Source organism: Gemmata obscuriglobus (assembly GCF_008065095.1).
In the GTDB taxonomy this organism is placed as follows: Bacteria; Planctomycetota; Planctomycetia; order Gemmatales; family Gemmataceae; genus Gemmata; species Gemmata obscuriglobus.
Genome location: NZ_CP042911.1, coordinates 3790447 through 3848117, shown reverse-complemented (window position 1 = coordinate 3848117; position 57671 = coordinate 3790447). Strand labels below are relative to the sequence as shown.

At 67.2% G+C, this 57671-nt stretch carries 36 protein-coding genes (2 of these 36 only partly in view); 14 read left to right on the top strand and 22 right to left on the bottom strand.

The genetic code is table 11. From position 1 onward, the window contains the following. On the top strand, positions 1-539 hold the end of the coding sequence (locus tag GobsT_RS15960) for an McrC family protein (RefSeq protein ID WP_010036518.1). The gene continues 619 nt to the left of window position 1, outside the view; only the last 539 of its 1158 coding nucleotides appear in the window; the start codon falls outside the window, past its left edge; its stop codon occupies positions 537-539. Positions 540-773: 234 nt separating this feature from the next. Then, a complete protein-coding gene (locus GobsT_RS15955; RefSeq protein ID WP_010036516.1) occupies positions 774-1409 on the top strand; it encodes an HNH endonuclease in 636 nt (211 codons plus the stop codon). Between the two features lie 114 nt (positions 1410-1523). On the opposite strand, the gene GobsT_RS15950 is transcribed toward GobsT_RS15955, so the two are convergent. The 13 genes from GobsT_RS15950 to GobsT_RS15890 all read right to left on the bottom strand — a co-directional run bounded on the left by GobsT_RS15950 (position 1524) and on the right by GobsT_RS15890 (position 32295). Next, positions 1524-3749, bottom strand: coding sequence for a PDZ domain-containing protein (locus tag GobsT_RS15950; protein ID WP_109571067.1), 2226 nt, complete (start codon positions 3747-3749; stop codon positions 1524-1526). 47 nt (positions 3750-3796) lie between these two features. Then, a complete protein-coding gene (locus GobsT_RS15945) occupies positions 3797-4984 on the bottom strand; it encodes a S1C family serine protease (RefSeq protein ID WP_010045444.1) in 1188 nt (395 codons plus the stop codon). Positions 4985-5102: 118 nt separating this feature from the next. Then, on the bottom strand, positions 5103-6923 hold the full coding sequence (locus tag GobsT_RS38785; RefSeq protein WP_010045442.1) for a S1C family serine protease: 1821 nt from the start codon (positions 6921-6923) through the stop codon (positions 5103-5105). Between the two features lie 119 nt (positions 6924-7042). Further along, positions 7043-8302, bottom strand: coding sequence for an NPCBM/NEW2 domain-containing protein (locus GobsT_RS15935; RefSeq protein ID WP_010045439.1), 1260 nt, complete (start codon positions 8300-8302; stop codon positions 7043-7045). A 167-nt stretch (positions 8303-8469) separates the two neighbouring features. Continuing rightward, complete coding sequence (locus GobsT_RS15930; protein ID WP_010045436.1) at positions 8470-9579, bottom strand: hypothetical protein; 1110 nt, start codon at positions 9577-9579, stop codon at positions 8470-8472. 190 nt (positions 9580-9769) lie between these two features. Then, positions 9770-11731 (bottom strand): hypothetical protein, encoded by a 1962-nt coding sequence (locus tag GobsT_RS15925; protein ID WP_010045434.1) that lies wholly within the window; start codon positions 11729-11731, stop codon positions 9770-9772. A gap of 852 nt (positions 11732-12583) precedes the next feature. Continuing rightward, positions 12584-16234: a hypothetical protein gene (locus GobsT_RS15920; protein ID WP_010045432.1), complete on the bottom strand. Its 3651-nt coding sequence runs from the start codon at positions 16232-16234 to the stop codon at positions 12584-12586. Between the two features lie 103 nt (positions 16235-16337). Then, on the bottom strand, positions 16338-20276 hold the full coding sequence (locus tag GobsT_RS15915) for a VWA domain-containing protein (RefSeq protein ID WP_109571068.1): 3939 nt from the start codon (positions 20274-20276) through the stop codon (positions 16338-16340). Positions 20277-20407: 131 nt separating this feature from the next. Next, positions 20408-23296, bottom strand: coding sequence for a BatA domain-containing protein (locus GobsT_RS15910; RefSeq protein WP_010042327.1), 2889 nt, complete (start codon positions 23294-23296; stop codon positions 20408-20410). Between the two features lie 93 nt (positions 23297-23389). Then, positions 23390-24340: a DUF58 domain-containing protein gene (locus GobsT_RS15905; RefSeq protein ID WP_010042329.1), complete on the bottom strand. Its 951-nt coding sequence runs from the start codon at positions 24338-24340 to the stop codon at positions 23390-23392. Positions 24341-24440: 100 nt separating this feature from the next. Continuing rightward, positions 24441-25499 (bottom strand): AAA family ATPase, encoded by a 1059-nt coding sequence (locus GobsT_RS15900; protein ID WP_010042331.1) that lies wholly within the window; start codon positions 25497-25499, stop codon positions 24441-24443. Between the two features lie 159 nt (positions 25500-25658). Next, the gene (locus tag GobsT_RS15895; protein ID WP_109571508.1) at positions 25659-26885 is read right to left on the bottom strand and encodes a prenyltransferase/squalene oxidase repeat-containing protein; all 1227 of its coding nucleotides are present in this window, start codon (positions 26883-26885) and stop codon (positions 25659-25661) included. Positions 26886-27300: 415 nt separating this feature from the next. After that, positions 27301-32295 (bottom strand): outer membrane protein assembly factor BamB family protein, encoded by a 4995-nt coding sequence (locus GobsT_RS15890; RefSeq protein ID WP_010042335.1) that lies wholly within the window; start codon positions 32293-32295, stop codon positions 27301-27303. A gap of 241 nt (positions 32296-32536) precedes the next feature. Between GobsT_RS15890 and GobsT_RS15885 the strand changes: the two genes are divergently transcribed. From GobsT_RS15885 to GobsT_RS15875, 3 genes are all read left to right on the top strand, one after another. Further along, the gene (locus GobsT_RS15885) at positions 32537-33634 is read left to right on the top strand and encodes a radical SAM protein (protein ID WP_010042337.1); all 1098 of its coding nucleotides are present in this window, start codon (positions 32537-32539) and stop codon (positions 33632-33634) included. 60 nt (positions 33635-33694) lie between these two features. Next, positions 33695-34576, top strand: coding sequence for a PP2C family protein-serine/threonine phosphatase (locus tag GobsT_RS15880; protein ID WP_010042339.1), 882 nt, complete (start codon positions 33695-33697; stop codon positions 34574-34576). A gap of 134 nt (positions 34577-34710) precedes the next feature. Further along, positions 34711-35187: a hypothetical protein gene (locus GobsT_RS15875; protein ID WP_010042344.1), complete on the top strand. Its 477-nt coding sequence runs from the start codon at positions 34711-34713 to the stop codon at positions 35185-35187. 15 nt (positions 35188-35202) lie between these two features. Here the strand turns inward: GobsT_RS15875 and GobsT_RS15870 are convergent, their stop codons facing one another. Then, on the bottom strand, positions 35203-36705 hold the full coding sequence (locus tag GobsT_RS15870; protein ID WP_010042346.1) for a sigma-54-dependent transcriptional regulator: 1503 nt from the start codon (positions 36703-36705) through the stop codon (positions 35203-35205). A 174-nt stretch (positions 36706-36879) separates the two neighbouring features. Beyond that, positions 36880-38502: a sensor histidine kinase gene (locus GobsT_RS15865; RefSeq protein ID WP_162097373.1), complete on the bottom strand. Its 1623-nt coding sequence runs from the start codon at positions 38500-38502 to the stop codon at positions 36880-36882. Between the two features lie 223 nt (positions 38503-38725). On the opposite strand from GobsT_RS15865, the gene kdsA reads away from it, so the two are divergent. Continuing rightward, on the top strand, positions 38726-39574 hold the full coding sequence (gene kdsA / locus GobsT_RS15860; protein WP_010042350.1) for a 3-deoxy-8-phosphooctulonate synthase: 849 nt from the start codon (positions 38726-38728) through the stop codon (positions 39572-39574). Positions 39575-39584: 10 nt separating this feature from the next. After that, a complete protein-coding gene (locus tag GobsT_RS15855; protein WP_109571069.1) occupies positions 39585-41450 on the top strand; it encodes a hypothetical protein in 1866 nt (621 codons plus the stop codon). 417 nt (positions 41451-41867) lie between these two features. Here GobsT_RS15855 and GobsT_RS15850 read toward each other — a convergent pair whose 3' ends face one another. After that, positions 41868-42854 carry an ATP-grasp domain-containing protein gene (locus tag GobsT_RS15850; RefSeq protein WP_109571070.1) on the bottom strand — a complete coding sequence of 329 codons (987 nt, stop codon included), beginning with the start codon at positions 42852-42854 and terminating at the stop codon, positions 41868-41870. Positions 42855-42948: 94 nt separating this feature from the next. Between GobsT_RS15850 and pnuC the strand changes: the two genes are divergently transcribed. Then, positions 42949-43647, top strand: coding sequence for a nicotinamide riboside transporter PnuC (gene pnuC, locus GobsT_RS15845; RefSeq protein ID WP_010044530.1), 699 nt, complete (start codon positions 42949-42951; stop codon positions 43645-43647). Next, positions 43644-44633 carry an AAA family ATPase gene (locus GobsT_RS15840; protein WP_010044528.1) on the top strand — a complete coding sequence of 330 codons (990 nt, stop codon included), beginning with the start codon at positions 43644-43646 and terminating at the stop codon, positions 44631-44633. Before pnuC ends, GobsT_RS15840 begins: the two co-directional genes overlap by 4 nt. A 232-nt stretch (positions 44634-44865) precedes the next feature. Here GobsT_RS15840 and GobsT_RS15835 read toward each other — a convergent pair whose 3' ends face one another. Both GobsT_RS15835 and GobsT_RS15830 read right to left on the bottom strand, forming a co-directional pair. Further along, positions 44866-45678 carry an LOG family protein gene (locus GobsT_RS15835; RefSeq protein ID WP_010044526.1) on the bottom strand — a complete coding sequence of 271 codons (813 nt, stop codon included), beginning with the start codon at positions 45676-45678 and terminating at the stop codon, positions 44866-44868. Between the two features lie 47 nt (positions 45679-45725). Then, positions 45726-46550, bottom strand: a complete 825-nt coding sequence (locus GobsT_RS15830) for a sugar phosphate isomerase/epimerase family protein (RefSeq protein ID WP_010044522.1) — start codon at positions 46548-46550, stop codon at positions 45726-45728. A 171-nt stretch (positions 46551-46721) separates the two neighbouring features. On the opposite strand from GobsT_RS15830, the gene GobsT_RS15825 reads away from it, so the two are divergent. Beyond that, positions 46722-47549 (top strand): DedA family protein, encoded by an 828-nt coding sequence (locus GobsT_RS15825; protein WP_010044520.1) that lies wholly within the window; start codon positions 46722-46724, stop codon positions 47547-47549. A 57-nt stretch (positions 47550-47606) separates the two neighbouring features. Continuing rightward, positions 47607-48173: an SMI1/KNR4 family protein gene (locus GobsT_RS15820; RefSeq protein WP_010044517.1), complete on the top strand. Its 567-nt coding sequence runs from the start codon at positions 47607-47609 to the stop codon at positions 48171-48173. Positions 48174-48481: 308 nt separating this feature from the next. Here the strand turns inward: GobsT_RS15820 and GobsT_RS15815 are convergent, their stop codons facing one another. Continuing rightward, a complete protein-coding gene (locus tag GobsT_RS15815; protein WP_010044515.1) occupies positions 48482-49876 on the bottom strand; it encodes a DUF1570 domain-containing protein in 1395 nt (464 codons plus the stop codon). 85 nt (positions 49877-49961) lie between these two features. Here GobsT_RS15815 and GobsT_RS15810 point away from each other — a divergent pair, with 85 nt between their 5' ends. From GobsT_RS15810 to selB, 3 genes are all read left to right on the top strand, one after another. Further along, the gene (locus GobsT_RS15810; RefSeq protein ID WP_010044513.1) at positions 49962-50588 is read left to right on the top strand and encodes a UbiX family flavin prenyltransferase; all 627 of its coding nucleotides are present in this window, start codon (positions 49962-49964) and stop codon (positions 50586-50588) included. Between the two features lie 122 nt (positions 50589-50710). Next, complete coding sequence (locus GobsT_RS15805; RefSeq protein WP_010044511.1) at positions 50711-53266, top strand: serine/threonine protein kinase; 2556 nt, start codon at positions 50711-50713, stop codon at positions 53264-53266. A 145-nt stretch (positions 53267-53411) separates the two neighbouring features. Further along, positions 53412-55331 carry a selenocysteine-specific translation elongation factor gene (gene selB, locus GobsT_RS15800; protein WP_010044509.1) on the top strand — a complete coding sequence of 640 codons (1920 nt, stop codon included), beginning with the start codon at positions 53412-53414 and terminating at the stop codon, positions 55329-55331. Between the two features lie 6 nt (positions 55332-55337). On the opposite strand, the gene GobsT_RS15795 is transcribed toward selB, so the two are convergent. From GobsT_RS15795 to GobsT_RS15785, 3 genes are all read right to left on the bottom strand, one after another. Continuing rightward, complete coding sequence (locus GobsT_RS15795; protein WP_010044507.1) at positions 55338-55925, bottom strand: RNA polymerase sigma factor; 588 nt, start codon at positions 55923-55925, stop codon at positions 55338-55340. 184 nt (positions 55926-56109) lie between these two features. Then, positions 56110-56544 carry an RNA recognition motif domain-containing protein gene (locus GobsT_RS15790; protein ID WP_010044502.1) on the bottom strand — a complete coding sequence of 145 codons (435 nt, stop codon included), beginning with the start codon at positions 56542-56544 and terminating at the stop codon, positions 56110-56112. A 453-nt stretch (positions 56545-56997) separates the two neighbouring features. Next, positions 56998-57671: the 3' portion of an SDR family oxidoreductase gene (locus GobsT_RS15785; RefSeq protein WP_010044500.1), read on the bottom strand. Its footprint extends 61 nt past the window's final position; 674 of the gene's 735 nt are visible here — the last part of the coding sequence; its start codon lies off the right edge, out of view — the gene reads right to left on this strand; the stop codon is at positions 56998-57000.

The following is a 57671-nucleotide window of genomic DNA, read 5'->3' as shown; positions in this document are numbered from 1 at the left end:
CCGACTTCAGCGCGGCCCGGACAGAGCCCCGCGCGGTCGGCTACCACGCGCTGCTTGACCTCTGCGCTATCATTCAACAGGGCTTCTCAGTTGCCGACCCGCTCCGAACCGGTTCGGACGCGTTCCTGCTCGATCTGGGCCAAGCGTTCGAGCGGTACCTTTTTCGCTCGCTGCGGCGCGAGCTGGCGGATCGCCCTGGGTGGTCTGTTGACGCACACCCCGCGTTCGCACTCGGACCGGTGACCCTGCGCCCCGACGTGCTGGTCCGTAAGCGTGCCGTCGCGCGCGGCGTACTCGACGCCAAATGGAAGACGACGGCTCTCGACCCGGCCGACCTTCACCAAGTGCTGGCTTACGCCGGGCTGACCGGTGCGCCGCGGGTGGGTCTGGTGTACCCGGGGCGCACCGACGGCCGCGCGACGTTCGCCACGCCGAACGGGCTCGTCCGGGTGACCCGCTACCGCCTCCGGGTCGTCGGCACCGACAGTGAACTTACCGAATCGACCGCCCGACTCGCCAGGCACGTGTGTCGGCCCTAAAGAGCGTCCGATTTTTGCGCTCGTACCGGCTGGTCCGTCACCCGGTGAAGTCTGTGTGAAACCGGCGACGAACCGGGCTTGTCGGCACTTGCACGGCGTCAAAACGTGCGGTTATGATGTCCCTGGGGACGAACCTGTTCGCCCGCTCGCGCCTCTCCTCTTGACGAGTGGCCCCCGCGGTCGTTGCCCTTCGCCGACGCCGGGCCGCACCTAACTGAGAAAGGCCGGACCGCTATGAATGTCGGCTCGTACTCGGCCCTTGACTCGAGCGTGTTGGTGCTGAACAAGACGTTCATGGCCGTACACGTCATCTCCGTCCGTCGAGCGTTCTGCCTGTTGTGCAAGAACTTGGCCGAAGTGGTCAGCATGGAGGAGGGGCAGTTCGCGACATACAGTTTCGAGTCGTGGTCGGAGCTTAGCGCGTTCCGGGCCGCCAACTTCCGCCAGGAGGACGACGACTGGGTCCGCACCGCGAGTTCGGAGCTGCTGTCGCCGCGGGTCGTCCGGTTGCTCGGCTACGACAAGATGCCCAAGCAGACGGTGAAGTTCAACAGGCGGAATATCTTCGCCCGCGACCACAACCAGTGCCAGTACTGCGGGAAGAAGTTCCCGACCACGGAACTGTCGCTGGACCACGTGACCCCGCGCTCGCAAGGTGGAGGGACCACCTGGGACAATATCGTCTGCGCCTGCGTGGACTGCAACGTTCGCAAGGGCGGACGGACCCCGCGTCAGGCCAACATGACGCTGATCCGCAAGCCGGAGAAGCCGAAGCGCAGCCCGCTGTTGAACCTCAAGCTGACTCAGAAGAAGTACCAGTCGTGGCAGTCGTTCATCGACAACGCCTACTGGAACGTTGAACTGAAGTGACACTGGTGGATGTCCTCCAGCGGTCCGGCCCCAGGTCGTAACGTCGAAGACCTTCTCAGGATGGTCTTCGACGTTACGACCTGGGGCCGGACCGCTGGAGGACATCCGACCGCGTTAGATCCGGTCGAGCGAGTCGAGCCAGTTCAGGAAATCGGTGAACGTGCGCTGGTCGTAGTACTCCTTGCCCGACTCCTTCATCTCGCGAAAGATCACTGGGAACCGCTTCTGCTCGGCCAGCAATTTTTGGCTGGCCTGGATGTCCTTCAGCAGCGGGTCCTTGTCACCAGCGGTTATAAAGAACGACAGCGGCTGGTTGGGGATGTTGTCTTTGGGCGGGTTGCCGAGCGCGGCGCCGACCGGGGCGACACCGCGGAACAGGTCGCGCGCGTTGAACCCGACGTAGAACGCCATCTCACCGCCGTTCCCCAACCCGTGGGCCACCACGCGGGTTTTGTCAATCGTGTACTCCCCCATCACGGCCTTCACATCGTTCACGACGAGTTCCGTCTCGCCCGGGCGCCAGCCGGCCTCGGCGCCGGCCTTCGGCCCCATCACGATGAAGTGATTGTCCTCGGCAAAGTTGCGGAACGTCGTGGACATCTTCTCACCATCCTTCCCTCCCTGCCCGGCGGGGTGGAACCACACGACCAACCCGTGCGACACGTTTGCGTCGTAATTGTCCGGCACGTATAGCCAGTATTCGCGCCCGAGAGCCTGGTCGTTGCGGGTCAGGAAGCCGGTTTCGACCTTCGGCTTGTCCTTCTTCGGGTCGTCCTTCTTCTCGTCTTGTGTCTCCGCGCGCACGTCCGAGAACGGTGCCTTGCCGAACGGGTCCTTTTTGGGGAACGGATCCTTCGGGTTCTCCTTCGGTTTCGGCTGCCCTTCGAGGGCTTTCCCCGCGCTGGAGGGCAGCGGCAATTTCTCAGGCACCTCGTTCGGAGCCGGGGTGAGCGTGGTGGTGAGCGTTTCGACCTTCCCGCCTTCCTTACGCTTCACCTCGACCTTCACCTCGGTGCCGGGCGTGAGGCGCTGCGCCACCTGCATGAGAGCTTGGCGGTTCTGGACCGGTACCGGTGTGCCGGGGCCGAACTTCATGATCCGGTCGCCGGCCTTAATGCCCGCGGTGTCGGCGGGGCTCTTGGGGTACACGAAGCGGACCTCAACCCCCGGTCCCGGATCGTCGCGCATCGGCAGCACGCCGAAGTACGCGCTCACGAACGCGGCACTCGTACCGAGCAACTTAACGCCTTTAAATTCAACGTCCTTACCGCCACGTGAGACCTTCAGCGAGATCACGTCGTCTTCGTAGAGCGGCCCCATCACGTGCTGGAGGGTGGAATACGTCGGCACCTTCGTCCCGTTGATTTCGGTGATGGTGTCGCCCACCTTGATCCCGGCGCGGGCGGCGGCCGAATCGGGCTGAACGGACCCGACGACCGGCGGGATGTACATCCCGGTGCCCTGTTGCGTGATTCCGAGCAGCCCGCGGCGCAGAACGACCGGTTTCTCACCGGTACCTTGTTGCAGTTTGGGCAGGACCTTGAGAACGTCTTCCAGCGGCACGGCGAAACCAATGCCGCCGTCGTACACGTCCACGCCGGCGGTCTCGCCTTCGGCCCGGCTCGACGCGGGAACGACGACGCCGTAAACCCGCCCGTCCACGCTCACGAGCGGCCCGCCGTAGTTGACCGGTGAGGCTTTGGCGTCGGTCTGAATCGCCTTGCCCCAAATTCGGTTCGTCGCGCTGACGATGCCGACGCTCATCGCGGGCAAGCTCTCCACGTTCGTGTCGAGCGCACGACCGAGCGCCAGCGCCCACTGGCCGATCTCCACGTCCGCCTTCGGCAGCGGTTGAGCCGGCGTCAGTCCCGTGGGGGCTTTGGTTTTGTCCGCGGGCGCCAGGAGTGTGAGCATTCGGGTCTCGTCCCGCCCGATCACGTGGTACACGAACCGACGGTCCTTGCCCGGGATCGCGACCTCACAGGCGGTGATCTGCTTCGCGTCCGCAAGGTTGTTGCCCACGAAGTTGAAGCTGCTGGTGATGACGTGCCCCTGCGGGGACACGATCAGCCCAGTGGTCGGGCCGGTGCCCTTGCGCATGCCCGGCGCCGGGCGGGCGCCGGGCGGCCCGTTCTTCGGTTGCTCCTTGAAGAAGTCGGTGCCCCCGGACATGGTGACCTGCACGACGGCCGGCGCAACCTTCGCCACGGCCGCCTTCATGGCCTTCTCGGTCGCCTCGTTTACATCAGCGGCGGGTTGCGCGACGGCCGCCGTTGCGGCCACGGCGAGTACCGCCAGCGCCACCCACAGGCGCGCGCGGTCAAGGGCCAGGTGCGTCATCGGTATCTTTCCCGTGTGGCTTCCAGTTGCGGTTCGCGCCGGCCGGTTCACTTCTTGTTAGCAGGCGGGGGCGCCGGGGTGGTCGGGGCCTTCGGCTTGGCCGGGTGCTGCCCGAGCGTCATTTCGATCGTCTGGAGCGCCTCTCCGCGGCGCACCTCGAGCCGCACGACGGTACCGGCGCGGGTGTTCTTGCGCATGAAGTCGCCGAACGCCTTGATGCTGACCACTGGTTCGCCGTCAATGAAGCTGACGAGGTCGTCGGGCCGCAACCCGGCCTTGTCCGCCGGCGACCCGGGCACCACGTCCTCGACGAACGCCGGCGTGCGCTCGAGCACGTTGGGCACGAACACGATGCCGTGATACCCGCCCTGCCCCGCGGCGATGTCCGGCCGCTTGCGCGTCTTGTACTCGCCTTTCATCGCGGCCCGGACGAAGTCCGGGATCGTGACCGCGACCGTCTTCTCTTCCTCAACGTCCTTGCCGTCCTTGTCCTTGACCGTGACCCGGTCCCGGAACTCGACCTTCCCGGTGATCGGGATGGCGTAGTTCATCCAGGTCTCGGTGAGCGTGTTCTTGATCTCCCGGCCGATGATGCCGATCAGTTCGCCCTTGCGGGTGAGCAGCGCGCCGCCGGCGGCGCCGGGGTTGTTGGTGATCGCGTCCACAACGTACACCTCGCCGGTGTACGGGAACTCGAAGATGCCGCGGCGGCCGGCCATTTTCGTGTACGCCGAGATCACGCCGCGCTGCGCGCTGAGCGACTCCTCGCGGAGCGCGATCTCGAACGTGTTGCTCAGCGCCAGCACCCAGTCACCCGGGGCCGCCGGGCCGCGCTTCACCGCCTCCTCGAAGTTGAAGTACTCCTTCTCGCCGAGGTTCAGCCCGTTGGGCTCGTCGATCTTCTTGCCCTCGACCTTGATCTTGATGAGCGCGGCGTCGAGCAGCGGTTCGGTCGCGACCACCTGCGCTCGGAGCCGCTGCCCGTCGTGCATGTGGACCACCAGGTCCGACGTGTCGAGCAGTTGGCTCGCGACGGTGAGGATGTGGCCCTCGCTGCTGATGACGATCCCGGTGCCGTAGTTGTTGAGCCGCTGGAACCCGCCGGCCCCGAAGATCTTCACGAGCTTCCGGTTGGCCTTGTCCACGGTCTCGGCGAACGGATCGGCCGCCCGACCGGCCGCCGGCGCCGCGAAAACCGTCACAACGGCAAGCAGTGCTGAGTATCGCGTGAGCATGGGTGATCGTCGTGCTTGTGGCGAGCAGGGCCGGAGTGCGTTCGTACCAACCAATCACGGCATGAAGGCGACACCCGCACGAGGCGCGGCCCCGTGCGAGCCCGTCGCCCGCTACCGCCTACTTGAGTGTCCACTTCGCGGTCTCGAGTACCGCATACCGCTTGTCGCTGGAGCGGACCTCAATGCGGGTCGGGAGCTTCCGCCCGTCGAAGTCTTTGTAACTCGAGAAGTACAGTTCGCACGGGTCGGCTTCGAGCCCGTCCTTCGAGTCCTTCGCAACGTAGCACTCCAAGCCCAAGAGCGTGTGGTCCTTGAGGGAGAAGTACCACTTGCCGTCAACCGATCCGTGCTTGGTCAGGAGCACCGCGCAGTCGACCCGCAGCGCCGCGAGCGACTTCGGAACGCTCCCGTCCACCGGGTACGGGTAGAACGGCTCGTTACCCCCGTGCGCGAACAGCCCCTCGAACCCCTTCTCGCCGAGCGCCAGGAACCGGTGGTAGTGGTACAGCGCCATCATCAGCCCGCCGCTCCCGAGCGGCATCTTCTGCTGCGTGAGGTCGCTTTGCTTCAGCGGCTCCAGGGTGGTCTCGATGTTCAGCTTGAGAGCGATTTTCGCCCCGTCCTTCGCCTCGACCACCTCGGCCCGCATCGGCCCTTCTCGGTCGGGCATTTTGAACGCGCCCTCGATCAGCAGCGAGTTCGGCACCGCCGAGAAATCGCCCGCCTGCTTTTTGAAGGCCGCCAGCACCTTATCGCGTTCGAGGGCGTTGAAGTACCAGTTGGAGTAGCCCGGCTTCGCCACGTACATGCCGGCGGTGGTCGCGTCTCCGCCCTTGGGCGCGGGGGCCGCGGGCCGCGGGGCCGGTTGCGGCGGCATCGGCGGCCCGCCCGCCCCCGGCGGCTGCTCCCGCTCCTTCTCCTGGTTGCCCATCAGCCGCACCAGGTACTCCTGGGTCGTGTTGTTGCGTCGGACCGTGAGCGGGACGCGCCACTCCTTGGGGTAGATGCCCAGGGCGTTTTTGTACGCGTTCACGCTGGTCATCGGGCGGCCGAACCCGAAGTCCAGCAACTGATCGCCGTTCTCGATCCCGCGCCGCGCCGCGTCGCTCTCCTCCAGGATCTGCTTGACCACCATCGCCGGGAGCTGCCCTTCGTCGCTCCCGGAGCCGACCGAGGCGCCGAGGGTGGCGTGGTCGGAGTCGATCCCCGCCCGCAGGTGCCCCATAAAGTTCTTGATCTGGTTGATCGAGATCGCGTAGCCGACCCCGGAGTTCACGCGGCCGCGCTTCTCGAACGACCCGCGGCCGTTGATACCGATCAGTTCGCCGTTCATGTTGAACAGCGGGCCGCCCGAGTTGCCCGGGTTGATCGATGTCTCGATTTGGATGCAGTCCGTGTACTCCAGAAGCCCCTTCCCTTCGGGCGGCTGGTAGCGGTTCACACCACTCACGATGCCGTAGGTCACCGTGGGGGTGAAATCCATCGCCAGCGAGAACGGGTTGCCCATCGCCAGCGACCAGTCGCCGGCCTTCACCTTGTCGCTGTCGGCGAGTTGGACGAAGGGGAACGGCTTGCCCTTCTCTTTCGGCACGAGCTTGATGAGCGCCACGTCCCCGACTTTGTCGATGCCGCACACGACGGCCTGATAGAGCACACCGTCTGCGAGCCCAGCGGTGGGGAACGGCCCGGTCGGCTGGACGACGTGGAAGTTGGTAAGCGCGTACCCCTCGGGGTCGATCAGCACCCCGGACCCGCACCCGCCGCCGTCGGGCATGCACACCGCCACGACCGCCGGGTGAACCTTCTTGATGGCCGCGATGCGCTGCTTCTGCGCGTCGAGGACGGACCGGTCCACCTCGACCGGCGCGGCGGGCGCGACCGACACGGACACAACCGCCCCCGCGAGGGCGGTCAGGAGCGCGGAGAGCAATCGGGTCATGTGGTGCGGCCCCGGAAAAACCATCAGGGGCGCGAGCCCCTGCCTGCCAGACGGTTGCCCCGCGTGGGGCTCAAAGCGTAACCGGCCGGCGCGGCGCCCGCCGCCCGACCGCGTCGCGGTTACTTCTGAACACGGGCGTCCGCGAGCGTGACGTAGTTCCCGTTCAGCGGCGTGTCGGTCTCGACAATGACCCGCAACTGTTTGACGCCCTTCACGGCCAAAACCAACCCCTTCGGCTTATCTTTTCGCTTCAGCAGTTCGGAAAAGAGCACCTGCCCGTCGCCCTCGATCGTGACCCGCGCGGCGGCGGAGGCGTCCGCCCCGTTCTCGTCGATGCCGGCCGTCGCCTTGAACTGCGAGTAGTCGCCGTTGAGGTTGAACGTGGCAACCGTGTCCGGCGCCAGCACGACACCCTTCGGGAAGGTCTGGTTGTCGAGCTTGATCGCCTCGTTGGCGAAGGAGCGATCTTTAAGGTACGCCGCGGGCTGGTTGAGGCGCTTGCCCTTTTCTTCCGGCGCGAGTTCGGGCACCTCGAGCTGCGGGTCGAGGTCCGACAAATACGCAACGTTCCCGAGCGCGTAGTCGAACCGCACCAGCGCGGCCGTCGAGGGGTACGTCACCTTCACGCCTGCCACGGTGGTCACCGTGACGCCGTCCGGCGTGAGGGCGATGTTGGCCGCGGTGAGCGAGTGACCGAACACGTCGGTCACTTTGCACAGTGTCGCGGGTATCGAGGCGGGCTGCGGCTGGTGGAACACGAGCCCCGCCGACCGGGTGAGCAAAAGGTCTTCCTTACCCCCGGCCTCCTTCTCGAAGTTCACGACCGGGCGCCCCTTCTCGTCCGCACCGCCGCCGAGCACTGTGCCCTGGATGAACGTGAACCCGGTCTCCTGGGCGATCACGTAAAGGTCCCGTTTGCCCCGGGTGCCCAGCATCTTCTTCCAGTTGTCCCGCACCTTCTGGTCGTCGGCCCGCTTCATCGCCGAGAACACGGCCGAAACCGGGATATCCAATTTCGGCAACCCGACACCCGCCGGGGCCGGGAACTGATCGACCGCGAACGCCTTGTCTTTGAGCGCGAACTTGGCGACGCGGAACGTCGAACCGTCGGTCAGTTCGATTTCCGAGAAGGTGCTGGCGTCTTTCGGGAGCAGCCCCACTTTGTTCCCGAGGTCGATGACGACGACATCGCGAACGGGGATCACCGCCTTACTGTCGCCGACCGCGAAGGTGATGTTGTCGGCCTCGACCGCGACGAGCTTACCGCTAAGCTTCTTTCCGCCCGCGGTGGTGAGGTCGTCCGCACCGGCTGGCGTGCCCGCTGTTGCAAGACCCACGAGGCCCAGCAGCAGCGCGGGGATACGGGTCGGGGTGCGCATCAAAGGTGCTCCTCGCGGGTGCGGACTTGAACGGAAAGGGGCGGTGGGCGCCAGAAGCACCCACCGCCCTCGTATCGGGTATCAAACTGGCGCGGGGATCATACCGGATCGCATGGATTTGAGCCCTCCTGGCGCCGGCCCGGTGGGGCCGGCGCGGGAAGTCGGTCTTACTTCTTGTAGCCGTGGACCTTGTCCAGCGACTCGAAGTAGTTCTTGATCATCGGTTCGAACTTGGCGGGGAGGTCGCGGGTGATCTCCTGCACCACTTTCGCGCGCTTCTCGGCCGGCAGGCTGCCCCACTGCTCGGCGATCTTGCGCAGCTCCTGCTCGTTCACCTTGCCCTGGCCGCTGCCGCCCATGATCGTGCTGTCCGGGGCCGGCTGGTTGGGGTTCAGGTTGTTGCCGTTGCCGGGCTTGCTGCCCGGCTTGTCGCCGCCGCCCGGGCAGTTGCCGCCCTTGCACTGGCCGTCGCCCTTGGCCTTGGCTTCGAGTTCCTTGATGACCTCGTCCAGGCGGAACACGATCTTCTTTTGGATGTCCTGGGTCTTCTCGCCGCCGCGGGCCAGGTCGAGCCGGCGGCCGCTGTTGTCCATCAGCCGCTCGATGTTCGACAGGTCCTTCGGGTCGCTGGCCCAGTTCTGCATGTCGAAGAACATGAGCGTGGCGAGGATCTTGTAGCGGTCCGGGGCGTCGGCCACTTCGTCGAGCAACTTGACGATGGCGGAGGTCGCCTGCTCCTTGTCACCGGTCTTCATCGCGGTCGCGTGGTGCGCGACGGCCTTGAAGAAGTAGAAGCTGGCCGGATCGACCGCGACCTCCGGGTTCACGGTCTTCAGCGCGTCGATGGCCTCTTCGTACACCTTCTTGCCCGCGGCCGCTTTCGCGAACGCCAGCGAGACGTTGGCGCGGAAGAAGGGGTCCTGCTTTTCGTCCTTCAGAATCGCGGGGACCGCGGCCGGGGCCGGGGCGTCGCTCTTGCGGGCGTCGGCGAGGAGCTGTTGCACCTCGGCGTTGCCCAGCGCGAGGGAGTCGGCGGTGCGGTCGAGAACGGTACGCTTGTCGTTCTCCCAAACGGCGTTGAACGCCTTCTCGTCGAACTTGCCGGCCGCCTTGAGCCACGCCTCGGCCCGCGCCTTCGCGGCCTCGGCAGGGGTGGCCTTCAACGTGCTGAACCCGAACGTCGGCTTCGCGCTCGGCTCGGCGGCGAACGCAGGGGTCACGGTTCCGGCCAAACCCGCGGAGACCGCGGCGGCGGCGAACAGCTTGCGGATCTTCACTTCCAGGCTCCTTGAAGGCGGTAATTGGACCGGAGAACCTGCGTTCGGTGGCGGTCGCGTGCGGCTTCCTCAAAGATCGAAGCAATCCGGGTGCCGGCGCGACCGATGCACCTGCAACATACCTTTTAACTCGGCCGGACACAACAACTTTCGCGCCCGGCCCGACCGTCCTCATCGCGGGCTCACGACTTTACTGGTTGGCCTCGGTCGCGATCTTGTGGAGCATGTCCTGGAGCACCTTTTGCCGGGCGGCGAGCTGTTGCAGCTCCGTCTGGATCAACGGGTCCTTGGCTTGCTCGCCGGGGTCCGCCTTGCTGTGCATGACGGTCCGCTTGTTCACCTGCTCCTGAAGCGACTTGATCAGCTTCAGTTCCGCGAGGAGTTCGAGCAGCTTGTTGTTCGGCTTGTTCGCGTTCGGGTCGTTGGGTTTCGGCTCGCTCGGCTTGTTCTCCAGATCCTGCTTGGCCTTCTTCAGCGCCTCCTGCATGAGCTTGAGCTGGTCGATCACGTCCTGTTCGATCTGCTGCGTGTCCTCGCCGACGCGGGTCTCGTTGAGGCGCCGCTGGATCGCCTCCATGTCACCCCGAACTTCTTTCAGCACGCCGGCGAACACGACCGCGCTCCCCTCCCCTTCCATCAGTTTCAGGGTGGAATCGGCGATGACGATGATCTTGTTCTCGTTCTCGGCTTCCGTCTGGCTCTTCTGAATCTCGGCCACGGCCGCCTTGCCGCCGAGCGCCTTTACGGTGCCGTGAATGTTCTTGGTGGCCTCGCGCACCTCGGTCTGGAGCTTGATCATCGCGGAGACGCGCTGTTCCAGGTTCGACAGCAGCTTGGCCAGCTCCTTTTCGCGGAGCTGTTTGAGGCGGGCCTCCAGTTCTTTGATGGCGGCTTCCAGCTTCTTGATGGCGTCGTCCTGGTTCTTGGTCGCGTCCTTGTTCTCGTTCTTCTTGATGTTGTTTTCGGCTTCCTGCTGGCTCGGAACGGCCTGCTCCACGCTCTCCGCGGCCGGGTCCTTCTTGCCGCCCTGCGGCGGGGACGGGCTGCCGCCCGGTTGGGGCTGACCGCCGCCCTTTGAACCGCCCGGGCTGGGCTGCCCCATGCCGCCCATCGGCGGGCTCATCCCCTCGCCGCCCATCGGCTTGCTATCGCCGCCCTGCTGCCCCGCCGACGGCTTGCTCTCGCCCTTGCCGGCGCCCTGCGGCTTGCCCTCGCCGCCCATCGGCTTGGGTTCGCCACCGGCCATCGGGTTCATCGGATTGGCGGCGCCCATCGGCTTGGGCTCGCCCCCCTTCGGCTCGCCGCCCATCCCGTCCTTCGGGGCCGACTTCTCACCGCCCGACATGCCGTCCATCGGCATCCCGCCCATCGGTTTGCCTTCGGCAGCGCCCTTCGGCTCCGTCGGCATCCCGCCCATCGGCTCGCCCTTGTTCTCCGACTTGTTTTCCTGGGTGTCGGGCTTGTTCTCGGCCGTGTTTTCGCCGGGCTTGGGCTCGGACTTGCTCTCCGACTTCGGGTCTTCCTTCGCGCCGGCGTTCGGTGCGCCGGGCTTGGCGTTGGGGTCCAGCGCCTTGGCCACGGCGGCGGTGTCCTTCTTCAGGTCGCTCTGGTCCTTGGCCAGCCGGTCCGCGTCGCTCTTCGGGTTGAACGTCCGGCCCAGGATGTTCTGCTGCCGGCGCTTCAACTCGTTGATGGCCTTGATGGCGGCTTCCAGCTTCTTGATTTTCTCGCGAGTCTGGGCCGCGTCGTCCTCGGTTTCGAGGAGTTGGAGGATCTCGGTGAGGACATCAATGAGTTTCTTGTCTTTCCCGAGCAGCGTTTCGAAATCGCTCCCGCCGAGGTTCTTGTTGTTCAGCCCTTCGATCAGTTCCTTGAACAGCTTCTCGACGCCCTTCTCCTCCGCGATCTTCAGCGCCGCGCGAAGCGTCTTGGCGCGGTCCCGGTCCTCGACGCTGTCGCTCTTCTCCCACTTCTGGGCGAGACGCAACATCTGTTCAGAAAAGTTCTTGTAGAACTTCAGGTTCTCTTCCTGGGTCCGCTTGGTGCCGGCCCCGGTGGGACTCGTGGGCTGGGCGGTGAGCGCGGACGTGAGAGCGAACAGGCCGACCATCGCCGCCAGCGACAGCGACAGGTACGGCAACCGGCGGATCATGGGTCGGCCTCCCTCGTGGGGTGCGGTGCTCGCAAGCGCCGCGGGCGTCAATTCGTCTGCCATTCTGACGACCCGCCAGAGGGCCGCCAACACGCAACAGGGAAAAATCCGAGAGCGATCAGTCCAATGTTACACTTTGTTACGCGCCCAACAAATTCCTGCTCGCAACTTCAACACCGACAGCCTCCAACACTCGCAACCTCGCTCGCAAAGCGGGCAGAAACCGGGACGCCCCGAAGTTCCGGTTAATCGCCCGGCGCCTCCCACCGGCAGAACTTGGCGACCATAGATTTGGGCGCCATTCGGCAGTGGCAATTTGCCGCCATGCGGCCGCGGTTTCGCGCGATTGTCCCACGGTTCCCATGTCTCTTGAGCCATCTCTGCCCGCGAGGTCGGTCCGGATCTATGGGTCATGCGGGCGATTCGCTGGCAGCGGATGGGGAGCGAACCGTCAGCGGATGGGTAGCGAACGGTCAGTCGTACCCCCCACTTCTGTGCCGTCAGCGTACCCACCAGCAGTGCCTTACCCCATCACACCCGGTATCTCAGAAGGCCGCATAGCCCCCGACACGACTCAGTTTTGAAGCACACCGCCGAACCGAGCGCCCGAAAGTGACGCCCGGAGCGGCGGTAACTCGCGGCCGAACTCGTTCGGAGAATCACGTGCCGGCGGCGTTGAAGCGGTGGCGGCGTTTTCACCCCATTACACCCCTTCGTGCGACCGCCCCCTCGCACGGCACTCCCGATGCGAGCCCACAGCTAACCTCTCGGCCCCTATGGTACTGATGGCAGGAACACCGGCCGGCACGCGCCCGTGCCGTTTCAGAACCAGGAACCCCAACGGTACGGCTGTCACTTCACGATCACGGTGACCTCGACCGGCTCACCCGCGCCCGGCGTCACGGTGATCTTGTAGGTGCCTTCTTTGGAACCGGCTTTCACCTCGTACTCGAACCGGAACTGGTTGTTCTCATATGTAAGTGTGAGCTGGGCGGGGACCACGACCGCGGGGTCGGAAGAGGTCAGCTTCACGATCAGCTCATCCTCCTTGTACTGCCGCCAGGCGATGGCGTGCTGGATCTTCTTGGTCTCGCCCTTCGTCAAGGCGATGGCCCCGACCGGGCTGACCTTTGCCGTCTTCGCCCCCTGCTCGACTTCAAACTGGCGCTTCATCGCCTCAATGTCTTTTTCCACCCGGAGCTGGTCGTCGCGGAGCTTCCGCAGGTTCTTGATGAACTGCTCCTTGCTCAGCGACTCGCCGATCTCCTTGCGGATCGCCTGAAGTTCGCGCTCCAGTGCGTAGAGGGACTGTTCGGCGTCGGTCACCGCGACGAGTGGCGCCCAGTGGCTGGTGTTCAGCGGCGCCTGGACGACGTTGAGCAGGTTGAGCGTCTTGGGGAACGCGACCGATGCGTTCGGGTCTTCACTCAGGATCGTGTCGAGCCGTGAGCAATACCCCTGGTAGTTCTTGGTCGTGACCTCGACGACCCGGTTCACCTCGCACTCGCGGGCGATGCGGCGGAACTCGCGGAGCACCGTGTTCACGATGTCGCGGGACTTGTCCACCGCGTTCACGGCGGTCTGCGACCGCACCTTCACGGTGTCCACCACCTCGGGTGTCTCTTCCTTGAACCCGTTCGAGGAGCGGACGAACTCGTAAGCGCGCTTCGCGGCGGCGAGCTGAACGAGGGCCTCGTCCAGACGCGTGCCGAGCGCCTCTTCCTCCTTGCTGATCTCCAACAGCAGGTCGCCCTCGGACACCACCCGCAGCCGAATCGGCTCGCTGCCCCGGGTGACGCGCGGCCCGCCGTCGTGGTCCGCGTTGTTGTCCGTGGCCTGCACGAACAGGTCCATCCGGTAGCTCTGCTGGGCCTCCCCCGGCGGGGCGAGGATCTTGATGATCCCGAGGTCGTTCAGCTCCTTCAGGTCGAAGTAGTCGCGGTCGGCGTTCTTCAGCTCGACCTTCCGCACCGCCTCCTGGTTCACGTCGTCCCCGGACGGGGTCTTCAGCAGTTCGGCGAGCCGGTCGGGGGTCTCGCGGCGGAGCCGGCCGTTCTGGTTCGCCCACTCGCTCACGAACACCGACGCGGTCAGCCGGTCGTCGTTCTTGTCGAGGGTCCGGAAGTTGTCGGCGTGCAGCCGGGGCAACATCGCGGTGGGGAAATGCGCCCCGGTGGGCAGGTCCAACAGCGACCGCAGCGCGTACTTGGTGCGCAGCCCCCGGACCACGTCCGAGTCCTCGGCCGAGTAGGTGAACGTGTACTCGACCTTGCTCAGCCCGTGGTCGTCCTTGATGAAACTGTCGGGGTTGAACGGGATGCGGACCTTCGGGGTGACGAGGTAGGTGTTGCCGATCTTGCGGATCACGTCCACGCCGACCTCGACGACCGGCGGCTGGTCCTGCGTCACCTGGATCAGAATCGACCGGGTGGTGCTGACGTTGTACTTGTTCGTCCACGTCACCTTGAACTCGACCGGGTCCTTGAGCCGGAAATCGACGTTCGCGCGCCCGTCGCGTTCGGGGTAAATGCCCTTCAGCACCGACAGAGCGGCGCGAGTCGGCGCGTCGTAGTCGTCCCACCCGTTACGGAAGGTGACGGTCCAGCCCTTGCCCGGCGTCACCGCGAGGGGGACAGGGGTCTGGGTGACCTTCCCGTCGCCACCGAACACGGCGCCGGGGAACTTCCCGACCACCGGAACCGCGACCGCAGACACCACGGCGTCGTTGTCCGACACGTTACCGTCGTCGTCGGTGTACGGGTCGGCGTGGATGGTCACCTGGGTGCCCGCGGGCACCACGAACACGGACCGCTCGCCGGTCAGCGAGAGGTTCTTCTCGCCCATCACCTGCCGGCGGCCGCGCAGGTCCTCGAAGCCGGCTCCCGTGGCCGGGGCGTGGTGCAGGTACGCCGGCTCCTCCTGAATCCGGTAGAGCCGCTTCAGGGTCGGGGGCGGGATCAGCCGGATGCGCTGCGCCGGCGTTTGGAAGTCGTCCGCCTCGACGTAGAAGTACACGTCCTCTTTCAGCCCGCTCACGTCGCCGGTGTACTCGTTGTTCTGCTTGGGGGTGAGGTCGCCCTTACCCTTGAACTTGAGCCCGCGGTAGTAGGACTGGAGCTTCAGCGGCGCCTGCACCACGACCGGCGCGCCGTTCTCGTCGGTTCGCGCCTCCGGGCGGGTGAGTTCCAGCTTCCGCAAGGTCCGTTCCATGCTCGGCCGGTCGGCGGCCGCGTTGAGCGCCGCGAACACATCCTGCGCGGCGGCGAAACCGCTTCCGAGGCTCTCCCGCAACCGGTTACGGTACGCCAGCGCCTCCGGTGCGAGCGAGTCATCCGGTGCGTCGGCAGGCACGAAGAGCCGGGCCTCGACCGCGTCGACGTACCAGTCATTGAGTTGCGCCGGGAGGCTCGTGTCGTCGGTCCGGAGCAGCGCCGCGGCGTCGATCGCGGGCACGTCGCGGCCGATCAGCTCGGGGGTCACGTCGCCCCACTTCATCGGCCGCCAGCCCGCACGGACCGACGGGTCCGCGACCACCCACTTGTACGCCCGTGCGGTAATCGGCACGGTCGCTACGTCCCGGCTGACGGTGGCCTCGGTCTCCGGGAACCCGACCAGCTCGATGTGCGCCCGGCGCGGCCACGGGGTGCTCATCAGCCCGACGTTCCGCTCCAGGAAGATCCCGCTCACGTGCGCGAGTTTCCACCCCGCGCGGGCCGGCTGGACGGAGCGGGCCGCGAGCGCGTGGGACGCGACCCCGACGGTCACGGTTCCCAGCACCAGCGCCACCGACGCGAACCCCAGGAGCCACAGCCGGCGCCAGTTGAACACCTTGCTCACCGGCACCTGCGCCACCCGCTCCCGGGCCTCGACGATGGTCGCCAGGAGCATCTCTTCGGAGTACCCGAACTCCTTCATTCTGTTGACGTTCCCCATCTCGACCGCGGTGATGAGCCGGTCGCCCAGGAGCTTGGGGAACCGGCGCTCGAGCACGAGCGCCAGCGTCTCGTAAGAGAGTTCCTTGGTGAGCCGACGCAGCAGCCGGAACCCGATGACCGCCGCCAGGGGCAGCGACACCCACAGTAAGGTGCCGAGGCGGAACCACAGCGGCGCGTGCTCGACCCATTCGCCGGAGCCGAAGGCCGACACGCACAGGTATTCCACCAACCCGAGGGTCAGCGAGGCGCCGAAGAACACGGCCGCCGCGATACCCCCCTCAACGATCGCGGTGACCACGGCGAACGCGACCACGACCAGGAAGACCCGCGCGCACCAGTGCCCCGCGAGCACCCAGTCCACGCCGGTGACCTTGAAGAACACGAAGTCGAGCACCAGCCCGAGCGCGAACCACGCGACCGCGAACAGGCAGGCCGACAGCACCCCCTCCAGCAGGATGTAGCGGCGGATGGTGCTGCGTAACTGGTTGAGCGGGTTGAACACGGCGGGGTCGCGCGCCACGTGCTGCGGCGTCACGTTCGTCCGGCGGGTTCCTTCGGCGGTCGCCATATCAGCGGCTCTCAGTAGCGAGTCGAATTCCGGGCGGCTCCGGTGGGCGACCCGCCGAGGGGTCGCATCCCATCACGCGGAGCGCGGCGCGCCAACCTGTCCGTCACGCCAAGCGGGACACTTTGCGGGTGAGCCACTCGAGCGAGAGCAGCGACACCACGGCGAGCAGCGCGAAGCTGATCTGCACGTTGTCGCCACTGAACTGCGTGCGGTGGGCCACAACCTTCACAGCAACGGCCGCGAGCAGCGCGGCCCCGAGGATCAGCAGCCCGCTGCCCCAGTCGGCCCGGAACGCGAGCACCTGGGTCAGGAACACCCCGACGGCGACCATGAAGTACCACCAGTCGAGTTCTCCGACGCCGACCATCACGCCGAGCCCGACCAGCGCGACGACCTCAAGGGCCGTCACCGCGATCATCACGACCAGCCACGGCGTCCGTCCGATGCGCTCGTACACGCTGGCCCACACCCCGCGCGCCACCATCAGCACCAGCGCCGCCACGAGGGCGATGTTGAGCCCCACCGCGAGCCGCTCGGCGGTCAGGTCGAAGTCGAGCAGCCGCACCTCCAGCCCGCCGACGCTGAACCGCAGCGGCTTGTCCCACAGGTCGTTGACCGGCCCGCGAACCTCGGTGTTGCGGGTCTCGGTCTTCATGCACTCGGGGATCAGCTTCAGCAGTTCGTGGTCGGTGGCCTTGAACGCGAGCCGGGGGACGTTGCCTTCTTTCGGCAGCTTGGTCCCCAGCTCGCTCTTCACCTTGTCGGTGAGCCGGGCCTGGAAGTCCTTGTCGAACTCGCTGGCCATCCGCACCATCGCGCCGAAGTCGGGGCGCTTGTTGTCCATCTCCGGGTCCGCGGCGCGGATCTTGAACTCGCCGGTCAGCTTGTCGCCGGCCGAGTCGGGGATCTCGATCTCGACCCGGTAGGTCGAGTCGTCCGCGGCGAACTGCTTGGGGTCGAGCAGCACCTGGCCGGCGTAGTACCCGTCGAACCCGCCGCCCGGGTTGGGCTTCGCGGCCATATCGAACGGGCCGAACGTCCGCTTGTCGCCCTGCTTCGGCTCCTGAACCACCAGGAACTTCGGCGGCGGAGCGGTGACCTCATAGGGCTTGGCGCTCTCGTTGAGCACGCGGGCCTGGACCCGCAGCGGCGCCCCGGCGACAGCCTCTTTGCCCACCAGTAAGCGGCCGCGGGGCGCCTTCACGTTGCGCTTCCCGCCCATGTACTTGATCATCTTGATCCAGACGCGCTCGAAGAACTCCCGCCCGGTGCCCTCGCCCGGCTCGTAGGACCGCATCTTGTGGAACTCGCCCGAACCGATGTAGCAGGTGCGGTACGCCGCGGACGGGTTGTTGGTCACCACATACGGGAGTTTCACGACCTCGTTGTTGTCGCCCACGTCCGCGAACTCCGCGAGCACCGCGCTGCCCGCCTTCACCCCGCCGATGCCCACGTCCGGCTTGAGGGGGTAGCACGAGAAGAACCCGCGGGTCGGGTAGAGCTCGACGCGGTCGTCCGGGTCCTTGACGTAGCGGTCCCGGTCGGTGAAGAACCGCTCCCACCCCGCGATCGGGTCGTCCTGCACCCGGTCATCGAGCCGCAGCAGGTCCGAGCCGATGATGGCCTTCGGGTTCAGGTACAGGCGCCGCGGGGACTTCGGGATCGGCTTGATCCGCTGGGCGATGATGTCCGCCGGCTGCACCGGCAGGATCTTCAGCAGCGGGTCGTGCTTGCTGTTCTCCTCCACCCGGGCGAGCTGGAACGTGTTGATCGGCCCGGCCACGAAGATCAGCCCGCCGCCGCCCTCGCGCACCCACCGGCTCAGGTCCTCGGCCTGCTGGGCCGACAGCTCCGACCAGTCCGGGTCGAACGCGATCATCACGTCGTACTCGTTCATGTTGTACGGCCGGTCGGCCGGGTCCACGCCCTTGTTGGACCGCAGGTCGAAGTGGGTCGGGAACCGGCGGATCACGACCTCGTCTTGCTCCGCGGTGAGCTTCCCGGTGGTGCCGGCCTCGTTCTGCACGAACGTGGTGAGCGTGGCCCGCTGCTCCTGCACTTCACGGGCGAGCAGCGTGCGGAGGAACGTGAACTCGCGGCTCGGCGCCCCCGCGACGAGCAGGATCTTGAGCTTCTGCCGGAGCACGCTGACCTCGCGCACCGTGCTGAAGTGCTCCGGGTCGGGGAACGCTTCCTGCGGGTCCCGCGCGATCCGCGCCCGCGCGGCCCACTTGCCCTCCTTCAGCACCGGCTTCGGGATCGCGGCGTCCTTCGACGGCTCGGTCAGCTTCTCGGGGAGCTTCGCCGGGTCGATGACGAACTCGACCTGCCCGTGAGGCGGGTCGCCGGGCGCGAACACGAGCTTCTGCCGGAACGTCTCGTTCGGGGTGAGGTCCTTCACGTCCCGGCCCGGCACGGGGGTGTTGCCCGGGGCGTACAGGTCGAGCAGCACCTCGACCTCCTTGTTCGCAAGGTTCTGGCCGTCGGCCTCGACGATGAACTTCCACGCCTCGTCGATGGGCGCGGCGTCGGGGGCCTGGATGTCGGTGACGCTGATGGCGACGCGCTCGCGGTCCTCACCGACCACGACCGTGAACACTGGGATTTTCTCTTTGCCCGCCCGGTCCCGCAGCTCGGCGTAACTCGACTCCGAGCCCAGGTTGCTGCGCCCGTCCGACAGGACGACGATCCCCTGCACCATGTTGGACGCCTCGCGGGTGACCGCCGCGGTCACGGCGTCGGGCACGTTGGTGCCGAGCGTGATGGTGCGGGCCACGTCGATGCGCTTGTCGAGCTTGTCGAGGTTCTTGCGGAGCGCCTCCACGTCGGCGTCGGACTCCAGGCCCGAGAACGCCTTCAGCTCGCCGTCGCCGCGCCGCGCGAACCACTCCTGCGCCCAGTCCGCGGTTCCCGGCCCGTCGCCCCACTTCGACGACTGCCGGAGCTGCGCCTGGCCGGCGTCCGACAGCCCTTTCAGTACGAACGGCTTGAAGTCGTAGCGGCGGAACGAGTCCCACTCGCCCTTCGACCACACCGGGGCGCCGCGCGGGATCAGCGCCGGGGCCTCGTCGAGCCGGGTGCCGAACGCGTACACCGCCACCGGGTTCTTGTCGAGCAGGTTCTTCAGGAACGCGACCTTCTCGTCGGTCAGGAACTCGATGAGCACGTCGATCCGCTTCTTGGCGGTCGCGCCGGCCTCGTCGCTCACGGCGGTCACGCTCGGGGTGATGTCGAGCAGGATCACCACCCGGGACTGCTTGTTCGTCTCCTCCCACGTCTGCTCGGCCGGCAGCAGGAACAGGACGCAAAGGGCACCGTACACGGCGGTGCGGACCAGCGCGAGCGGTACCGCCACGAACCACGGCGCGGTCCGCATGTCGAGGATGTAGGTGAACAGAGTGAACAGCGCGCCGGCGCCGAACACGAAGGCGACGAGTACCAGCCACTTGACCTTGTTCAGGTCGCCGGTGGTGGCCAGCGAATCGGCCTCGCCCTTCACCTGCTGGGCGTCCACCCCGAAGTACGATACCACCCACCACACGACGAGCGTGCCGACGAGCAGTCCCGTCAGGAGGGCGAGCGCGACGGCGGGCAGGTCCCGCGGCGGGGACGCCGCGGTGCGCCGCGGGAACAGGATTTTGAACACGGCGAACAGGGCGGCCAGCGCGGTCAGCGCGCCCAGCGGCACCGCCGCAACGGCGACGAGCAGCCGCCAGAGCGGCACCTCGGTGCTGCCCCCACGCGCCGCGGCGAGCAGCACCATCGATTCGACGAGGACGGCGAACACGGCGAGGGAGCCGACCACGCCCCACACCACCCCGAACGCGGACGCGTCCGAGACGCCGGTCTTGAGCGGGCGACCGGAGGACGCCAGGCGGTACCCGACGCGCGCGAGCACGACCAGCGCGAGCGCGCCGATGAGCGCCAGCGAAAAGGCGTTCAGCGCGAGCGCGGAGAGCAGGTCCTGCCCGAACTGGTCGAACGAATCGACCAGCCGGCGGAACACGTACTCGGTCTTTCGGGTCGTCGCGGTTTCGTTCATCTGCCTGCCCGCCGGTGCGGTCGTTGTGTTCGTCTGCGGTCTGGCGCGGCCCGCGCGTCGGGGCCGCATGCCTGCCTACCTGTGTGCGGTCGCCCTCACCGCTCAAGCGAGGGCGGACCGGCGCGGTCACGTCACGCGCCGGCGCCGACCGGTTCGTCCGCGGCGGCCTCGGTCGGGAGCGGGGTGGACCGCGGCTGGAACGCGGCGGCGGCGCTGGGGGCCAGCGCCTCCAGGTCTTCCGGCTTGGTGTGGTAGCTCATCCGGACGGCCCACGCCTGCTCGGCGATCAGCACCAGCAGGAGCAGGAAGTACAGCCACCGCCGGCTCGACATGTCCGACGGCTTCTGCTTGAAGTCGTCGAGCCACGAGAGGTCATCGGTGTTGTGGATCGGGGCCTTGTTGGTCCACTGCGCCAGGTCGTCGGTGTTCGCGCGCCGCAGGTCCGCCTCGCGCATCGCGTCCACGTTGAACGCCACCGCCGCGTAATCGGGCTGCTCGGCGGGGGTGCCCGGCGGGTCCTTGTCGCCCTTCAGGCGCGTCAGGGAGAAGAGGTAGGCGCCCGGCACCCGGGCGTCGGCGTACGCGAGTTGGAGCGGCCGGCGCGGCGCGTCCGGTGCGGCGTCGGGCGGGTTCGCGGGCTGATCGAGCACCTGATCGGTCAGCGGCTTGAGGGTGAGCAGGGCGCGCCCGCCCTCGGCCTTCGCCACGTCCGCGGTCAGCAGGTGCCGGGCCGCGAACGGCTTGTACCGGGTGGCCTCGAACTCGGCGAAGAACCGGTCCCCCAGCGCCAGGTTCCCTTCCGCGCCGCCGCCGGACAGGTACTTCTGCATCTCGCTCACGACCACGACCCAGCCGGGGCTCCCCTTACCCGACGGCCAGTCCGTCCACTGCTTGTTCCCGGGGCTGTGGGTGCCGCCGGCGTCGGTGGTCATCACCGCCACCCGCCCGCGCCCGAACTCCTTCACGATGTACAGCGGGTCGCCGAACTTGGCCTCGTCGCGCAGGGCCGTCGCCTGCGGGCGCACCTCGGCCAGCTCCGGCTGGCTCCAGAAGTCGCGCAGCACCGGCTCGCTCTCGTCGCCGTCGTTGATCTGGTCGCACAGGAGCTGGTCGAGGTAACGGGCTAGCACCGACAGCGGGATGCCCACCTGCGCGGGCGTCTCCTGGATCTGCCGCAGCAGCGGGTCCAGGTACTTGCGGGCCTTCTCGAACTTCGGCTCGTTGTACCGCTTCTTCACCTCGATCACGAGGTTCCGCGCCCGCTCCTCGAACTCGGCGATCGGCTTCTCGTTGGGCATGCAGTACAGCTCCCGCACCAACTTGTCCTCGCGCCAGCCGCCGCGCCGGGCCACCGGCCAGTAGAAGTCGATGTTGGTGAACAGGAAGTACCGCTCCACCTCGCTGTCCTTGGCGGTGCCGCCGCGCTCGTTGGTGTAGATCGCGGACAGCGCCGGGTGCTGCCGGTTCGCCGGGTCGCGCAGGATCACCCGCTTCCCGAACGCCAGCTCCCGCGCGGTCTTCTGCTCGGGCTTCAGCTCGTCGGTGAACTTCGCCGGCAGCGGCACCGGGAAGAACCCGGCCCCGCCCTTGTACATCCGGGCCGTGTACTCGTCGGGCTTAACGTCGGGGCCGAGGAACACGCCCACCCCGCCGCCGTTCGAGACGAACTGCTCCAGGTTCGTCACCGCCCCCGGCGACAGGGTCGGTACGTTCAGCAGGTAGACCGTCGTGAACGGGCGGAGGTCCAGCCCGTCCAGTTTGGGCGGCTCGGTGGTGACCCAGTCGATGCCCCCGAACGAGTCGATGAAGAGGCGCCGCAGGTAGAAGCTGTCGCCGTCCTGCTTGTCGCGCTTGTCCACCCGGCCGTCCACCACCAGCACCTGGAGCTTCGGCCGCACCTCGACCACGGCGTGGCGGACGTTGTCGATGGCGAGGCCGCCCGGCTCGGGGACGGCGAGCACCGCGGTCACGAGGTTGAACCGGTCCAGCGGCTTCTCGCGGGTGCCGACCTGGGTGAACGTCGCCTGACACGTCGCCACCCGCTCCTGGTTCGCGGGCAGGCTCGGCACCACCAGCGAGATGTCGCGGCGCATCTCGCCGTTGACGTAAAACTCCACCCGAACCTCCTTGAGGTCGGTGCTGCCGTAGTTCTTGAGCCTCACCTCGAGTTCGGTCTGCTGGTTAGCGGCCACGACGCGGTTGCGGGGCTTCACCTCCACGATCGCCACGTTGTCGGTGAACGGCGGCGACTTGCGGTCCGGCTTGCGCGCCGGGGGGGCCACGTCGATCAGGTGGACCGTCGCGCCGCTGTCTTTCAGTTCGGTGAGCTTGTCGTTGACGGCCTGCCCGTCCTCGGCCCAGTCCACGTTGCGGAGGTCCGACAGGACGTGGATCACCTTCGCCTCGCCCGCCGGCACGGTGGCCATGTGGGCCTTCGCGGCGTCGAGGGCGTCCCGCAGGCTCCGCCGGACGGTGGACACCTGGAACTGGGCGAGGTGCCCCTCCATCGCCTCGATCGCGGCGGCGTTGACCTTGGCCTCTTCGGGCTTCGCCGGGAACGGCTTCCCGAGTTCCGAAGTACGCATCACCTGGAACGTCTGCGCGGTGGCCGCCTCGCCCGCCGCCCGCATCAGCTTCTCGTGGATCAGCCGCTTGCCGACGGCGAACGCGTCCGTCTGCGCCCCCTCGTCGCGCCACACGTCGGCCATGCTGGGCGAGTCGTCGAGGATGACGAGGTGCGTCGTCGCGCGGGTCTCCTTGCCCTGTCCGGAGTTGCACCCGAGGAACCGCCCGAGCAGCAGCCCGACGAGGAACACGATCAGGCACCGCAGGAGCAGGAGCAGGAGCTGCTCGAGGATCTTGCGGCGGCGCATCCGCTTCTGCGCCTTCAGCAAGAACTCCATCGCCGCCCACTGCACCCGCCGGAACCGGATCCGGTTGATGAGGTGGATGACGATCGGCGCGGCGATCAGCGCCGCGCCGGCGAGGAACGTCCACGGGTTGAGGAACAGCGACAGCATCGGAGTCTCAGAAGTTCGGAACGCGGGGCGCGGACGAAAAACCGAAGGAGGTCGGGGGCGAGGACCGCCGCGGCCCGCACTCCGAGTTCGACATCAGCGCCGCGCGGGTGCGGCCCGGGTGGACATCCGCTCGAACAGGAACTTCGACAAGACCGCGTCCATGTAATCGCTGGTGCGGAGCAGCGTGTAGTCCACGCCGATCCGGGTGCACCCGCGGCGCACCTCGGTCAGGTACAGCTCCAGCTCCTCCAGGTAGCCGTCCCGCAGCGCCCGCGGGTCGCACAGGAGGTCGGGCTGCGCCTCCAGCCCCTCGAACTTCGTCATCCCGCCGAACGGGAACAGCAGCTCGTCGTCGTCGAGGATGTGGAACGCCATCACGTCGTGCCGGCGGTGCCGCAGCATCTCCAGCCCTTTGAACAGCTCCGCGCGGTCGCACAGGAAGTCGGAGAAGACCAGCACCAGCCCGCGGGCCGGCATGGCCTCCGCGACCTGCCGCATGATCTTGACCATGTCGGTCTTCTCGCGCGGGTCCGACACGTGGAGCGCCTTGGTGACGGCGTCCATGTGCCGCTGCGAGCTGCGCGGCGGGATCGCCTCGCGCACGTCCGAGTCGAACGTGACGAGCCCGCACGAGTCCTGCTGCTTGATCGTCAGGTACGCCAGGCACGCCGCGGCGGTGGCCACGTAATCGTACTTGTACAGCGTGCCGGCGCGGCGGTGCTTGTCCCGCCCATAGAGCATGGACTCGCTGGCGTCCACGACGACGTAGGAGCGGAGGTTCGTCTCCGCCTCGTACTGCTTGATGACGAACTTGTCGGACCGCGACCAGACCTTCCAGTCGATGCGGCGCAGGTCGTCGCCGGGCATGTACTCGCGGTGCTGGACGAACTGGACGCTCTGCCCGTACACGGGGCTCCGGTGCATCCCGGAGATGAACCCCTCGACCGCGTACCGCGCCCGCAGGTCGAGCTGCGAGACGCGGGCGATCACCTTGGGGTCGAGGAACCGGCGCGGGTTCTCGGGCTCTTGGCGGCGCTTGGCCATCGGAAGTTCCAGGTTCCAAGTTCCAGGTTCCAAGTTTCTCATCAAGGGGCCGATCCGGGTTCCCAACTTGGAACGTGGAACCCGGAACGTGGAACCCCGGTCACGAGGAGAAGATCTTCTGGAACCGCGGGTCGTTGATCAGCGAGCCCTCCTTGTCCGGCGTCTCCTCGATGAGCTTCTTGACCACCATGTCGGTGTTAATGCCCTCGGAGGCGGCGGTGAAGTTGGTCAGGATGCGGTGCCGGAGCACCGGCAGCGCCAGTTCCTTGATGTCCTCGGTCGTGACGTGCCCGCGGCCGTACAGCAGCGCGCGGGCCTTGCCGGCCAGGATCAGGTTCTGCACGGCGCGGGGGCCCGCGCCCCAGCTCAGCCAGTCCTTGACGAACTTCGGGACGCCGGGCTCGCCGATGCGGGTCTGCCGGACCAGCGCGAGGCAGTAGTGGATGACGTGGTCGGTCACCGGCACCTTGCGGACGAGCTGCTGGATCTCCTGGATCTGCTCGCCGGTCAGCACCGGGGTGATCTCGTCGGCGGTCACGCCGGTGGTGCGGCGGGCGATCTCGAACTCCTCCTCGAACTTCGGGTACTTCACGTACACCTTGAACATGAACCGGTCCTGCTGCGCCTCGGGCAGCGGGTAGGTCCCTTCCTGTTCGATCGGGTTCTGGGTCGCGAGCACGAAGAACGGGTTGGCGAGCTTGTGCCGCACGCGGCCGACGGACACCTGGCGCTCCTGCATCGCTTCGAGGAGCGCCGCCTGGGTGCGGGGCGGGGTGCGGTTGATCTCGTCGGCCAGCACCATGTTGGCGAACAGCGGGCCGGGCCGGAACAGCAGCTCGAACGAGCCGGTCGCCGGGTTCTTCTCGATGAAGTCCGTGCCGGTGATGTCCGCCGGCATCAGGTCCGGGGTGAACTGGATGCGGCTGAACTCCAGCGACAGGCACCGCGACAGGGTGCTGATCATGAGCGTCTTCGCGAGGCCCGGCACGCCCTCGAGCATGCAGTGGCCCTTGCTGAAGAGCGCGATGAGCAGCTCCTCGATCACCATGTCCTGGCCGACGATGACCCGCGTGAGCTGCTTCTTGATGTTGTCGAACGCGGTCTTGAGCTTCTGGATCGCGTCCATATCGCTCTGGGCCATCTCGGGTGTCTTGCTCATCGCGGTCACCGCCCTCGGAGGTGGTAATTTGGGTCGAGTTTAGGGATAGAGATACCGTGTGCCGGGGAGGGCCGTCGCCTGCGAACTGCGGATTTTGCCCCCCGCAGGCACGCGCCGGCCGGCGGTCGGCGTTACAACCCCGACCGGCGGCGCACGGCGCTACTTCTGATAGATGGGCAGGATCGCCTTTTCTAACTGAAGGATGCAGAGATTGATGCTCGTGGTGTAAACCGGCCCGATGTACCCCTGGCTCCACGACCCGTTGGTCTTGTCCTGGTTGTCGAGAATGGTCTGGAACGTGGCGTCCTTGTACCCGCTCCAGGTGAGCAGTTGCTCCTTCTCGCCGGCCGTCAGGTCGCCGTACACTTTCGGCGTCTTCCCGTCGGCCTTCAGGAGCGGGAACATCTCCAGGTACTTGTCGTCCCCGAGCGCGTACACGGCCTGCGAGAAGTAGTAGGTCTGGTACTCGTCGTGGCTCTGCCGCCCCTTACCGACCGGAATGTTGTCCTTGCAGTACTTGATCCACCGTTTTGGCAGTTCGCTCTTGTACTGCCCGGCGCTGAACCCGCAGCAGACCGCCGCCGCGGTGAGGGGCGGGCGCCCGTTCTCGCCGACCGCCCCGCCGCCGCCGGCGTAGCTGTAAATGATCCCACCCTTCGGGGTGGTGCAGGCTTCGAGGTAGTTGACGGCGCGGTCGATGTTCTCTTTGGGGACGGGGATGCCGGCGTTGCGGGCGGCGCGGAGCCCCTGGAGCGCGGTGATGGTGACGGACCCCTCGTCGAAGTTGTTGCCCTCGGCGGCGCTCACGTACCCCCACCCGCCGATGTCCACCTCCTTGCCCTCGGCCTTGCGGTGCTTCTTGAGGGTCTGGGCCTTGCAGATGAACTCGACCGCCTTCTTGAGTAGCTTTTCCAACTTCTCCCGCTGCTCCTTGTCCTCTTCCTCGCCGTACACGCTCGCCAGGAACATGGTGCCGAACCCCTGGCCGTACATGTACCGGGTCTGCTCGGTGGGGTTGCGCACGTCGCCGATCATGCCGTTGGGCTGTTGCCGGGCCGGAGCCAGGAACCAGTCCACGGCCTTCTTCACCTGGTCCGAGTATTTGCCCTCTTTCAGCGTGCTCCCTTCCATCAGGAACGCCATCCCGGCCAGCGCCGTCATGCTGGTCGGGTACTGTCCCCCCTGTGCCTCCCAGTGCCCGTCCTGCGCCTGGATCTTTTTCAGGTATTCCAGCCCTTTCTCGATCGACGCCTCGACATCCTTCTTGAACTTCTTCTTCGCGTCGTCCTGAGGTGCGGCGGCGGTAACGGGTTGAGGTGAGGGAACGGCTACGAGGCCGACCGTCACACACGCCGCGAGGGCTGCGAGCGACCAGCTACGGGGCATGAGTTTCTCCACATAAAGTCCATTGGCGGGGCCGGGTCTGCCGCACGGGCCGAACCTGGGAGGGTAGGTCAGAGACGAACGGCGAGAAAAACGTTAACACCGGTGGATAGGAAATGCCCACTCAAAACCGAGAAAGGCCGGCCAAGAGGTGAAAAACGGGAAACAAAACTGCCGAGGCCGGAGCGAATCGCACTGACCGAACCAATTACATCCGTCTCAATTTAGCGTAACCTTGGCGATGAGGGAGCCCGAACACGTCGAGGTGACTGCCCGCTAACCCAGGCGGTTTGACGCGATCACTTCCGCGAGCGAACCGCCCCCAGCGCAATGCACAAGCATGCGACAGGGGGCAGTTCACCCGCGGCGGTCGAAAGAACGGCGCGAGCGGTCGGGCCGTGCGAAGCACCGGCCCGCTTTACGGCTTCTTCTCGTCGGGCGAGATCAGGACGCTGGTGTCGAACCGGCTCATCCGAATCGTGCCGTTCTTCGGGTCAATGGCAAGGCTTTGGAACAAGTTCCCGTTGTAGACAACCGACGTATCGAGGATCAGCCGGCCGCGCTCCTTCTCGATCACCACAACGGCGTGGCTGTACACGTTGTTCTGGTTCATCACCGGTGCCGTCGCGATCAGCACCGGCAACTCAGCGAACTGTTCGAGTACGAGCCACTGGTGTTCGAGCACCCCCTCGTAGAGCCACAGCCGTTTCCCGGAGACCCGGTCAAAGGCGTAAACCGGCCCGTTGACCTTCTGCGCCCTCAGCATCGCGTTGTTCTGGACTTGCACCGGCCGGTTGCCGTTCGTTGACGCCGCATTCGGATCGCGGTCCAGGATCAGGTAATACCGGTCGCTGTCGGCCAGCACCTGCGCCCCGACACACGGTACCAAGTGGGCCTCAAGGTTCTTGGGGTCGAGTTTCAGCGTCGTGATCGTCTCCCCGGTGCGGACCGAGATCACCTCCGCGGTGCCGTCGGCCTTGAGGGCGCCGGTCCAGTCGGCGTTCAGTGGCGCGGTGATCGGCACCGCCTTGGAGTCGTACTCCTTCTTCCAAACGTCCTTGCCCGTGGCGAGGTCGTACAGCCGGAGCACGCGGGGCTCGTTGTCCGCGCCAGAGGTGATCAGCGCGTGCCGCCCGAACAGGCGGTACGACCGCGCGTTCTTGAGCACCTCACCGGAATCGGGCGAGCCCTCCACCTGCACCCCGTCCGTGGCCCGGAGCAGCTTTGTAGAGACCGGCTTCCGGGTGTTGGAGTCCACGTCGATCAGCACGAGGTAGCGCCCGTCGCCGTACAGCGACGTGCGCTCGGACACGTTCTTGCGGACCCAGAGCACGCGGCGGCTGACCGGTTCGACCGCCTCCAGCCCGTCGGACGTGAGGACGGCACAGTACCCCGCCTGGAGCACCGCCGACCGGCCCAGAGGCACTTTCTGGGTGTTCGGCAGCAAGTACAGCTCACAGTCCCCGTTGGGCAGGACGTCGATCTGGTAGCTGCCCCCGGGCTGGAGCGGGTTGTCGGGCATCAGGTTCTTGTCCCACAGCACCTTCTTCTCGGCGAGGTCGTAGCAGTACAGGGTCAGGCCCATCTGCACCAGCATCAGGTGGCCGTGCCCCTGCACGAACTTCGACCAGGGGATCGGCTGCCCGTTCCGCGAGTACATGTTCGGGCTCTGCATGTGCGGGAACGTGGCCCGCACGGCCCCGGTGGAGCGGTCGAACACGCGGAGCGCGAACAGCCCGGTGCTGCCGTCGAGCGTGTACCGGAGCCGCCGGTACGCCGGGAACAGATCCGCGGGCGGCTCGATTTCGATCTGCGAGCCGTTGTTCATGTTGGCGGAGGGGCCGGCCATTTCGGCCTTCACCCGGGTGGGCAGCGGGTAGCGGCTCGGCTCGAGGAACGGCAGCAGGCGCTTGTCGGTCAGCAGGTTGGTGAGGAAGTCGGCGCCGGTCTTGCCGTCGCGGATCACGACGTTCGGGTACTCCTTGCCGAGCTGGAAGTACAGGCCGACCGCGTCCTCCATCATCCGGCTCTTGATCATCACTTGTGCCAGCGCTTCCGTGGCGCGGGCACGGGTCGTGGCGTCATCGGAACTGGCCCGGAGGTGCGCCAGGCACGTCTGGGCTTCGCGGGCGTCGGCCTCGTTGTTGGTCGAGAGGAGCACGTCGGCCAGTTTGAACTGGGCCTCGGTGCCGGAGGCGAAGAACGGCCCGAACACCGCGACGAACTCGCGGAGCCGGCCCAGGTCCGTCCCGCCCTTCACGAGGCCCCACTCCTTCTCGACGCGCGCCTCAAGCGACCGCTTGGCCTCCGGGGTCGCGGCGCGGCGGATCATGACCTCGAGCCGCCCCCGCGCCCACACGTCCGGGCGCATCTTCACGTTGGGCTCGTCTGGCATATCGAGGAGCTGCTTGCCCTCGCCCAAGTTGGCCAGCGCGAGGTAGTGGTCGAATGCCTCCCCGAGCCGCTCCTGGGTCTCGCGCCCGCGGGCGAGCAAGTAGTAGTACAGCCGCTTGCGGCGCCGGATCTCGTCCTCGCGGCGCAACCTGTCCTCGGCCGTTTCCTCGCCGAGCGCCGGCACCTCGCACAGCGCCTCGTACTCCGACAGGACGCTCTCACCGCCGTTGAAGTCGGCCCGGAGCAGTTCCGTGTACGCGATGTAGAGCTTCTCCCGGAGGAGCGGCTTCTTCTCGACCGGCAGGTTGTTCCGCTCGGCGTCCTTGAAGTCCGCGATGGCGTCCTTGAGCTTGCCGTCGTCCAGCCGGAGTTCGCCGCGCGCCAGGAGCCCGATCGGGTCCTTCGGGTTCTTGTCGAGGAGCCTGTTCATCTCCGCGATCTTGAGTTCCAACTGCGGGTACGCCGCCACCTCCCAGGGGGATTGGGAGTAGACCATTCCGTCCTGGAACACGAGGTTCCCGATGCCGTAGCGGGCGAGCGTCTCGGTGTCGTTCCGCTTTCGGGCGCCGGTCTTTGAGAGGACCTTGCCGTCCTCAATGTTAATGGCCCAGATCTCGCCCGCCGGAACGGTGTCCTTCCCGGCGGCGTCCTGACGGACCGGTACGTAAAACGCGTTCCGGCCGACCGCCCCGTGCCCGGTCGGGGTCGGGATCGTAACCGGCCCCCACGCCGCCTTCGGGGCCTTCTTGTCGGTGTCCTCGCCGCCGAGCCGGTACGCCCGCATCTGGTTCTTGCCGACCACGATCACGCGGTCGTTCGCCACCCCGCCGACGTAGAGGTCGTTGGCGTCGTGGTTCACGGTCCAGAGGATCTTCCCGGTCCGCAGGTCGAGGCACTCGAGCTTCCGCGAGTCGTAGGCGGTCAGGATCACGCGCCCGCCGCTGACGATCGGCCCGGCCGACCGCCACCGGTCGTCGGGGAGTTGCTCCGGTACGATCGGCATGCCGGTGTTCGGGTCGAACCCGCGCGGCGGCGCCGGCGACACCTGGCGGTACCCGTGCGCCCACAGCAGGCTGCGCGACATCACGTCCACGGCCACCACCACGCCGGAGTTGGTCGGGCAGATGATGATGCCGTCGCTGGCGGCGAGCGTGCAGCCCTGGTACCGCCGCACCGAGTCGGTCGGCAGGGTGCTGTTCGGCTTCCCGAGCTTCTGGGTCCACACCAGGGCGGGCTTCGGCGTCGGGTCCGGCCCCGGAACCTTCACCAGGGTCTTCGGATCGAGGCACAGGAGCCGCATCACCCCGGCCTGCTCGATGAGCACATACAGTTTGCCGTTGAGCGGCATCGGCGCGCCGAGGAACACCGCGTCCAGGCACAACCGGAACGCGTCGGTGGTTTTGTCGGCTTCTTCTTCGGTCAGCGAGTTCGGTAGCGGAGCGGGGGGCGGCGCCTTCCCGTCGCTGTCCGGCGGGGGCGCCTTGACGCGGCCGAGTTCCCAGCGGATGTTGCCGCTCTTGATGTCGACCGCGGCGAGCCGGCCGGCCCGCACCATTTCGGCCAGGTCGCCCGAGTGACGGAACTGCGGCCCGGAGTTGATGCCGAACTCCGGGTTGTTGTAAACGGGGGGCGGCGTGATCGCGAGGTCGTCCACGAAGTACACGTTCTGGCCGTCGTGCGCCAGCGACCCGATCAGCGGGTTCTCGTGCAGGATGTTGTGAACCTTGACGGTGCGGGTGTTGTACGTGCCCCACCAGCTCTTCGCGTCCCGGCTCATGTCCACGTCGTGGGTCTCGTCGCTCTTGATGAGCTGGTACAACCCGGCCGTCGTCTTGGACCGCCAGAGGATGTCGCCGGCGCGAACGACGCGGCCCCCCTGCACCCGGTCGCGGGTGGCGACCCCATACACCCCGTCGTAGCTGCGGAACACGATGGTGTCGCCGGTGGTCACTGGGAAGGTGCCCGGCAGCGGGGTGCTTTTGGAAGCGCGGGCGTCGCGGGCGAACAGCTTCTCCAGCTCGCCCTTGATCCACAGGTTGGCCTCGTCGTCGCCCGAGTAGAACATCGGGAACCCGAACACCTTGTCGAGGAACGGCGGCCCGCCGTCCACGACCGCGTTGCGGCCGGCGTTGCCGCCGCGTTGCGCCCACTCGCCCACCACGGCGTTGGAGCGCACCAGCTCCACCGGGCGGGCCAGTTCGGACCGCAGCCGGTCCAAGGTGAACACGGTGCGACCGAACTTGATCCCGTCCCGCGCGGCCTTGAACAGCTTTTCTTCAGCGGGCTTGTATAGGTCCGCGTGCCGCGGGTCACCGCTCCGTTTGAAGGCCAGCGCGGTCTTGAACAGCGTCCGCGGCGTCAAAATGTCTTCAACGTCTTTGCGGGGCAGCAGGCGCTCGAACGCGTACGCCGCTTCGAGGTAGTTGCCGCGCTCGAGGTGCAGGGTGCCGAGCAGAACGGTGGCCTCGGCCCCGGCCCGCGTGTTGAAGTACCGCTGCGACACGTCGGACAGCAGCGCCGGGTCGCAGTTCGCCTTGATTGCGTCGTCGAGCAGGGCCGACGCGGTCGCCCCGTAGGCCTGCTGGTAGAACTGGAGCCCTTCGGCCTTGAACTCCGCGATAATGCGGTTGGCCTCGGTCTTGACGCTGATCCGGTTGATGCGGACCGTCTCGCCGACCTTGTACTTCACATCGAAGAACGTATCGCTCTTGGCGTCCAGGATGTTCTGGAGCAGCGGGCAGATCGTGTTGTACGGCGGGTCCTTGAAGTCGAGGTAGTCGCGCGCCGCCTTGAGCTGGTTCTTGGCGTCGCGGTCGTAGGGGACCGAGAACGGCAAGTTCTCGTCGAGTTCGGAGCGATCTTCCTTTTTATTTTTATCGTCCTTGCCGTCCTTTTTGGCTTGCGCGACGCCGATGACCGCCGGTTGACCGTTCGCGACGTGCCCGGCCCACGTGACGAGCCACGCGAACAGGGCCGCGAGCACCCCGGCCGACAACAACCGCAGTTTGGAGCCACGCATGGCGGTACCCACTTCTGTCCGTGACCGGTGTGCCGGGAACAACACGCGCACCTTGCCGATTTTGTCAACTGATGGCGCAGTTCACAAGGAGAAATCCCCGCGCTGTGACGCGCCGGGGCCGCCGCGAACCGCACAACCCGTTACCCGCAACAGTGCCGGGGTTGATAAAGTACGACGAGGCGGCGTGTCGCGCCTAACCGCGGCGCGGCCCACCGGCTCGGGGTTCCCCCTGGAAGCTCTCATGCGTGATCTGAAACCGACCCTGGGCCGCGGCGACAAGCGAGCGCCCGCCCCCAGCCGCACGTTCCGGCCGAACTACCTCTCGTTCGCGGGCACATATCAGTGCAACCTCGCGTGCCCGCACTGCTGCGTCCCGATCGAGTGGACCGACCGGCTCGACATCCCGACGGCGCTGCGGTTCCTCGAACAGGCGCACGAGGCCGGTATCGGCACGCTCGGGTTCACGGGCGGCGAGCCGTTCCTGTACCCCGAGTTCCTCAACGCCCTGACGGCGCGCGCGGCGGAACTCGGTTTCAAGTTCGACAAGCTCATGACCAACGGCGTGTGGCACGCCGACGCCGCACACGCCGAGCGAGTGCTCGCGGCGCTCCGCGACGCCGGGTTCACGGGCAAGATCGGCCTCAGCGTCGATAAGTTCCACGGAATGGACATCGACAAGCTCGCCGAGTTCTGTCGGGTCACTCGCCAGGTGTTCGCGCGCGACACCGTTCTTTCACTGAGTTACGCGAGCCGCGACCCGCACAAGGGCCTGGAACCGATTCGTCGTCTGGCGGCGGCTCTGGACGGCGTGGTGGAGTGGTCGAAGCTGCTCGGGCGATACCTGGTCGTGAGTGACGACCTCACAATGACCGCGTGCTGGAACCACCTTGCGACGGTCGAGCGCGCGGAAGAGCTGCCCGGCGACCCGTGGGACGGCACCTGGTTCGAGGAGGACTACTGTGAGGGGCCGGGGCAGGCGCTCATCGTGAACCCCAAAGGCGAGGTCAAGCCGTGCTGCGGGTTCGCGTCCGACCTCGACCAACTCACCATCGGCAACATCTACACCGACAGCGTGGAAGAGATCGTCCGGTCCGCCCGCGCGCACCCGGTTGTCGGCACGATCTTCCGCGACGGCCTGTCGGCGATTCGGGACGAGATCCTTCAGCGTGACCCGAATGCCCTGCCGGGTGCGACCACCAACCACTGCTACTTTTGCTGGTTCGTACTCACACGGGGGTTGGCGGCCGGTGTGAACGGCGGGGGCGGAAAAGTCGGCAACTGGGTGGACCTGAAGCCCAACTTCACCGGCGAGCTGATTCAACTGGGCCTCAAACGGTAGCCCGGGGCACGGCGGTTGCTCATCGGAATGCGTGTCTGCACCTCAGCGGGAGTCGCCACAATGAGCGTTACGGTCGAATCTGCCGGCTCCACCGATATCGGCCGCGTGCGCAAGAACAACGAAGACCACTTCCTGATCGCCGATCTCGTGAAGCAGCTCCGGGTGACGCAAACGAGCCTCCTCCCGTCCGAAGACGGCGGCTGGAAGGCGGGCGTAACGGGGCACCTCTTCGTCGTCGCCGACGGGATGGGCGGGATGTCCGGGGGCGAGGTGGCGAGCGGCCTCGCGGTCGAAACGATCTCGTGGTACGTCGCCAAGACGATGCCCTGGTTCTACCGCCACCAGGACGGGCGCGAAGTGGAACTGGAGCACGAGTTGCGGAACGCCGTGCGGGTGACCCAGGACACCGTGAAGGACGCGGCCGAGCACTCGCGGTTCCGGCGCATGGGCACGACGCTCACCCTGGCGTGCCTCCTGTGGCCGCGCATCTACGTGGTCCACGCCGGCGACAGCCGGTGTTACATCCGGCGCGGCGACACGTTGACCCGCCTGACCACCGACCACACCCTCGCCCAGCGGGCGGTCGACGAGGGCGTGCTGACGGCGTCGCAGGCCGAGGCCGCGGGGTTGGGGCACGCCCTGTGGAACTGCATCGGCGCGGGCCAAAAGGACGTGACGCCCGAGTTACACCACACCACCCTTCAAGTCGGCGACGAGCTACTGCTTTGCACCGACGGGCTCACCCGTCGGCTCACCGACGAAAACCTGCTGGCGATCCTGAAGCGGTCCGACAGCCCGGCACGGGCGGTCAAGGCGCTGATCGAAGCGGCCAACGAGGCCGGCGGGCAAGACAACATCACCGCGATCGTCGCGCGGACCGGCCAGGTCGATGACCCGAACGCAACCAAAACGCACACGATCGCGCTCAGCCGCGCCGTCTGACATACCGACCTTGCAGCCATTGCACAGGCCAGCGCTCCAATCAAACGAACGCGATCACGCCAAGGACCTTTACGGTTGTGTGACCGCCCTCTATGGCGGTGAATTGGGTGAAGTCACCCGCCGGAGCCGTCGCCATGAAATCGCTCGAAATGCTGCTCGTCTGGACCCACGGGCTGTCCGGCGCGGCGTGGTTCGGTGCGATCTTTTACCGCACGCTCGTGGTCGACGGAAAGGCGCTCGCATTTTTCCGGTCGCGGGCCGAGTACGAGCACTTCTCAGCGCACCTCGCCCACAACATGCGTTATTTCGTCACCGCCGGGCTCCTGACGTGCGGGCTGTCTGGGTTCGCGCTGGTGGGGCTGCGGTGGGACGGCGCGAGCACGCTCTGGCTCGCGCTCGTGGCGGCGAAGGGCGCCGCGTGGCTCGGCGCCTGTGTGCTGTTCACCTACGTGTCGTGGGTCCACTGGCCGTGGAGGGTGTGTGCGGCCCCGGCCGAGTTCGTCGCGTACCGCCGACACGGACAGCGGCTCGCGCTCGGGATGGTCGCGCTCGCGGGTACGGGCTTCGCGCTCGGGCAGGCGTGCCGCGCGGTCCCGTGGCTCACCGCGTGACCGCCCCCCCCCACCTCATCCGGCGCGGCGCTGCCGCTCCTCTTCATACTTGTGCAGCTTGTTGTAGAGCGTTTTTAGACTGATCCCGAGTTCGTCACTGGTCTTCTGCTTGTTCATCCCGTTCTTTGCGTACACCTGAAGAATGTACTCCATTTCCACGTCCGCCAGCGACTTCGTCGGGCCGCCCGCACCTGTATCAGTTGTCGGCGCCCCCGGGAACGGGAGCGTCGGGGCCGGCGGCGCGGCGTAAGCGGTGGGGTACGCGGCCGGCGCCGGCGCGGGCACCGGGTACGCCATCGGAACCGGCGCGGCGGCGCGCGGCGCCACCATTTCGCGCGGCAGGTAGTCGGGGGTGATCGCGCCCCCGCCCGACACGATCCACGCATACTCCATCGCGTTCACCAGTTCCCGCACGTTCCCCTTGAACTCGTGGTTCACCATCACCTGAAACGCCTCGGGCGTAATCAGGTGCGCGACCGACTCCACCGGGCGCTTGGCGTGCCGGGCCAGTGCGTGCCGGGCCAGTTCCGGGATGTCCTCGCGCCGGTCCCGCAGCGGGGGCAGGTGGACGTGGAACATGTTCAGCCGGTACAAGAGGTCCTCGCGGAAGTGCCCCTCCGCGACCATCTGGCGCAGGTCCTTGTTGGTCGCGCTGATGACCCGCACGTCCACGGTGATGGGCTGGCTCTCGCCGAGGCGCTGGATCTCACCGGCCTCAAGGAACCGGAGCAGCTTCACCTGAAGGTTCTTGTCGAGTTCCCCGAGTTCGTCGAGGAACAGGGTGCCGCCGTTGGCGACCTCGAAGAACCCCTTGTGGTCCTTGTCGGCGCCGGTGAACGCGCCCTTCTTGTGGCCGAACAGTTGGCTCTCGGCCAGGGACTGCGTGAGGGCGCCGCAGTTCACCGGCACGAACGGCATGTCGGCCCGCTTGCTCGCCGTGTACAGCGCCCGCGCGACCACTTCCTTCCCGGTGCCGGTCTCGCCGGTGATGAGCACCCGCCCGTCGGTCGGCCCGACCCGCTGGATGAACTGCTGCACCGGCACCATCGCCGCGCTGGCCCCGATCAGGCCGGCCGGCCCTTCCGCCGCCTGCACCCGGCTCTCCAGGGCCGCGGTCTTGTGCTTCAGCCGCCGCTTCTCCTGGATGCGCAGGAGCAGCGCCTCGATGTCGGTCAGCTTGCACGGCTTGGTCAGGTAGTCGAACGCCCCCAGGCGCAGCGCCTCGACCGCGGTCTCCGTGCTGCCGTAGCCGGTCATGATGACCGCCTCGGTGTCCGGGGCGACCTGCTTGAGCGCGGCGAGCACCTGGAGCCCGGCCTTGTCGTGCTCCATCCGCATGTCGAGGATGGCCGCGTCGAACGTCTGCTTCTTGACGGTCTCGATCCCGGCCTTACTGTCCGCGCAAACGGTGACCTCGTGCCCGAGGCGGGGCAGCTCCGATCGCATGAACTCCCGCAGGTGCGTCTCGTCGTCGACGAACAGGATTCGCAGTCGGTTGTGAGCGGGTGTGGTAGCCACTCGCGGTCTCCGTTTCGTCCGTCCGGTGTCTCGTTCGGGAGGGGAAGATAAACCGGCTTGCAGTATTTACAACCCCGATTCGTCGTCCCCGACTGGCGAGGTTGAGAGTGCGATTAGTGACGTGACCTGCGCGCCGCCCATCGTCAATCAGAACTCGCCGCGTTCGCATCCCACTTATGCCGCGTTGCGCCCGCCAGGGAACGTCAGTACAGCGGGGGCCGGGTCGGTTTCCGGGTCCCCGCCTGGCGCGTCCGCTACGGCCGGCGCAACTTGCAAAGGGATGCGAACCGTAAACGTGCTTCCGGCACCCGGCCCGGGGCTGGAAGCGGTGATGGTGCCGCCGTGCTGGTCCACGATCTGGTGGCTGATGAATAGCCCCAGTCCGGTCCCCTTGCCTGTGCGGCTCTTGGTGTAGAACGGCTCGAAAATGTTCTCGAGCACGTCTGGCGCCATTCCGCAGCCGGTGTCGGTGAACGCCAGTTCCGCGTACCCCGCGACGGTGCCCAGCGTGATGTCCAGCCGGCCCCCGTCGTCCATGCTGTCGAGCGCGTTCACAACGAGGTTCAGAATCACGCTCTTGAGGTCCTGGGCGTTGATCGGGGCGACGATGTACCCGGTCGGCTCGAACGCCACCAGCTTCCCGCGGCTGGACGGCAGGTGCCGCGCCACTTCCAGCACGCCGCTCACGAGCCCCGTGAGGTCCGCGGGCTCCTTCTTACGGTCGCCGGTGCGGCTGAAGTCGAGGAGCTTCTGGGTGATGTCTTTGCAGCGGAGCGCTTCCTGCTGGATCATCTTCAGGTAACGGGCCAGCACTTCGGCGTCGGCGGGCGGCGCGACCGCGGTGTTGGCGGACAGGGCCGTGAGCGTTTCCTGGAGCCGGCGCTCGAGCGCCTCGGAGCAGAACAGGATGCTGGCGAGCGGGTTGTTGATCTCGTGCGCGACCCCGGCGGCCAGGAACCCGACGGACACCATCCGCTCCGAGCGCACGAGCTGCCGGCTGCGCTCGGTCACCTGTCGGGCCAGGTCCGCGTAAACGGCGTGGAGCCGCGCCACCATCGCGTTAAACTCGTCCGCGAGTTCCTGAAGCTCGTCGCCAGAGTCCAGCACGATCGGCTGGTTGAAGATGCCGTTGTGAACCCGCTGCACCCCGCCTTGCAGCTCGCGGATTGGCGCGAACATCCACACGCGGAAGTAGTACAGCATGGTGCCGACGAGCGCCAGCGCCCAGCCCATCGCAAAACCCGTAGACCAAATCGCCCGCTTAACCGCTACGACCGACTCTTCGCAGCTCTGCCTGATGTCGTCAACCTGTGCCTGTCGGAGCTGCTCGGCAATCTGCACACACCGGCTGTGTACCGGGATGAGCGGGTCCGTATTATTCCCGTCGGGCATCCCGATCCGGGGCTTGAGGTCGCCGTCCACCGCAGCCATCAGTGCGGCCAGTTCAACCTCGAGCTGGCTCACCAACCCGCTCTCCATGTTCCCGTTGTCGGGGTCGAGCCCGGCATTCTTCACGTTCTCGTTCGCTTCCTTGACTATCTTGAGCTGATTCTTGGCCGTGACGACTTGAACCAGGTTCCGCTCGTAGCGTTTCGAGTCCGTGGACCGATCGATCTTGTTTAAATCATCGACCAGTTGGGTGACGTGCTGAAACTCTTGGATCTTCCGCTGCGTGACCTTGTAGCTGATGTAGTAGTTGTAAATGCCGTACGCTGCGCCACAGGCCAGCAAGCCGATGCTCGCGGCCACGAGGACCAAGCCCAGCATCAGTTTGTGGCGCAATCGACGGCGAGCCACGCGACAACCTCCTGCCGTAACCCGCCCGTCCGTGGGTGGGGCCGTCCCTCCGAGTGGAAACCACCCGGGACCGGGAAGGCGGCGGACTTTACCAATTGCGTTCTTACAAAACGAGAGCAACTTTTTCCGATCCGCGCCCCGCTCGTTTTGGGGTTGCACCCGCCCGGTGTTCGGCGGTACAGCACCGGTTGCATTCTCCTTTAACATTAGAGGACTGCCCCCGATGGAGCCGCAACGAGCCGTCACGGTGGGTCCGTACCGCGTCGGCGGGGGCGGGCCGCTGCTGTGGATCTGCGGGCCGTGCGTGATCGAGTCGCACGACCTCACGCTGCGGATCGCCGAAACCCTCAAGAGCTACGCGGACCGGCTGGGCCTCCAGTTGGTATTCAAGGCGTCCTTCGACAAGGCGAACCGGAGTTCGGGCAAGTCGTTCCGCGGTCCCGGACTTCAGGAGGGGCTGAAAACGCTCGCGGCGGTGAAGGACGCGACCGGGCTTCCCGTCACCACCGACATCCACGAGTGCGCCCAGGCCGCGACCGCCGCCGAGGTGTGCGACATTCTGCAGGTCCCGGCGTTCCTCGCCCGCCAGACGGACCTGCTGGAGGCGTGCGGCCGCACCGGGCGGGTGGTGAACGTCAAAAAGGGGCAGTTCATGGCCCCGTGGGATATGAAGAACGTGGTCGCCAAGCTGTCCGAGTTCGGCACCGGGAACGTCCTCCTGACCGAACGCGGCACGACATTCGGCTACGGGATGCTGGTCAACGACATGCGGTCCGTGCCGTGGATGCAAGAAACCGGTGCCCCGGTGATCTTTGACGGCACGCACAGCGTACAGAAGCCAGGGGCGCTCGGGGACCGCACCGGCGGGGACCGGGCGATGGTGCCGGTCGTGACCCGGGCCGCGGTCGCCGCCGGGTGCGACGGGGTGTTCCTGGAAACCCACCCGCGCCCGGACGAGGCCAAGAGCGACGGCCCCAACATGATCCCGCTCGACGTGCTGCCGCGCGTGATCGCCGAGTGCGTGAGGATCCGCGCGGCACTGAACCGCCCCGACGATGCCACTGCCACCTGAGCCGACCCGCATGAACCGTACCGAACGCGCTCCCGGCGCCCGCCGGCCCCGAGCCGCCCTCATACTGTTTCTCCTCGCCGCGGGTGCCGGTGGTTGCGGCCGCCCCCCGGCCCAGGTGGACGGCCCCGCCGCAACCGAGGGGCCGAAGGTGAACCCGTGGGCCAACGCCGCCCAGCGGCTCAAGAAGGACACCGACCCGACGACCGTCCGCGTGGCCCTCACGGCGCTGGGGTCCGAGCTGAACGCCGAAAACAAGGAGCGGCTGCCGGCGCTGTCGGAGGCCGACCTGGCGAAGCTCACCGAGGTCGTGCCGCTCACCCCGGAAGACCGTGAGGAGGTGCGTGCCGGGGGGTTCACCAGCCACGACAGCGTTTACATCGCGGACTGCCTCTACCTACGGGACGCGGCCCGGTCGCTGGCGCTGGCCGCCCTGCCGCCCGAGGCCCGGGCGGAGGTCGCTCTGGCGTGGGTGTGCCGGCAGGTGTACTTGCAGCCGTGGGCGTGGCACCTCGGGGCCCAACCGCTCAACGGCAACGCCGTCGTCCACACCTTCCGAACAACCTCCGTCGCGCCGACCGCGGTGCTGCGCCGCGGGTCCGGCTCCGGGCTCGAGCGCGCCTACGTGCTGCTCGCCCTGCTCCAGCAGTTGAACCTCGACGCCTGTTTGGTCGGTCGCCCCGGCGCCGGCGCCGCGAACGTGGTGTTCCAGGTCTCCGCGCCCGCCAACGCCCCCGTCCCCAACGTCGCGGGGCTGGCACCGCGCGGCCCGTTCTGGGCGGTCGGGGTCCGAACGGGCGACGACGTGCGGCTGTACGACCCGTGGCGCGGGGCCGCGGTCCCGTTCACCCTGAAACAGTTGCGGGCGAACCCCGACGCCGCAAAAGCCTGGTTCGAGGACCCGGCGAACGCGGGCGGGGCGACGCTCGCCGACGCGAAGGCCGCAACCGTTTACCTCGCCGTGCCCGTCAACTCCCTGGCGCCGCGCATGGCGACCGCCGGCGACCGCCTGCGCACCGACCTGGACGTGAACCTGGCGTTCGACCCCGCCAAGCTGCGGGCCGCGTTCCCGGACCCGAAGCCCGCGTTCTGGAACCCGTCCGACGAGCCGTTCGCTTACGGACGGGTCGCGCGGTCGCTGCTCCCGGCGGACGCCGGCGGTTCCGACCGCGGCGAGACCGGGCAGCGCCTGTACGACGCGTTCCGCCGCGAGCAGCTCCCGTTCGGCGTGTTCCGCGTGCCGAACACGCTGACCGAAGAGGCCGCCCCGGCGCGGAGCCGGCTCTGGGCGATGGCGGCCGGTGCGATCGGGGGCTCGTTCATCGAGCCCCCGAACCCGCGCGAGCGGATCCAGCGCGGGCAGTTCCAGGACGCGGCGAAGGACCTCGTGAACAAGCAAGAGATGTTCTCCAGCGGGCTGGAACGGCTCCGGCTGAACAAGGACGCGGACCAGCAGATCCGCGACTGGGTCGACGCCATGAACGAGCTGTACCCGGAAGCGCGCCGGGCGGAGATCCAAAACAACAAGGAACTCGTAGGCCAGAAGCTCGGCCAGATCGAGGCCCAGTGGAAGCAGCCCGGGGCACAGTACATCGTGGACCGGGCGGCGTCGGAAGTCGGCCTGGCCGAAGCGACCCTTCTGCTGGCGCTGTGCAAGCACGAGATCGCGGAGCGGGCGCAGGTCCGCGTGGAGCGGGCGAGCGGCCCGGAAGCCACCCGGTTGCGCCAGGAGGCTGCGGCCCAGTGGCAAACGGCCCTTTCCGCGTGGCGCACCTACGAGGGGCAGTCGAGCGCCCACGCCGGGTTCCCGGGCCGGGTGGAACACGCCCGCACGCTCTCGGCCCGTGCGGAACAGCTTTTGAACGCCGCGAAGAAGTAATCGCCGACGCGCACCGGCCGCTCGCCCGGTCGGTGCGCGATGGAGGCAAGCAAACGCCTTCCCCTCGCAGAACGGCAACTGGCACATCGGGCATTTCTCTCGCAGCACTCCCAAAAGTTCGCGCCGTCTTGCCCCACGAAACGGGCCAGACGCCCCTGATTCTTGAACAGCAATCGCCCCGACCCGCGCAATCAACCAGGGCGCAAACGCCGTATCTACAATCTGTTGCGACTCGCAATCTTGATGCCATCCGGACCGCATTCGTTCGCCTCAGGGAGCCGCATTCAAGGCCCGGCGCGAGTGCCCCGTGGTAGCGACGCACCAGCGGATTGCCAGTCGGGCGGTAGCGATCGGCCCGCGAGAGGCCAGTCAGCGTCCAGTCGATGCGGTATCGTTCCCGCACCCGGCGCCCCGCAATCAGCACCGCGTTGTCACCCGCCCGTCCGCCCCAAACTGCACACGCCCCGGTTTCCACTTCAGCGGCTCCACATCTCGTCCACTCGCGACCGCGAGCATCACGTCCGCAACGTTGAAGTCCGCGAGCGCCCGCAGCCCGATGTAGGAGGTCGTGAGCCGCGGGTTGATCTCGATGGCAAAATCCCGCGAACCGTCGGATCGGTCACCCAGTACGAGATCGACCCCCACGTACCCCAAAAGTCCCTGCACACACACGACAGCCGCACGAGCCAGGCTGACGGCGCGACCGGCGAGTTCCGGCCGGATCGGCAGTTCACCGCCTTCGTACTTGAACCGCCCGTCGGTGCTCAACCGCTGAACTGCCGGAAGCAGAGGCATCTGAGCACGCGGACCGCACAGAAAGGCCACGCTCGCGGGCGTACCTGCCACAAACTCCTGAAGGATCATCGACCGCCCCCCGTCACGTGCGGCCAGCGCCGACGCCAGTTCAAAGCGGTCCCGGATCAGGAACGTGTCGGTCGAACCGGCCCCGTCGCGCGGCTTCCACACCACCGGGAACGCCTCGCACGGCGTCGGCTCCCGGTCGCTGGTGGCGGGGGTTCGGACCCCGTGAGCACGCCAGTGCTCGGCGAGCGCGAGCTTGTCCGACGTTAGTCCGATGGCAGCGGGTGAACACCCGAGAAGTTGCCCGCTCTGCGGTTCACGCTCGACCGTCTGCGCGTGGCGAAACAGGATCTCATCCGTCTCGGGCGCCACAACTAGCGTCCAGTCCGCAACCGCCCCGCTGCGCAAATCCTCAAAACCGTCCGACCCGACAGGTGCCGCCGCATCCGGAACCGCAAGCACCTCCACACCTTCGACGCGCCCGAAATCCGCCAGCAGCGCGTCCCGCATCGCGCGCCCTTCGAGGTACATGCCGTGTTCCGGCGTGTGCGGTTCGCGCCCGATTCCGAGAGCCGTCATGTACTCGTAAACGAAGACCCGCATTATGATTTCCGCTACGGCTTCTGTTTCCCTCGGGCATACTCTACGAGCGACCCCAGCGGGCGGAGTTGCTCCCGCGAGCCACGAGAACCAACAGATGGGCGAACGGCACGAACCCGCGACGAACCCGCCCACAGAGGTCCGGCCCTCGCACCGCCGCGGCGTGCGTGTCGCCGGGTTGCTGTTTGCGATCACAGCAGTTGGGCTTCTGGTCGGCCGGGCGTTCGGAGCGGTGCCCTTCTCTTGGCTCGAGATCGTGGCGGTGCTGACCGGGGCCGGCTGCGTGCTGTTGGTCGTAGCCCGAAGCATCTGGAACTTCCCGGTCGGCATCGTCAGTTGCGCCGCATACCTGGCGTTCTTTGCGGAAGGGAGGCTGTTCGCAGACGCCGGCCTCCAAATCGTGTTTATCGCGCTGAGCCTTCACGGGTGGATCGCCTGGGCGCGCGGCCGCGAAGTGGAGTTGAGCGTGCGCCGCGTGCCCCTCGGCGAACTGACCGCGCTGGCGGCGCTGTTCCCCGTGGTCTGGTTCGGACTGATGAAGTGGCTCGAAGTCGTTAACGGCGCAGCCCCCACGCTGGACGCGTTCGTCACGACCCTCAGTCTGGCGGCACAGTGGCTCCTGAACCGCCGGTACGTCGAAACGTGGCTCGCATGGATCGTCGTGGATCAGGTGGCCGTGGCGCTGTTCCTCTCACGCGAGATGTACCTGACGGCCGCCCTGTCCGCGCTGCTTCTGCTCATGTGCGTGTCGGGGTTGATCGAATGGCGCCACCGGCTCGCGAAGGACGTGACATGAAGACGCGGGGACTGGTGGTCGGCAAGTTCTACCCGCCGCACCGGGGTCACAAGTTGCTCATCGACACAGCACTGGCCCAGGCGGACGAGGTCCACGTGGTTGTCTGCGCGCGGCCGGGGGAACACCCGCCCGCGGACGTGCGGGCGCGGTGGATTCGGGAGATCCACCCCGGCGCAACGGTCCACCTGATCGACGACCGGTACGACCCCAACGACTCGCGCGTGTGGGCCGCCGTCTGCACCGCCCTGCTCGGCTTCGCGCCCGAGGTGGTCTTCACCTCCGAGAGCTACGGCGAGCCCTTCGCGGCGCACCTCGGCTGCCGCCACGTGCTCGTCGATCGGCAGCGGGCCGCGGTTCCCGTCTCGGGCACCGCGGTGCGGGCGGACCCGTTCGCGAACTGGGACTTTCTCGACCCGCCCGTTCGCGGCTTTTACGCGCGGCGCGTCGTCCTGATCGGCGCCGAATCGACCGGCAAAACGACTCTCGCCGCCGACCTGGCCGCCGCGCTCGGGACGGTCTGGGTTCCGGAGTACGGCCGTGAATACTGGGAACAAAAGGCGGCCCGCGGCGAACCCGATGTGTGGGCGCCGGAGGAGTTCGTGACCATCGCGCGCGGGCAGTGCGAGCGCGAGGACGCCGCCGCGCGGCGGGCGAACCGGGTGCTGGTCTGCGACACCGACGCGTTCGCCACACGGGTGTGGCACCGGCGGTACATGGGCAGTTGGTCCGCCGAGGTGGACGCCGTGGCCCGCGCGCACCGCCGGCCCGACCTGTACCTCCTCACCGACATCAACACGCCGTTCTTCCAAGATGGCACCCGCGACGGCGAACGAATCCGCGACTGGATGCACCAAACCTTCGTGAACGAGCTGACCACCGATAACCGCTCCTTCGTGCGCGTCCTCGGAACACCGGCCGAGCGGCTCGCAACCGCGCTCGACGCGATTAATCGGCTGCGGTCCGGTGCGATCGTTCAGAACGGGTAGTGGGATAGGCGAATGGTCGGGGTTTCGTTTCAGCCCATGCGGGTCTCATGTTTAGGAAAACCAATTTTGACAGGATCGACAGGATTCACCGGATGAAGGCCGATCGACTTGAAATCCTGTTTATCCTGTAAATCCTGTCAAAATCGTCCTGGCGCTTTGAGTGAGCTTTGGTGCCGCACCCCTTGCCTTGGGCCTGCAGTCCCCCGAGCGGAACTCATTCCGCCAGAACTTCTTACTTCCTGCTCCGGAACCACCGGCCGACGCGCTCGCCGAGCCACCACTTCGGCTCGCACTCCGGCCCGTAGGTGAGCCCGAACCGCTTCATCGCCAGATCCGTCACCCCGGACACCACCTCGCCGGGGTCGTCGGACACGATGAGCTGGTCCAGGTCTTCGGAGTTGATGGTCTTTTCGTTCACCATGAGCCGAAGCTGATCGACCAGCGGCTTCCAGTAGTCCACCCCCATCAGCGCCACCGGGAACTGCTCCAGCTTCCCCGTCTGAATCAGGGTCGCGACCTCGAACAGCTCGTCGAGCGTGCCGAAGCCGCCCGGCAGCACGATGAACGCGTAGCTGTACTTCACCAGCATCAGCTTGCGGACGAAGAAGTACTCGAAGTCGATCCACGAATCGACGTAGGGGTTCGGCTTCTGCTCGTGCGGGAGCACGATGTTGCACCCGATCGAGCGGCCCTGCACGTCCTTCGCGCCGCGGTTCGCGGCCTCCATGATCCCCGGCCCGCCGCCGGTCATCACGGTGAACCCGGACTCCGCCAGGTACCGCCCGGCCTGGCGTGCCATCTGGTAGTAGCGGTGCTGCTCGTCGAACCGCGCGGACCCGAAGACGGTCACGCAGGGGCCGACGAAATGGAGCTTCCGGAACCCGTATATGGTCTCGCGAAAGATCTTCACGGCCTGCCAGAACTCGAACCGGCGGCGCTGCGGCCCCTGGAGAAACTTTTTCGCCTCCAGGGCCGTTTCACCGGCCTTGCGCTGCCACTCACCCGAAAGTTTGTGGAGGTCTGTTTCAATCACACGGTCTGCCATCGTGGGCACTCCAGTGGCAGACCGGACACCTGATCCGCCACGGGGTATTATTCGCGCGGGATGCCGGCCTCTTGCAGCAAATCCGCCGTAGCGCGGTACGCCTCCGTTACCCACTCGACGATTTTTTCGGGCTCCGGCGAATACTCCAGCTCGATGCTGATTGCCCCGCTGATGCCCAGCCCGGCGATCTCCTTCAAATACGGCACGAAATCGACCACCCCGCGGCCCGGCGGCAGGTCGCCGTGAACCTTACCGTCGCAATCGCTGATGTGAACGTGGACCGCCTTGCCCTTCAGCGCGCGCAGCTCTTCGGGCCGCGAGCCGGCGAGGTGCAGGTGCGAAACGTCGATGTTCGCCCGCACGGCCGGGTGGCCCACGTCGTCAATGAACCGGACCATGCTGGGCACGTTGTTCAAGAGCGACAGCTTGAACGGCTCCAACTCCAGTGCGATGTCCAGCCCCAGACCGGCGGCGTAGTCGCCGAGCGTTTTGAGGTGCTCGACGCCGGCACGCCACTGCTCCGCGGGCGCGATCACCTGCCGCTCCCAGATGTACTCGCCGAGCACCAGCAGCAGGTTCCGCGCCCCGAGTTCGTAGCACAGGTCCAGGTACGCCTTGCAGCGCGACAGGTGGAACCGCTGGACGCTCGGGTTGAAGTCGATCAGCCCGACCGCGACGCACGCGACGCTGACGACCGGCAGCCCCGCCCGCTCGCACTCCGTGCGGATCAGCTTCCGCTCCCGGGCGTCGGTGTCGAGCGGGTCGGCGAAAATGTCGATGGAGTCGAACCCGATGGCCTTCGTCTGCCGGATGCCGAAGGCGGTGCCCTTCCCCGCCTGCGCCCACGCCGAGTTGATCAGTCCGAGTTTCATAGTGCAGATTAGGTTGGTGGAGGGAGTCCGGCCGGTCGCGCTCCCGGACCGCCACAGAGTAAACACAAAACCGGCAGCCCCAAACACAAAACACTGACCGCGCCGCGCGGCCGGTGGTAACTTGATTCTGATGGCCCGCGCGCACCGGGCGGGTCCCACGGGTAGTCATTGATGCTCGAACACCTCAGCGAGTCCGGTTACCACTACCTCGGCGTGTTCACCGCGCTGATCGCGTCGGCGTCGGTCGTCCCGGTCCCGGAGGAACTGCCCGTCATCACCGCCGGCATTATGGTGGGCCACGGCGACCCGCCGCTGCGGTGGTACATCATGCTCCCGGTGCTGATGGCCGGGGTGGTGATCGGCGACGGCTCGCTGTACGCCGTGGGCCGCATCTGGGGCCGGCGGCTGCTGCAAGTGGGCTGGGTGCAGCGGCGGATCGTGACGCCCGAGAAGCGCGAGCAGATCGAGAAGAACTTCCACGACCGCGGCATCATGATCCTCCTCGGCGCGCGGCTGCTGCCGGGCATCCGCGGGCCGATCTTCGTCATGGCGGGGGTTCTGAAGGTGCCGCTCGGGCGGTTCATGCTGGCGGACGTGATCTACGCGATCCCGCTGGTCAACATCATGTTTTGGCTCTCGTACTTCCTCACCGACCAGGTGCTGTACATCTTCAACAAGATCAACGAGTACAAGCCGCTGGTGGTCGTCGCCATCCTGTCCGGGATCGCCGGGGCGCTGATCCAGAAGTACGTGCTGAGCCGGGGCATCTCGACCGGCGAGGCGCCGCACGTGCCCGGCATCATCGCGAAGCCCGCGGTGGCGGCGGCGCACGCGGTCGAGAAGGTGGTGGACACGGTGACCGGCCGGCACTCCGAGAAGCCGCCCGCCGAAGGGCCGCAACACGACGGCGCCGCCGAACAGGAGTTCGGCATCCGGGCGCAGGAGCCGGCACCGCACCAGTCGGCCGACGGCCGCAAGGGCGAAGACCGCGGCAAATGAGCCCACCGTTCGCGGTTCGCGGCGCGGTAACGGGGGTTCGGCTCCGGAGGCCTCAAGGTGCGAAAGCTGTGGGCACGCATCAAGGCGGCGCTGAGGGCTTCGGCCCCGGATCGGCTCGCCGTCCTCGCTGGCGGAGCAACGCCCGAGGTCATCGCCGATGCCGAGACCCGGTTGGGCGTCACGCTGCCGGTCGACGTACGTGAGTCCTACGCGGTCCACAACGGCAGCGGCGATGCGGACGTTCTGGCGCACCGAACCATGGGCCTGATCGACGTGCCGCTACTCTCGCTCGACGCGGTGGTGCGCGACCGCGAGATGTGGCTCGGATGGTGGGAGGATGGCTCCTTCGATGACCGGCGGGCCGACCCGCGCGGCCCCGTCCGGGCGCAGTGGTGGTGTCGCGGGTGGGTGCCCGTCACGTGGGACGGAGGCGGCGACCACCTGTGCATCGACCTGGACCCGGCCTCCGGCGGCGTGTCGGGTCAGGTGATCTATTTCTGCCATGAGGTCGGGCCGGTAGAGGTCGTGGCCCCGAGCTGGCGGGCGTACCTGGAGGGGTACGCCGCGGATCTGGAGTCGGGGCGGCTGCGATTCGAGGGCGGCGAGTTGGTCGCCCTGGGGTAGCAACGCACCACGAACTCGGCGCTGCCCTGACAAACGGCGTCTGAATTGTGACGCACGGTTTATCCGACGGTGGCGGTACAGGTGAGCTGTTTATTCCAGCTTCAAATGCTGCCGAGGTCCGTTCACCGGCTGGGCACCGACTGGCTGCTCTGTCTTTCGCTGGTTGATCGCTACTACCGAATCGCACGTGCTTTGCCCGGGCGCAAGTTGCTGTTCTGAGCAAGACAGGAGTCCGGAAAATGCTCGATGTGCCGGCCGTGCGGCCGGCAGCACCTCAGCGCGTGGCAAGTGTGTTTCCTGCTGAGGCCCTATTTGGTCAGCGTGCCGTTCGGTTGTAGACGGGCCAGGTAGGTGTGCCAGTCCTTCTCGAACGCGTCCAGATCCTTACCCACGAGCGCCGCAAACGCCTGCTTCGGATCGTCGCCGCTGTTCACGGCCGCGAGGTAGTCGTTGAACGCTTTGGTGCCGATCAGGCGGCGGTCGAAGGTCAGGTAGTGGGCCAGAGCCCAGGACGAGAGATACGCCCGGTCGGAAGCCGCCTTCTGGTCCGCGTGTGACGCCAGGAACGCATCACGGCCGGTCACCAGGATGCTCCCGAGCGGCACGAGCGCACCGCCGTCCTTGCCCTTCAGCCAGTCCTTCGCGCGCTGCAGTCGTTCCTTATCCGGGTGGTCGGCGCGGAGTTCGCCGGCCTCGACCACCGCTGTTTCGAACACCTGGGCGAGCCCCTCGTTGAGCCACCGCGGGAGTTCGCCGGTGCCCTCCCCGGCTTTCACCTGGGCCGGCTTGAGCGGCGGGTACACGAACGTGGACACGTAGGCGTGAAACGCCTCGTGGTACAGGAGGGCGAAGAGCAGCTTCCCGGTCGCGGTGTCGAACTTGTACCCGTTGTTGGCTTCCGCCACGAACACCCGCTTCCGCTCGACCTCGATCGCCCGGAGGTGCCGGCCCAGTTCGTCCCCCCGGTACAGTTTGCGCACGCCGGTTTCGTACCGGTCCAGCCCCGCGAGCTGCTGGGCGTGATGAACGCGCGCCGACTGGAGTTCGTTCCCGAGCGTGGTCAGATCGCTGCCGCACAGCACCCGGTTACGGGTCGCATCGTACACCGCCGGGTTCAGGACTTTCGCCCCACCCAGGATCGCACGGTACTCCTCCGGATCGGTCGCGAGCATGATTTGCGTGGGCCGGGCGGTCTTCACGGTCGGCGGCAGGAACCGCGCGAACGCGGTGTATATCTGTTCGAGCCGCACCGCCGAGCGACGGGTGAACTCCTCGGTCCCGGTGCTCACCAGCGTGAAGTAATCGGAGTCGTACAGCTTCGCGGCCCGGGGCTTCTCGGGCCAGTCCGCGGGGACCAGTTCGAGCGACTCCATCCGCCGCCGCTCCCCTTCCCCGCTCGGGTCGAGTTCCGCGAGCTTCTCCTTCAGGAACGCCCGCTCCTGGTCGGTCATCTTCCGAACCCGGGCGACCTCGGCCTTGCTCAGGAAGCTGGTCAGCGTGACCGTCGGGCGGCCGGGCGGGCGCGACACCGAACGGAACTCGATCCCGTCGGGCAGTTCGTACAGGATCAGCCCTTCCAGCTTCGACCCGTTGGCGAGCGTGACCTCGTCGAACGGCCACTTGGACAGCCCGGCGGCCGGCCCCTCCGGTTGAGCCGCCGCAGAGCCAAGGGCGACGAGAACGACGGTGACGGCGGTGCGCATGACGCCCCCAAACGGTACGGACCCTGTTACCCATTGTGCGTCCGAAACGGTAGGATTGGAAGGGAGTTCGGGACCGGAGGCGTTCATGGCCGCGTCGGACTTGGTTGTAGCGTTCACGGGAGCGAGCGGGTCGCCTTACGGGCTGCGCCTGGTCGAGGTGCTGCTCCGCGCCGGGCGCACGGTTCACCTCACGATCAGCCCGGCCGCGGTCGAGGTGCTGGAAACCGAATCGGGCCGCACCGTCGCCCTGGCCCCGGGCGCGTTCGACCCGGCGGCACTGCTCGGGGCACGCGGGAACGGGTTGGACCTGTCACAGCTCCGGTATCACCACTTCCGCGATTTCCGGGCCGGGATCGCGAGCGGTTCGTTCCTGACCGGCGGGATGGCGATCTGCCCGTGCAGTTTGGGAACGCTGGCCGCGGTCGCGCACGGGGTGTCGGAGAACGTGATCCACCGCGCCGCCGACGTTCACCTGAAAGAGCGCCGCAAGCTGGTGCTGGTGCCCCGCGAAACGCCCCTCGGGCTGATCGCGCTGCGCAACATGGTCACGGTCACCGAGGCCGGGGCCGTCGTGCTGCCCGCGATGCCCGCGTTCTACACGCGACCGGAGCGAATCGAAGACATGGTGGATTTTGTCGTGGGCCGGGTCTGCGACCAACTCGGCGTGGCGCACGGGTTGGTCCGCCGGTGGGGAGAAACGGGGGGCGAATAGTTCGCATTTCGCTTTACTCGCGTTTCCCCTCGCACGATACGTGTTTGTGTTCTATGTTGGATCGCCGCGCCCGCTGGTAGGGTGTCAAGTCGCCCGTTCCTTGCTCTGGAACCGACCGGCCTATGGCAGCCATCGCCCCGATCTCTGTTGCCGATCTGCTGGCACTGATCCGCAAGAGCGGCATTCTGTCTCCGGCTCGGGTCGCAGAGCTGCCGGCCCACGATGCGCTCCCGGCCGACCCGCAGTCCGCCGCCGCGGCGCTGATCCAGCGCGGCTTCCTCACCAAATTTCAGTCCTCCCAACTGCTCGCCGGGCGCCACAAAGGGTTCCGGATCGGGCCGTATGTCATCCTGGACCTGCTCGGGCGCGGCGGGATGGGCGCCGTGTACCTCGCAGACCGTCACGAGCTGCGGCGCAAGGCGGCGATCAAGATCCTGGCGCCGGTCAAGGGCGAGGGCGCGCAACTGTCGGTCGAGCGGTTCCTGCGCGAGGGCCGGGCGGCCGGCGCGCTGGACCACCCGAACATCGTCCGCGTGTTCGACGTGCTGAACTACCAGAACACCTACTGTCTGGTGATGGAGCACGTGGACGGCGAGACGCTTCAGCAGTACGTGGACCGCGAGGGCGCGATGCCGGTCGCGCTGGCGGCCGAGTGCGTCGCCCAGGCCGCGGCCGGGCTCCAGCACGCGCACGAGCGCGGGTTCATCCACCGCGACATCAAGCCCGGCAACCTGATTCGCAACCGCGAGGGCGTGGTGAAGGTGCTGGACATGGGGCTGGCCCGGTCCGGCGACGAACAGGACAAACTCACCGAGCTGCTCGACCGCGGGGCGGTGGTCGGGACCGCCGATTTCATCGCTCCCGAACAGGCCATCAACAGCCCGCACACCGACGGCCGCGCCGACATTTACAGCCTGGGCGCGACGCTCTACACGCTCCTGGCCGGCCGGCCGCCGTTCGACGGCAACACCACCCAGAAGCTGATGCAGCACCAGCTCCGCGCCGCCGCCCCGCTCGCCAGCATCCGCCCCGACCTGCCGCCGCAACTGACGGCGGTGGTGGCTCGGATGCTGGCCAAGAAACCGTCCGACCGATACCAGAGCGGTGTGGAAGTCGTTGCGGCGCTCGCGCCGTGGACCGAGAACAGCGAGCGGGTCGCCGCGGCACTGGCGCACACCAACCAGGGGAAGAGCGCCCCCGTTCTCGCGCGCGTGAGCCCCAGCAGCGCGGTGCTGGGGGCCGCGGCGTCCGGCGATCCGGCTTCGTCACACATCGTCGACGACCCCTCCGGGGCGACCGCGGGAACGGTCGAGCTGAGTGCCGGCGACACGATGCGCGACAGCCCCGCGCCCGCGCGGGCTCCGGGCAAATGGGAGCCGCGGCGGCGCCGGCGGCTGGTGGTTGCGGCGCTCGCGGCGGGTCTTCTCGTGGCCGCAGGCGTCGCGGTGTGGCTGGGAACCGGTGGGGAGAAACCGTCGGACCGAGCCACCCGTTCGCCGGCGCCCGCGCATGAGGTTGCCCCGAACGTTCAGCCGGCCCCGCAGCAATTGGCGACGCCTCCGAAGACGTCCCCGGCTCCAAAAACGACACCTTCGGTCGCCGGTACGGAGCACCTTCGCGCCGCGCTCGCCCCCGCGGACCTCAAGCCCTTCGTGGAGCGCGTCGGGCTGAAGGTCGATCCGGCGGACGCGAACAAGAAAGCGCCGTTCCTCGTCACACGGTCGGGCGACGGGACGCTGCCACCGGACTGGTCCGCGCGGTGCTGGAACAAGGACTCCGAGATGGAGCTGTTCACCACGGTCCACGACGCGCGGCCGGCGGTCGGGTTGCGGACCGCCAGCGGCCCGGGGTCGGCGATGCTCTTCAGCGCGCGGCTCGACGCGCCCTCGGCAGTTGTGCGGTTGAAGGTCGAGTACGCGGCCCCGGTGCGCGACAAGGCGGTAACGATCAAATTCAAACCCGACGACGCGCGTCCGGCGTGGGAGGTGGTCCGGCCGGCCGTCGGCACCGGGTGGCGGACGGAGGAGCGGTTAATCGACCTGCGCGGCGCGAGCGGCGGGCTGCTCGAGTTCCACAACAGTGACCCCGCCGGAACGCTCTACCTCGGGAACATCACGGTTGTGGAACCGAACCCGGCCGAAACCGGTCGCGAGTGGGTCAACTGGTCGGCCGATCTCCTGCCCGGCTTCGACATGACGAAGCGCGGGCACACCACCACCGCAGGCACGGACCCGGATCTCAAGTTGAAGGGCGTCACCTTGGGTGCGTGGAAGCCCGACACGGTGAGCACGTGGCGCGGCGGCACCATCGCGGGCGCTCGCACCATCGGGTTCACCAACTTGAACGAACCGGTTTCGGCCCAGATCGCCTTCCGGCTCGAAGAGAAGGACGAGATGGGTTTGGCGTTCGCGAGGGGCGAGCACCTGCGGCTCGAGGTCACCTACCGCACCACCGGAACCGGGCACGGGGCCGCATACTTCCAGAACCTCGACGACCGCAAATGGATCGGTCGCACGCTCCTCCCGAACTCGAACGGGAGCTGGAAAACGGTCGAAGTGGTGGTGACGCGCGGGACCAGCCCGTTGCGGTGTCAGGTGGACGCGCTCGCGGTCGGCGCCGAGAACCGCCTCCACATCCGTTCGGTTAAGCTCACCGGGTTCGGAACGCCCAACAACTGAAACCGGTCAGCGCGTTCGCAACGGTGCCGGGCGGGACACTTCACCGGCGTCGTTCGTTCCGACCACGCCAGCAACTCTCGCGGCTCGTCCGCACCGCGTGCGCGGTAGAATACTCGTCCTCCCCGGCCGACGGACGAACACGACCATGCGCGACCTGATCCTGGGCACAGCCGGACACATCGACCACGGCAAGACGTCACTGGTCAAAGCGCTCACCGGCATCGATTGCGACCGGCTCCCGGAAGAAAAGGCCCGCGGCATCACCATCGACATCGGGTTCGCGCACCTGGAACTCGGCGCCGTCCGGCTCGGCATCGTCGACGTGCCCGGTCACGAGCGGTTCGTCAAAAACATGCTCGCGGGTGCCACCGGCATCGATCTCGCGCTGCTGGTCGTGGCCGCGGACGACTCGGTCATGCCGCAAACCCGCGAGCACCTCGAAATCCTCAAACTGCTCCGGGTGCGATACGGGCTGATCGCGCTCACCAAGGCGGACCTCGTGGACGAAACCACGCGCGAGGTCGTCGGGCTGGAACTACGCGAGCTGGTTCAGGGTTCGTTCCTCGAACACGCGCCGATTGTCCACACCTCCGCCCACACCGGCCTCGGCATTGCGGAACTGCGCGCGGCGCTGGCGGGGTTGTGCGCCACGGTTCAACAGCGCACCGGGGCCGAATGGGTGCGGCTGCCGATCGACCGCGCGTTCGTTGTTCAAGGGCACGGCACGGTCGTCACCGGTTCCATCGTGTCGGGTTCGGTAGCAACCGGCGACGAACTGGAGTGGCACAAGGGGGACGGCACCTCGGAACGGGTGCGGGTGCGCGGGCTGAACAACCACGGCCGCCCGGTGGAGGCGGTGCGGCGCGGGCAGCGCGCCGCCGTGAACCTCGCGGGCGTGCCGCACGAGGCGGTGCGGCGCGGGCAGGAACTCGCCCGCCCCGGCTACCTCGCCGCGAGCAAGGTCGTGACCGTGCGGCTCACGGTTCCGGCCGACGGACCGCACGCGATCAAGCACCGGCTCCCGGTGCGGCTGCACGTCGGCACGGCGGAAGTGATGGCGACGGTCTCGCTCCTCGACTGCGACACTGTTCCCCCCGGTCAGTGGGGGCTCGCCCAACTTTTCCTCGAAGACCCGGTGACCGTCGTGTGGGGCCAACCGTTCGTCGTGCGCGACTCGTCGGCCGAGCGCACGCTCGGCGGCGGTCAGGTGCTTCAGCCGAGTGCCGCCAAGGTGCGGCGGCGGCACACCGAGGCCATCGAGCAGATCGAGCGCTTGTGGTCGGACGCCCCCGAAACGCGAGCCCTCGCGACGGCGTGGTTCGCCGAGTTCCACGGGCTCACCCCGGACGACCTCGTGCGTGCCGCGGGCGCGGAGCCCGAGCACGTGGAACTTCTGGTAAGCGGGCTGATCAGCGCGGGGAAGCTGACCCCGATCACGCTCGCGGCCAACCACACCCTTCTGGTCCACCCGGACCGCATCGCGGAACTGGAAACGCGCATCCTCGGTACGCTCGCCGTGCTGCACGCCGATCACCCGCTGGTCACCAACCACGACCGGCAGAAGGTGCTCGCCCGGCTCGACTACGTCGGCGACGAGCAACTGCTCCAGGCGGTCACAGACCGCCTGATCCGCGCGAAAAAGGTCGTCGGAGACGCGCGGCGGATCGCCCGGGCCGACTTCAAGCCGAAGCTGAGCGCGAACCAGCGGAAGCTGAAAGACAAGATCGTGGACGCGCACGCGGCGAGCGGGTTCACGCCGCCGGAGCCGAAGGAGTTCGCGAACCAGGCCGGCGGCAACGCGGCGGCCCTCGGTGACATCTTCGAGGTCGCGTGCGCCGAGGGGTTCCTCGTGCGCATCACTTCCGAGTTCTACCTCTCCGCAGAAGCGGAGGCCGAGATGCGCCGGCGGGTGACGGAACGTTTGACGGGCGGCCCCGGTGCTACGGTGGCCGAGATCCGGGACCTCCTCGGCACCACCCGAAAGTACGCGGTGCCGGTGTGCGAGTACCTCGACCGCATCGGCTTAACCAGGCGGGCCGGAGACCTGCGGGTGCTCGTGCGGTAGCCGCGGTCACGGGCCGTCGTCGCCCACCAGCTTGCGAAGGTGCTCGCAGGCGCGCCGCCAGCGGCGCCGAACGGTCCGCTCGTCGACTCCGAACAGTTCCGCGATCTGCGCCTGTTTCCAGCCGTGATAAAAAATTAGCCCGACAACCTCGCGTTCCTCGGAGGGGAGTTCGTCGACCGCCTGATGGAACCGAACCCAGAAATCCAAATCAGCCGGCACCTCGACCGCCGGTTCGTGCCGCGATCCGGTCACGCCCGCGAATTCGAACGACACACACGGCTTGCTCTTGCACCGCCGGGCCAGGTCGAGCAGTTCGCGGCGAATGTGCACCGCCGCGAGGTTGAAGTAATCGCGCGTCGTTGCCGGGCGCATCGTGCGGAGCGAGCGCAGGAGCCGAACCATGCTGTTCTGAAGCACATCCCCAACGTCCGCAGAGGGGCGGACATTCGGAAACGCCCGAAACATCCGACGGACCAAGCGTTCGAGCCGCTCTTTCGTGGAGTTGAGCAGTTCGTCAGCCGCCTCACGTTCGCCGTTGCGCCAGCGCTGAAGGCAATCGTTCAGGTGTGCCGTGTCGAACGTGGAGGTGGGCATGTCAGGTTCCCATCGGATCGGGGCGTGAAAAAATGCTAACCGGCCGACCGGCGAGACGCCAGCACCCACATCCCACATTTGTCCACGCGGGTGCCTCAGCGTCAGGGGCAAAAGCGCAGCGCCTCTAAACCAAGTCGGGTCGCGGCGGAACCGCCACGACCCGATCCGAACAGTTCAGATGTGGTTAGTAGCGGTCGCCACGACCGCCGCCGCCGCCGTACCCACCGCCGCCGCCACCGTATCCGCCACCACCACCGCGACGGCCACCGCCGCCACCGCCGTACCCACCGCCACCGCCGTACCCACCACCACCGCCCCCGCCGTACCCACCGCCGCCGCCGCCGTACCCGCCGCCGCCACCGCGGGGACGTTCTTCGCGGGGCTTGGCCTCGTTAACCGTGAGCCGCCGACCCTGGTATTCCGCGTTGTTCAGAGCGGCAATCGCCTCGTCCGCCCCGCTGGACATCTCAACGAACCCGAACCCACGGCTGCGGCCGGTCTCACGATCGGAGACCACCTGAGCCTTGGTGACCGTGCCGTAGTTGCCGAACAGTTGCTCGAGATCCGCCTGCGTTGTCGTGAACGGCAGGTTGCCGACGTACAGATTCTTGCTCGCCATGTCATTCCCCCCCGACCGGGCTTCTTCACCGACCCGGCCGGGCACTCAACTGGACCGAGAGCGGCATCGCTCCCGGGAAGACGCGGAGAAACAGATCCACCGCCCGCACCAGCAGCCCGCCGCGAATGTGTAAGGTTGGATCGCAATGGGACTGTCGAGAGCGAAGGTGGCGTAGTGGAACGGGCCAACTCGACGAGCTTGGGAGCGTGCGCAAGGCAGTGATGAGCTGTCGCCAGGCTTCAAAGCCGATCCGCCGAAGGACCAGACCGCATACGCGAAGACCGGTTCCAAATCTTCCTCGCCGCCGGGGTCCGCCCCCTGCGGCTGATTTGACTATACATGCCCTCAAAAGAAAAAATAGGCTGAAAATCGAAATTCCCTTCCGCGCACAGTGGCCATCCGCCCGCTCCCCACCTACGCGACGCGCAAAGGCTCGCCCCCGGCCCTTCGACGTTACCAGTACATCTGCACCGTCGGCTTGATAACCAGTTCGGGGATCGACACGCGGGGCGGCAGCCCGGCGACGAACAGCACCGCCTCGGCCACGTCCTCGGGCTTCAGGATGACCGACCGCTGCTCCTCGGTGACCGGCCGGGGGCGGGCGGCCAGGATCGGCGTGTCGATCTCGCCCGGGTACACGTTGCTCACCCGCACGCCGCTGTCCTTCTCCTCGTTCGAAAGCACGAGGCCGAGCCCGCCCATCCCGAACTTCGCGGCGACGTAGGCCGCCCCGCCGAGCGGGTTCGCGCGCTTCCCGGCCACGCTCACCACGTTCACGATCACGCCGTCCTTGCGCTCGAGCATCTGCGGGAGAACGGCCTTGGTGCAGTAGAAGGCGCCGTCCAGGTTCGTGCGGATCATCATGTCCCACGACTCGGGTGTGAGTTCGCGGAGCGTGCGGTCTTTGATGTTGGTGCCGGCGTTGTTGACCAGCACGTCGACCCGGCCGAACGTCGTGGTCGCCAGCGCGATCAGCGCCGCGCACTGGTCCGGTTTGGTGACATCGGTCGGCGCCGTGACGAGGGCGGCGCCGGCGTTAAGCTCTTGAGCGACGGCAGTGAGTTTCGCCGCGTCGCGGCCGGCGATCACCACCTTGGCGCCTTCGCTCAGGAACAGCGCGGCCGTCG

What these genes read in the sequence shown, in the direction of transcription:
- GobsT_RS15955 (WP_010036516.1), top strand. Translation starts at nt 774, where the DNA reads ATGAATGTCGGCTCGTACTCGGCCCTTGACTCGAGCGTGTTGGTGCTG.
- GobsT_RS15950 (WP_109571067.1), bottom strand. Translation starts at nt 3,749, where the DNA reads ATGACGCACCTGGCCCTTGACCGCGCGCGCCTGTGGGTGGCGCTGGCG.
- GobsT_RS15945 (WP_010045444.1), bottom strand. Translation starts at nt 4,984, where the DNA reads ATGCTCACGCGATACTCAGCACTGCTTGCCGTTGTGACGGTTTTCGCG.
- GobsT_RS38785 (WP_010045442.1), bottom strand. Translation starts at nt 6,923, where the DNA reads ATGACCCGATTGCTCTCCGCGCTCCTGACCGCCCTCGCGGGGGCGGTT.
- GobsT_RS15935 (WP_010045439.1), bottom strand. Translation starts at nt 8,302, where the DNA reads ATGCGCACCCCGACCCGTATCCCCGCGCTGCTGCTGGGCCTCGTGGGT.
- GobsT_RS15925 (WP_010045434.1), bottom strand. Translation starts at nt 11,731, where the DNA reads ATGATCCGCCGGTTGCCGTACCTGTCGCTGTCGCTGGCGGCGATGGTC.
- GobsT_RS15920 (WP_010045432.1), bottom strand. Translation starts at nt 16,234, where the DNA reads ATGGCGACCGCCGAAGGAACCCGCCGGACGAACGTGACGCCGCAGCAC.
- GobsT_RS15915 (WP_109571068.1), bottom strand. Translation starts at nt 20,276, where the DNA reads ATGAACGAAACCGCGACGACCCGAAAGACCGAGTACGTGTTCCGCCGG.
- GobsT_RS15910 (WP_010042327.1), bottom strand. Translation starts at nt 23,296, where the DNA reads ATGCTGTCGCTGTTCCTCAACCCGTGGACGTTCCTCGCCGGCGCGGCG.
- GobsT_RS15905 (WP_010042329.1), bottom strand. Translation starts at nt 24,340, where the DNA reads ATGGCCAAGCGCCGCCAAGAGCCCGAGAACCCGCGCCGGTTCCTCGAC.
- GobsT_RS15900 (WP_010042331.1), bottom strand. Translation starts at nt 25,499, where the DNA reads ATGAGCAAGACACCCGAGATGGCCCAGAGCGATATGGACGCGATCCAG.
- GobsT_RS15895 (WP_109571508.1), bottom strand. Translation starts at nt 26,885, where the DNA reads ATGCCCCGTAGCTGGTCGCTCGCAGCCCTCGCGGCGTGTGTGACGGTC.
- GobsT_RS15890 (WP_010042335.1), bottom strand. Translation starts at nt 32,295, where the DNA reads ATGCGTGGCTCCAAACTGCGGTTGTTGTCGGCCGGGGTGCTCGCGGCC.
- GobsT_RS15885 (WP_010042337.1), top strand. Translation starts at nt 32,537, where the DNA reads ATGCGTGATCTGAAACCGACCCTGGGCCGCGGCGACAAGCGAGCGCCC.
- GobsT_RS15880 (WP_010042339.1), top strand. Translation starts at nt 33,695, where the DNA reads ATGAGCGTTACGGTCGAATCTGCCGGCTCCACCGATATCGGCCGCGTG.
- GobsT_RS15875 (WP_010042344.1), top strand. Translation starts at nt 34,711, where the DNA reads ATGAAATCGCTCGAAATGCTGCTCGTCTGGACCCACGGGCTGTCCGGC.
- kdsA (WP_010042350.1), top strand. Translation starts at nt 38,726, where the DNA reads ATGGAGCCGCAACGAGCCGTCACGGTGGGTCCGTACCGCGTCGGCGGG.
- GobsT_RS15855 (WP_109571069.1), top strand. Translation starts at nt 39,585, where the DNA reads ATGAACCGTACCGAACGCGCTCCCGGCGCCCGCCGGCCCCGAGCCGCC.
- GobsT_RS15850 (WP_109571070.1), bottom strand. Translation starts at nt 42,854, where the DNA reads ATGCGGGTCTTCGTTTACGAGTACATGACGGCTCTCGGAATCGGGCGC.
- pnuC (WP_010044530.1), top strand. Translation starts at nt 42,949, where the DNA reads ATGGGCGAACGGCACGAACCCGCGACGAACCCGCCCACAGAGGTCCGG.
- GobsT_RS15840 (WP_010044528.1), top strand. Translation starts at nt 43,644, where the DNA reads ATGAAGACGCGGGGACTGGTGGTCGGCAAGTTCTACCCGCCGCACCGG.
- GobsT_RS15835 (WP_010044526.1), bottom strand. Translation starts at nt 45,678, where the DNA reads ATGGCAGACCGTGTGATTGAAACAGACCTCCACAAACTTTCGGGTGAG.
- GobsT_RS15830 (WP_010044522.1), bottom strand. Translation starts at nt 46,550, where the DNA reads ATGAAACTCGGACTGATCAACTCGGCGTGGGCGCAGGCGGGGAAGGGC.
- GobsT_RS15825 (WP_010044520.1), top strand. Translation starts at nt 46,722, where the DNA reads ATGCTCGAACACCTCAGCGAGTCCGGTTACCACTACCTCGGCGTGTTC.
- GobsT_RS15815 (WP_010044515.1), bottom strand. Translation starts at nt 49,876, where the DNA reads ATGCGCACCGCCGTCACCGTCGTTCTCGTCGCCCTTGGCTCTGCGGCG.
- GobsT_RS15810 (WP_010044513.1), top strand. Translation starts at nt 49,962, where the DNA reads ATGGCCGCGTCGGACTTGGTTGTAGCGTTCACGGGAGCGAGCGGGTCG.
- GobsT_RS15805 (WP_010044511.1), top strand. Translation starts at nt 50,711, where the DNA reads ATGGCAGCCATCGCCCCGATCTCTGTTGCCGATCTGCTGGCACTGATC.
- selB (WP_010044509.1), top strand. Translation starts at nt 53,412, where the DNA reads ATGCGCGACCTGATCCTGGGCACAGCCGGACACATCGACCACGGCAAG.
- GobsT_RS15795 (WP_010044507.1), bottom strand. Translation starts at nt 55,925, where the DNA reads ATGCCCACCTCCACGTTCGACACGGCACACCTGAACGATTGCCTTCAG.
- GobsT_RS15790 (WP_010044502.1), bottom strand. Translation starts at nt 56,544, where the DNA reads ATGGCGAGCAAGAATCTGTACGTCGGCAACCTGCCGTTCACGACAACG.